At 52.5% G+C, this 49,156-nt stretch carries 44 protein-coding genes and 1 tRNA gene (1 of these 45 only partly in view); 27 read left to right on the forward strand and 18 right to left on the reverse strand.

What is annotated here, in order from left to right; all coding sequences use genetic code 11:
- From AB4876_RS12495 to lipB, 23 genes are all read left to right on the forward strand, one after another.
- A protein-coding gene (locus AB4876_RS12495; RefSeq protein WP_368382025.1) for a tetratricopeptide repeat protein crosses the window boundary here: on the forward strand, positions 1-841 show its final stretch. It extends 2,051 nt beyond the left edge of the window; the window shows 841 of its 2,892 coding nt (coding positions 2,052-2,892); its start codon lies beyond the left edge, outside the window; the stop codon is at positions 839-841.
- Entirely contained in the window at positions 825-1,421 is a 597-nt protein-coding gene (locus AB4876_RS12500; protein ID WP_368382026.1) for a tetratricopeptide repeat protein, read from the forward strand. The genes AB4876_RS12495 and AB4876_RS12500 overlap by 17 nt, the downstream gene beginning before the upstream one ends.
- A complete protein-coding gene (locus AB4876_RS12505) occupies positions 1,421-1,735 on the forward strand; it encodes a hypothetical protein (protein WP_368382028.1) in 315 nt (104 codons plus the stop codon). Before AB4876_RS12500 ends, AB4876_RS12505 begins: the two co-directional genes overlap by 1 nt.
- A gap of 65 nt (positions 1,736-1,800) precedes the next feature.
- Positions 1,801-2,445, forward strand: coding sequence for a MotA/TolQ/ExbB proton channel family protein (locus AB4876_RS12510; RefSeq protein WP_368382030.1), 645 nt, complete (start codon positions 1,801-1,803; stop codon positions 2,443-2,445).
- Positions 2,446-2,454: 9 nt separating this feature from the next.
- Positions 2,455-3,036, forward strand: coding sequence for an ExbD/TolR family protein (locus tag AB4876_RS12515; protein WP_368382031.1), 582 nt, complete (start codon positions 2,455-2,457; stop codon positions 3,034-3,036).
- Positions 3,033-3,563 carry an ExbD/TolR family protein gene (locus AB4876_RS12520; protein ID WP_368382032.1) on the forward strand — a complete coding sequence of 177 codons (531 nt, stop codon included), beginning with the start codon at positions 3,033-3,035 and terminating at the stop codon, positions 3,561-3,563. Before AB4876_RS12515 ends, AB4876_RS12520 begins: the two co-directional genes overlap by 4 nt.
- Positions 3,560-4,561 carry a hypothetical protein gene (locus AB4876_RS12525; protein ID WP_368382033.1) on the forward strand — a complete coding sequence of 334 codons (1,002 nt, stop codon included), beginning with the start codon at positions 3,560-3,562 and terminating at the stop codon, positions 4,559-4,561. Before AB4876_RS12520 ends, AB4876_RS12525 begins: the two co-directional genes overlap by 4 nt.
- 521 nt (positions 4,562-5,082) lie before the next feature.
- A complete protein-coding gene (locus AB4876_RS12530) occupies positions 5,083-6,336 on the forward strand; it encodes an alginate export family protein (protein WP_368382034.1) in 1,254 nt (417 codons plus the stop codon).
- Positions 6,337-6,422: 86 nt separating this feature from the next.
- Complete coding sequence (gene mpl / locus AB4876_RS12535) at positions 6,423-7,805, forward strand: UDP-N-acetylmuramate:L-alanyl-gamma-D-glutamyl-meso-diaminopimelate ligase (RefSeq protein ID WP_368382036.1); 1,383 nt, start codon at positions 6,423-6,425, stop codon at positions 7,803-7,805.
- A complete protein-coding gene (locus AB4876_RS12540) occupies positions 7,802-8,404 on the forward strand; it encodes a flavin prenyltransferase UbiX (RefSeq protein WP_368382037.1) in 603 nt (200 codons plus the stop codon). Before mpl ends, AB4876_RS12540 begins: the two co-directional genes overlap by 4 nt.
- Before the next feature lie 65 nt (positions 8,405-8,469).
- On the forward strand, positions 8,470-11,001 hold the full coding sequence (locus AB4876_RS12545) for an efflux RND transporter permease subunit (protein ID WP_368382038.1): 2,532 nt from the start codon (positions 8,470-8,472) through the stop codon (positions 10,999-11,001).
- Positions 10,994-11,611 (forward strand): LON peptidase substrate-binding domain-containing protein, encoded by a 618-nt coding sequence (locus AB4876_RS12550; RefSeq protein ID WP_368382039.1) that lies wholly within the window; start codon positions 10,994-10,996, stop codon positions 11,609-11,611. Before AB4876_RS12545 ends, AB4876_RS12550 begins: the two co-directional genes overlap by 8 nt.
- Before the next feature lie 165 nt (positions 11,612-11,776).
- Positions 11,777-13,033: a glutamate-5-semialdehyde dehydrogenase gene (locus tag AB4876_RS12555; protein ID WP_368382040.1), complete on the forward strand. Its 1,257-nt coding sequence runs from the start codon at positions 11,777-11,779 to the stop codon at positions 13,031-13,033.
- A complete protein-coding gene (gene nadD, locus AB4876_RS12560) occupies positions 13,034-13,708 on the forward strand; it encodes a nicotinate-nucleotide adenylyltransferase (RefSeq protein ID WP_368382041.1) in 675 nt (224 codons plus the stop codon).
- Between the two features lie 13 nt (positions 13,709-13,721).
- Positions 13,722-14,090 carry a ribosome silencing factor gene (gene rsfS, locus AB4876_RS12565; protein ID WP_368382042.1) on the forward strand — a complete coding sequence of 123 codons (369 nt, stop codon included), beginning with the start codon at positions 13,722-13,724 and terminating at the stop codon, positions 14,088-14,090.
- On the forward strand, positions 14,080-14,547 hold the full coding sequence (gene rlmH, locus AB4876_RS12570) for a 23S rRNA (pseudouridine(1915)-N(3))-methyltransferase RlmH (protein WP_368382043.1): 468 nt from the start codon (positions 14,080-14,082) through the stop codon (positions 14,545-14,547). Before rsfS ends, rlmH begins: the two co-directional genes overlap by 11 nt.
- Before the next feature lie 10 nt (positions 14,548-14,557).
- Complete coding sequence (mrdA, locus tag AB4876_RS12575) at positions 14,558-16,441, forward strand: penicillin-binding protein 2 (protein WP_368382044.1); 1,884 nt, start codon at positions 14,558-14,560, stop codon at positions 16,439-16,441.
- Positions 16,434-17,579, forward strand: a complete 1,146-nt coding sequence (rodA, locus tag AB4876_RS12580; RefSeq protein ID WP_368382045.1) for a rod shape-determining protein RodA — start codon at positions 16,434-16,436, stop codon at positions 17,577-17,579. Before mrdA ends, rodA begins: the two co-directional genes overlap by 8 nt.
- A gap of 14 nt (positions 17,580-17,593) precedes the next feature.
- On the forward strand, positions 17,594-18,613 hold the full coding sequence (gene mltB, locus AB4876_RS12585; protein WP_368382046.1) for a lytic murein transglycosylase B: 1,020 nt from the start codon (positions 17,594-17,596) through the stop codon (positions 18,611-18,613).
- Positions 18,614-18,669: 56 nt separating this feature from the next.
- The gene (locus AB4876_RS12590) at positions 18,670-19,473 is read left to right on the forward strand and encodes a septal ring lytic transglycosylase RlpA family protein (protein WP_368382047.1); all 804 of its coding nucleotides are present in this window, start codon (positions 18,670-18,672) and stop codon (positions 19,471-19,473) included.
- A 28-nt stretch (positions 19,474-19,501) separates the two neighbouring features.
- Positions 19,502-20,665 carry a D-alanyl-D-alanine carboxypeptidase family protein gene (locus AB4876_RS12595; RefSeq protein WP_368382048.1) on the forward strand — a complete coding sequence of 388 codons (1,164 nt, stop codon included), beginning with the start codon at positions 19,502-19,504 and terminating at the stop codon, positions 20,663-20,665.
- A gap of 106 nt (positions 20,666-20,771) precedes the next feature.
- Positions 20,772-21,038: an HP0495 family protein gene (locus AB4876_RS12600; protein WP_368382050.1), complete on the forward strand. Its 267-nt coding sequence runs from the start codon at positions 20,772-20,774 to the stop codon at positions 21,036-21,038.
- On the forward strand, positions 21,038-21,721 hold the full coding sequence (gene lipB / locus AB4876_RS12605) for a lipoyl(octanoyl) transferase LipB (protein ID WP_368382052.1): 684 nt from the start codon (positions 21,038-21,040) through the stop codon (positions 21,719-21,721). The genes AB4876_RS12600 and lipB overlap by 1 nt, the downstream gene beginning before the upstream one ends.
- Positions 21,722-21,723: 2 nt before the next feature.
- Here lipB and holA read toward each other — a convergent pair whose 3' ends face one another.
- The 9 genes from holA to miaB all read right to left on the reverse strand — a co-directional run bounded on the left by holA (position 21,724) and on the right by miaB (position 32,962).
- Positions 21,724-22,755 carry a DNA polymerase III subunit delta gene (holA, locus tag AB4876_RS12610; RefSeq protein WP_368382054.1) on the reverse strand — a complete coding sequence of 344 codons (1,032 nt, stop codon included), beginning with the start codon at positions 22,753-22,755 and terminating at the stop codon, positions 21,724-21,726.
- A complete protein-coding gene (locus AB4876_RS12615; RefSeq protein ID WP_368382056.1) occupies positions 22,755-23,273 on the reverse strand; it encodes an LPS-assembly lipoprotein LptE in 519 nt (172 codons plus the stop codon). The genes holA and AB4876_RS12615 overlap by 1 nt, the downstream gene beginning before the upstream one ends.
- Complete coding sequence (gene leuS / locus AB4876_RS12620; protein WP_368382057.1) at positions 23,263-25,722, reverse strand: leucine--tRNA ligase; 2,460 nt, start codon at positions 25,720-25,722, stop codon at positions 23,263-23,265. The genes AB4876_RS12615 and leuS overlap by 11 nt, the downstream gene beginning before the upstream one ends.
- A gap of 60 nt (positions 25,723-25,782) precedes the next feature.
- Positions 25,783-27,309, reverse strand: coding sequence for an apolipoprotein N-acyltransferase (gene lnt / locus AB4876_RS12625; protein WP_368382059.1), 1,527 nt, complete (start codon positions 27,307-27,309; stop codon positions 25,783-25,785).
- 86 nt (positions 27,310-27,395) lie between these two features.
- Positions 27,396-29,018, reverse strand: coding sequence for an FMN-binding glutamate synthase family protein (locus AB4876_RS12630; RefSeq protein ID WP_368382061.1), 1,623 nt, complete (start codon positions 29,016-29,018; stop codon positions 27,396-27,398).
- Between the two features lie 115 nt (positions 29,019-29,133).
- Complete coding sequence (locus AB4876_RS12635; RefSeq protein ID WP_301027008.1) at positions 29,134-29,991, reverse strand: CorC family transporter; 858 nt, start codon at positions 29,989-29,991, stop codon at positions 29,134-29,136.
- Positions 29,984-30,475 carry an rRNA maturation RNase YbeY gene (ybeY, locus tag AB4876_RS12640; protein WP_368382062.1) on the reverse strand — a complete coding sequence of 164 codons (492 nt, stop codon included), beginning with the start codon at positions 30,473-30,475 and terminating at the stop codon, positions 29,984-29,986. Before ybeY ends, AB4876_RS12635 begins: the two co-directional genes overlap by 8 nt.
- Positions 30,472-31,458 (reverse strand): PhoH family protein, encoded by a 987-nt coding sequence (locus tag AB4876_RS12645; protein WP_368382063.1) that lies wholly within the window; start codon positions 31,456-31,458, stop codon positions 30,472-30,474. The genes ybeY and AB4876_RS12645 overlap by 4 nt, the downstream gene beginning before the upstream one ends.
- 112 nt (positions 31,459-31,570) lie before the next feature.
- Entirely contained in the window at positions 31,571-32,962 is a 1,392-nt protein-coding gene (gene miaB, locus AB4876_RS12650) for a tRNA (N6-isopentenyl adenosine(37)-C2)-methylthiotransferase MiaB (RefSeq protein WP_368382064.1), read from the reverse strand.
- A gap of 181 nt (positions 32,963-33,143) precedes the next feature.
- On the opposite strand from miaB, the gene AB4876_RS12655 reads away from it, so the two are divergent.
- The gene (locus tag AB4876_RS12655) at positions 33,144-33,491 is read left to right on the forward strand and encodes a DUF1820 family protein (RefSeq protein WP_301027013.1); all 348 of its coding nucleotides are present in this window, start codon (positions 33,144-33,146) and stop codon (positions 33,489-33,491) included.
- 66 nt (positions 33,492-33,557) lie between these two features.
- Here the strand turns inward: AB4876_RS12655 and AB4876_RS12660 are convergent, their stop codons facing one another.
- From AB4876_RS12660 to AB4876_RS12685, 6 genes are all read right to left on the reverse strand, one after another.
- A complete protein-coding gene (locus tag AB4876_RS12660; RefSeq protein ID WP_368382066.1) occupies positions 33,558-34,835 on the reverse strand; it encodes an aspartate aminotransferase type Ic in 1,278 nt (425 codons plus the stop codon).
- A 162-nt stretch (positions 34,836-34,997) separates the two neighbouring features.
- Positions 34,998-36,467, reverse strand: a complete 1,470-nt coding sequence (locus AB4876_RS12665; protein WP_368382068.1) for a DUF1631 family protein — start codon at positions 36,465-36,467, stop codon at positions 34,998-35,000.
- 141 nt (positions 36,468-36,608) lie between these two features.
- On the reverse strand, positions 36,609-37,583 hold the full coding sequence (cmoB, locus tag AB4876_RS12670; RefSeq protein ID WP_368382070.1) for a tRNA 5-methoxyuridine(34)/uridine 5-oxyacetic acid(34) synthase CmoB: 975 nt from the start codon (positions 37,581-37,583) through the stop codon (positions 36,609-36,611).
- Positions 37,580-38,302 carry a carboxy-S-adenosyl-L-methionine synthase CmoA gene (gene cmoA / locus AB4876_RS12675; RefSeq protein WP_368382071.1) on the reverse strand — a complete coding sequence of 241 codons (723 nt, stop codon included), beginning with the start codon at positions 38,300-38,302 and terminating at the stop codon, positions 37,580-37,582. The genes cmoB and cmoA overlap by 4 nt, the downstream gene beginning before the upstream one ends.
- Before the next feature lie 134 nt (positions 38,303-38,436).
- Positions 38,437-40,179 carry a hypothetical protein gene (locus AB4876_RS12680; protein WP_368382072.1) on the reverse strand — a complete coding sequence of 581 codons (1,743 nt, stop codon included), beginning with the start codon at positions 40,177-40,179 and terminating at the stop codon, positions 38,437-38,439.
- Between the two features lie 224 nt (positions 40,180-40,403).
- Positions 40,404-40,480: transfer RNA gene (locus AB4876_RS12685), tRNA-Pro, on the reverse strand.
- A 252-nt stretch (positions 40,481-40,732) separates the two neighbouring features.
- Between AB4876_RS12685 and AB4876_RS12690 the strand changes: the two genes are divergently transcribed.
- Positions 40,733-43,213 carry a TonB-dependent receptor gene (locus AB4876_RS12690; protein WP_368382073.1) on the forward strand — a complete coding sequence of 827 codons (2,481 nt, stop codon included), beginning with the start codon at positions 40,733-40,735 and terminating at the stop codon, positions 43,211-43,213.
- A 10-nt stretch (positions 43,214-43,223) separates the two neighbouring features.
- Positions 43,224-44,681, forward strand: a complete 1,458-nt coding sequence (locus AB4876_RS12695) for a M20 family peptidase (protein WP_368382074.1) — start codon at positions 43,224-43,226, stop codon at positions 44,679-44,681.
- Positions 44,682-44,719: 38 nt separating this feature from the next.
- On the opposite strand, the gene AB4876_RS12700 is transcribed toward AB4876_RS12695, so the two are convergent.
- The gene (locus AB4876_RS12700) at positions 44,720-45,040 is read right to left on the reverse strand and encodes a 2Fe-2S iron-sulfur cluster-binding protein (RefSeq protein WP_368382075.1); all 321 of its coding nucleotides are present in this window, start codon (positions 45,038-45,040) and stop codon (positions 44,720-44,722) included.
- 45 nt (positions 45,041-45,085) lie between these two features.
- The gene (locus AB4876_RS12705) at positions 45,086-46,084 is read right to left on the reverse strand and encodes a Rieske 2Fe-2S domain-containing protein (protein ID WP_368382077.1); all 999 of its coding nucleotides are present in this window, start codon (positions 46,082-46,084) and stop codon (positions 45,086-45,088) included.
- 295 nt (positions 46,085-46,379) lie between these two features.
- Here AB4876_RS12705 and AB4876_RS12710 point away from each other — a divergent pair, with 295 nt between their 5' ends.
- The gene (locus tag AB4876_RS12710) at positions 46,380-47,048 is read left to right on the forward strand and encodes a TetR/AcrR family transcriptional regulator (RefSeq protein WP_368382079.1); all 669 of its coding nucleotides are present in this window, start codon (positions 46,380-46,382) and stop codon (positions 47,046-47,048) included.
- 79 nt (positions 47,049-47,127) lie between these two features.
- Here the strand turns inward: AB4876_RS12710 and AB4876_RS12715 are convergent, their stop codons facing one another.
- A complete protein-coding gene (locus tag AB4876_RS12715) occupies positions 47,128-48,759 on the reverse strand; it encodes an AMP-binding protein (protein ID WP_368382080.1) in 1,632 nt (543 codons plus the stop codon).
- Between the last annotated feature and the right edge of the window lie 397 nt (positions 48,760-49,156).

Raw genomic sequence — 49,156 nt, forward strand, 5'->3', positions numbered from 1 at the left:
CTTTCCCAATCACCGTATGGCAATTGAAGCAGATAAGCTACTTGCTGAAACCTATCAAAAGTCGGCGCAACCGGCTTTGGCTGCTGCGGTGTATGGCCACTTGGCTTTGGTCAATAGTGAACCTCTTGCAACCCGTCGCCAGGCTAGTCTGATGGCGGCAAAACTTTACGACCAAGCGGGATTACGCGAGCAAGCTCGACGTGCAATAGAAAAACATATTGCTCAGTTTCCTGCGCCCTTGTTAGATGCTCAGCAATTCCGGTTGCGCTTGGCCGCGATGGCGCCAGCGAATAGCGAGCTTCATCAGCGCTGGTTAAAAGAGATAGTTACTGCCGACAAACGTGCTGCTGAGCCTAACGAGGCTTCACAATTAATAGCGGCGGATGCCAGTTTGCAACTCGCGATGATCGATGTGCGCCGAGCTAAGAGCGCTAAGTTGCAGCTGCCTATTGCTAAAAGCCTGGCGCTTAGGCAGCGGGCGATGCAAGCCGCTATCGATAGCTTGGCACAGGCGTCCGCTTACGGTTTTTCTGATATCACCACTAAGGCGGATTATGAACTAGGTAATTTGTATCGTGACTTTGCTAAGGCACTGATGGAGTCGGAAAAACCGCGGGAATTGCGCGGGGATGTACTGCAAGAGTACGTCCTTTTGCTAGAGGAGCAGGCCTACCCCTTTGAGGAGAAGGCAATTAGTGCCTTTGAGGTGAATGTGGCGCGAGTTCGGGACGGGGTGTGGACGGCGGGAATGCGGCAAAGCCTTTTAGCGTTAATTGAACTGGCGCCCGCCAAATACGGTAAGCAGCCTCAACTGGAGGATAGTTATGATTCACTTTACTAAACTGCTCGCAGCGCTGCTATTGCTCTGTGCCGCGGGCTGCAGCTCTGGGCCGCAGACTGTGAAATCAACGAAGCAGATCGGCACGCCTTCGTCGGCTGAGTTCGATCGCGCGCTGGCACTAATGAAAAGCGGTGACAGCGCCGGCGCAAGCCAAGCTTTTTTGGCGCTGAGTGAAAGCTATCCGCGCTCAACTGGGCCGTGGACAAATTTGGGAATTTTGGCCGCTCGCCAGCAACAGTATGAGTTAGCAGCGAAGTATTTTTTAGGGGCATTGCAGCGCTCACCTAATAATGTCGCTGCGCTTAATTGGATGGGCTATATCACCAGTAAAAATGGCAGTTACGACGCTGCGCTAGATTGGTATGGCAAGGCGTTGGCGGTCCGCGATGACTACGCCGCCGCGCATTTGAATATAGGTATTCTCTACGAGACTGCGTTTAAGCAAAGCTCTCAAGCGCTGGTGCACTATCGCCGCTATCAGGCGCTTACAGGCGGTGACAATATTTTAGTGAGTGCTTGGATTCATAATATCGAATCTAACGCAGATTATGTGGCGGTGAATGTGTCGCAGGTGAATTAATGAGATCACTATTATTTATAGCGCCGACAATTGCGATGACATTGGCGTTGCAAGTAAGCGCCGAGTTAGCTGTTGGCACCGCGAGCAGTACCGAGCCGGCAATGGGTGTAACTATTCACGGCACCGATGAAGCTGCGGTGGGTTTGTATTTGATGCCCTGGGGCGAAGAGCCGGTGAGCGATTTAGATCGGCCGCCACAGTTAATAGACGAAGGGCCGCAAGTGATTAATGCTGAGGAGTTTCAACGTTATGCTGAGTGGTATCAGGCACGCCGCTCGTATCGTTATTGGCGTCTCCAGCGCAATAACTGGTAGCGAAGACGTTTGGCGGCAGTACACATGTAAAACAAAATTTAATTTGATATTTTTTGAGGTGAATTATGGAAGCCATTTCGACGTTTATTACGTTCTTTAATAACGGCGGCCACTTTATGTATCCAATAGCGCTGGTGCTCGCTTTTGCCATCGCTATTAGCATTGAGCGCTTCGTTTTTTTGACAAAATCTCTTAGTGATAACCGCCGGTTTTGGGCCAAGATCTGGCCTATGTTGAGTGCCGGCGAAATGAGCGAGGCCGAAGCCTTAATTGCTAAATCACATCTTGCCGTTGCCCATATTTTAAATTGTGGGCTCGAGCAAGCACGGATCGACAGTCGTCGCAGCGACGTGGAAATTGCCACTGAGGATGGGCTAATGGCACTGCTGCCGGCTATTGAGCGTAGGACCCATTATCTGGCAACGTTTTCTAATGCTGCGACCTTGCTGGGCTTGCTCGGTACGGTGTTGGGCTTGATCGGTGCCTTCGGTGCGCTGGGGACTGCCGACCCCGTTGAAAAGGCAAATTTACTATCGGCGGGTATTTCCGAGGCCATGAGCTGCACGGCATTTGGTTTGATGGTGGCGATACCCTCACTTTTTGCCCATGCCTATTTGCAAAGTCAGGCCGGTGAGTTAGTCGATACCCTTGAGTCGGCTTGCTCGCGGTTTGTAACGGTTATTAGCCGCAGTAAAGCGCTGCAGCGCTGAGGTCAAAAGATGAGCGCGATGTTCGATATAGAGCCGGACGCAGATCAGGGGCCGCGCAGTTCAAGGCGTATACGGCGTCTTAAGCGAAAGCTGCGTCATCGCCCCGATGGCGAGTTAAATATTGTGTCGATGATCGATGTGTTTGCGGTGCTGGTTTTTTTCTTGCTGGTGGGCTCGTCGATTTCTGCGAGTAAATTACATGCGCTCAAATTAAACTTGCCCTCGCAAAGTGAGCAGCCGGCGGTCAGTGCTAAGCCCTCGCTGCAGTTAGCTATAAGTCTATTTGACAATCATCTTGAAATTTCAAGCAGTGAAGGCCTAGAGAAAGCGCTGCCAAAAATTTCCGGTAAATACGACACCCAGCGATTGGCTGAGCTGTTAGTGGATTTGAAAAAAAATCACCCAGCTGAATCGAATCTGAGCCTGTTTATTGCGGAGAATATTGCCTACGAAGATATTGTTGCGGTCATGGATAGCAGTCGTGAGTACCCAGCCGGAATGCTAGGTGTTGATGGTAGCCGTGCGCTGTTTCCATTAATTTCGATGGGCGATGCGCCACAAGGCAGTGCGGAGGCTAAGCTAACACCATGAGCAAGCGTCAAGAGCGAAAACTCCAGCGTGAAGTGAAGCGCGCTGGCCGAGATGTCGCTATCAATGTGGTTTCACTCATAGATATATTTGCTATTTTGGTTTTCTACCTGCTGGTGAATGCGCTGGTAGTTGAGGTCATACCGGAATATCAGAATTTAAAATTGCCCACTTCGCTCGCTACCGAGAAGGCGCAGCGCACTGTGACGGTAGCGGTAAGTGCCAGCGATATAATGCTGGAAGAACAGCGCATAATGAGTGTGGAAGATGCGCTGCAATCCGAGCAGCGGGTTCTAGCATTATTGGCGGCAGCGTTGGCGCCCCTCACTGGGACCACTGGCGTTGATCAGCTGAGTGATGGCGGTGGCCAAGAATTGAAAAACGTGGGAAGTGGCAAAGACGTTAATATAGTGGCCGATCGCGATACGCCCTATCGCTTGTTAAAGAAAATTTTAGCTACTTGTGTCGACGCTAATTTTGACCATGTTTCCCTCGCGGTGCGGGAGATTACTCAGGGAGGCGGCGTATGAAAAAGCAGCTAGCTGCCCAGGTGGTTTTGGGAAATGACTACTGGGGAATCGGATTAGCCGCCGACCGGCGTTTTAAACACGTCTTACTGAATATAGTGAGCTTGTTGCTGCTAATGTTTATTGCTGCGGCTTTTTGGAAGGTGGAGGTTGCGGAAGCGCCGCCGATTAAGCCAGCGGCCAGCTACGCTCTAGAGCTACTGCCAGCGCCAAAAGTGAAGCCAAAGCCGGTCGTAAAAGCTGCGCCTGTAGTCAAACACCAAGTTGCTAGCAAGCCTAAGGTAAGCGCCAAGAAAGCTGCGCCAGCTAATCCGGTGCCGGCCATTAGCGCTCAGGAGAGAGCCCAAACCCTAGCGGCCGCCGCCGCGCAGCGTCAAGCTGCTGCCAAAGCCGCGGCGGCAAAAGCGGGAGTGATGGCGTTTAGCGAACAATTGGCGCAACTGCGTGATAATAGCAGCGATGTAGTGATCAGCGACAAAAGTCTTAGGGAGCGCGGGGCAGTAAAAAGTGAGCTTGTCGAGCCCAGCACTGACTTGCTTTCGGCGAGTAAGCTTAGCGCTGGTCATGGCGACTATGGTAAGCGCAGTGTTAGCGGCGAACAGAATAGTACGGCGATTGGTGGTCATCGCACTGAGGCCTTGGCTGGGGTTTCGGTGCGCTCGGTACCGGCAGGAGCGAGTACTGACGGTGCAGTAGCTGGCGTCGAGCCGTCGCGTAGTTTGGAGGAGATTCAACTTGCCTTCGATCGCAGTAAAACCGCGTTCTTCGCGATATTTAACCGTGCTGCTCGCAAAGACAGTACGATCCGAGCCGGAACGGTGGTGGTGAGCTTAACGATAGAGGCCGATGGTTCGGTAAGTGATTGTAATATTGTATCGTCGAGCTTTTTTAATTCGGACTTAAAGGCAAAACTATTGCAACGCGTTGCGCTGCTAAAGTTTGAGGCCAAGGCTGTTCCTCGCTATACCTATCCTAACTATCCTATTAGCTATATGCCTTAAAGATATCCATATTGTAATTGTTCTCTTTGGCCGTCATTTGATCCTGGTCATTGTTCGTGTTTGTTTGTCATTGCGTTAGTTTTTCTGCATTGCTAGTTCGCTGTTTAAATTCTTTCTAATGGCTAATTTTTCCCCATTTAATTCCTTCTCGTATCGTGCAACGACCTGGCCGGCTTATATTTTTGTCGATCAAAATGGTAGCGTTAATTCGGGCTTTTTTGGTGCAGGGCTGAATCGCTGTGAATATTTTAGGGGTTTATATTGGTGCAGTTATGCGTCCTATTGCTACCGCTACCTTGAGAATCAATTTTATTTTTGCTTTTATTTGGTGCTTATTTAATATAGTGGAAAATACTTATAATAATTAAGCTGTTGTTTATAAGGGGTATTTTATATTTTTTTGCGGTTTTTTTGTTTTTTGGCTCGTAGATTGCTAATTGCTTGTTATCGCAAATTGATTGGGACGAGCATTGTTTGCGATGTGCATCTGCCTAACGACATTTACCTTAACGAGATACAATATGTTGATACGAAAATCATTGCCTTGGGCTATTTCTATAGGCTTATTTGGCGCTGCAGCGCAAACTTCATTTGCTGCGGAGAGTTTTACGGAAGCGCTTAGTAAGGGCGAAGCTCATGTTAATTTGCGTTTGCGCTACGAGTCGGTTGCCGAAGATGTGGCGGCGGGTGGCAACAAAACGGGTGATGCTCTAACCCTAAAAACCCGCGTGAATTTTAAAACTGATAGGCTTAAGGGCTTCAGCGGTTTTCTTGAGTTAGACGACGTAAGCAACTTTGCTGGTGGCTCAAATGACAGCGTGAATGGCAATGTTGCTGACTCACTGATTGCCGACCCAGTGGGCACAGAAGTGAATCAGGTTTATCTTGCTTACAAAAATTGGGATAGCGAATTTAAATATGGTCGTCAGCGCCTAACCTATGATAATCATCGCTTTGTTGGTCATGTTGGCTGGCGTCAAAACGAACAGACATATGACGCGTTTACCATTGCCAATAGCAGTATCGAAAATCTTAAACTGAATTACGCGCATATTTCTAATGTAAACCGGATTTTTGGTGAAGCCAGTGCGGTGGGTGATACCGAGATGGATTCCCATTTATTGAATGCCAGTTACGCCCTGCCTGCTGGCACGGTGACCGGTTATGTCTATTTGCTAGAGACTGATGATAATTTTGCGGGCTTTAAACGCATGGATACCGATACCTACGGTATTCGCTGGCAGGGTGTGGCGGGTGATCTTGCCTATAACTTAGAGTATGCGACCCAAGAAAGCGCTGGCGCAAATCCTGCCGATTACAGCTCAGACTATATGCTTGCTGAGGCCAGCTATAAATTGGCGCCGCTAACCTTAGGTCTTGGTTATGAAGCGCTTGGTGCGGACAAAGATGGTTTTTTCATTACCCCGTTGGCGACCTTGTTTAAATTCCAAGGCTGGACGGATATGTTCCTCAATAAGGGGCTGGGTAATATCAGCGATGGTATTAACGACACCTACTTCACCGTTGGTGGTGCGGCACTGGGTATGAACTGGTTGCTGGCCTACCATAGCTTTGAGTCTGAGCAAAATAATGCTGCCGGTGATAGTGACCTCGGTTCCGAAATTGGCGGCATGGTTACCAAGAGCTGGGGACCTTATTCTGCTGAATTACGCTACGCGAGCTACAGTGCTGGTGATAGCACTGGGTTTAATGGCGGTGGTTTGAGCTTGATGGACACTGAAAAAGTGTGGCTGACCTTAAGCGCTAATTTCTAATCGCGCAATGCGGTGCGTCGGCGTAGAGCTGGCGCCATAGCAGTGATACCATGCCACACAGACTTTTCTGTGTGGCGTTTTTATCTATGCACCTTCATATTTTGGGGATTTGCGGCACCTTTATGGGTGGCCTTGCGATTCTTGCCCGCGAGCTGGGTCACACCGTGACTGGCTCCGATGCCAATGTTTACCCGCCAATGAGCACCCAGCTGGAGTCCCAAGGTATAACCTTGATGGAAGGCTATGAGGTGTCGCATCTGTCTCCTGAGCCAGACCTCGTGATTATCGGTAACGCTATGTCGCGGGGTAACCCCGCGGTTGAGCACGTGTTGAATCGCGGCATTCCCTATACCTCCGGCCCGCAGTGGTTGAGCGACAATGTCTTGCAAAGTCGCTGGGTGCTGGCCTGCGCGGGCACCCACGGTAAAACCACCACCAGCAGTATGCTGGCTTGGGTATTGGAAGATTGCGGCTTTCAGCCAGGATTCTTAATAGGTGGGGTGCCCGCTGATTTTGGCTTGTCGGCAAGGCTAGGGGAAACGGATTTTTTTGTAATAGAGGCGGATGAATACGACAGTGCTTTCTTCGATAAGCGCTCGAAATTCGTTCATTACCGGCCCTACACCGCGATTCTCAATAATTTAGAGTTTGATCACGCCGATATTTTTCCTGATTTAGCCGCTATTCAGCGTCAGTTTCATCATTTAGTGCGTACTGTGCCAGCCATTGGTCGTATTGTTATTCCGGCGGGTGAGCCGGCTTTGGATGATGTGTTGGATATGGGCTGTTGGAGTGAGGTGGAGCGGGTTAGTAGCGAGGCTGGGCAAGCTGCTGATTGGCAGGCCAAGGTGCTCAGTGCTGATTTCTCGGAGTTTGAAGTGCTCTATAAAGGAATCGGGCAGGGTCGAGTAAATTGGTCTCACACCGGTGCGCACAATGTGAACAATGCTTTGGTGACCTTGGCCGCGGCCCATCATATTGGTGTGCAGCCCAAAGACGGTATCGAGGCCTTAAATCAATTTCAGGGTGTAAAGCGGCGCATGGAGTTGCTGGCCACCGTGGCGGGTATTGCGGTTTACGACGACTTTGCGCACCATCCCACCGCGATAGCCACAACCTTAGAAGGTTTGCGTGGGCGGGTGAGCGAGGGAAGAATTGTCGCCTTGATAGAACCGCGCTCTAATACTATGCGTATGGGTATTTATAAGGATCGCTTGGCGCCGGCAACTGCGCACGCCGATGAGGTTGTTTGGTATCAGCCGCCAGGCTTGAACTGGTCCTTGGATTCGGTGATCGCTGGCAGCGCGACACCGGCACGCTTAAGTGTCGATCTTGAGCAGACTATTGCCGAGCTCAGCGCAAGCTTAGTGGCGGGGGATCATTTGGTTATTATGAGTAATGGCGGCTTTGGCGGTGTGCATCAGCGTCTTATAGCGGCGCTGCGGCAGCGCTGGGAGCAGCCAGAATGAAAAAGTCGGTAACCCTAGCGATGACTGGTGCCTCTGGGGCGCAGTATGGATTGCGCTTGCTGGAGTGCCTGCTTGCGGCCGGGTGCGAAGTGCATTTTATGATTTCTAAAGCCGCCTTGCTGGTGGTAGCTACCGAAACCGAAGAGACTTTGCCCGCCAAACCCGCCGCCTTGTTGCGGTATTTGTGCGAACGGTTTCAATGCACCCCGGAACAGCTTAAGGTCCACGGCCCCGAGGATTGGATGGCTGCGGTGGCGTCGGGCAGTGGTGCGCCAAGCTCGATGGTGGTATGTCCGGCCAGTACCGGCACGCTTTCGGCAATTGCCTGCGGGGCCAGTAATAATTTAATTGAACGCGCGGCAGATGTTGCGCTCAAAGAGCGCCGCCAGCTTATTTTGGTGCCCAGAGAAATGCCCTTATCGGCAATTCATTTGCAGCATATGCTCAGTTTGACGCAAATGGGTGCAACGATGATGCCCGCTTCGCCGGGGTTTTATCGCAAGCCTCAGAGCGTGGCTGATGTGATTGATTTTGTGGTGGCAAGAATTTTGGATCATCTCGGTGTGGCGCAGGACCTCGTGCCGCGCTGGGGCGAATAAAAACTGATTTTATAAAAAGGACCGGAGTGAGTAAGCCGGCGATATATGACGCTTAAGGGACAACTATGAGTGCAATGTTATTGTCTGTGTATCAACGCGTAATACTGCGTAATGCATTTTGGGTTTTGGCGATTTTACTCGCGCTAGTCGGTTGGCTGGGAAGCTATATCCCCAGCTTGCAGCTCGACGCGTCTGCGGACGCTCTGGTGTTGGAGGGCGACGAGTCGCTGGCATATTACCGCGAGATCAGTAAGCGCTACGGCTCTGAAGACTTTTTGCTCGTGACCTATCAACCCAAGGAGGAATTATTTGCTCCAGAGCAGCTGAAAATCCTTGGTGAGCTGCGCGATCGTTTAGCGACCCTGCCAAATATATCGAATGTCACTTCTATATTAGATGTACCGCTGTTAGAGAGCCCGCGGGTGTCGCTGAGCCAAGTCACCGCTGGGGAGATTCCAACCTTGAGCACGGCGCCAGACATCGATATGGATATGGTGCGTGAAGAGCTTTCTACCAGTCCAATATACAAATCGCTACTGACCAGTACTGATGGCGACACCACCGCAATACAAGTCAATATTAAGCGCGATGAGCGTTTCTACGAACTGCTCAATCAGCGCGATGAACTGCGCGCCAAAGTAACCGCTCAAAATGCCAGTGCCGCCGAACAGGCAGAGCTGGGTGCGCTGGAGAAAACCTTTGCCGATTATACGGCTCTTGCCCACGAGCGGCAGGCCGAGTTAGTCGCCCTGGCGCGGGATATTGTTAAGGATTATCGCGGCGATGCCACGGTGTTCCTCGGCGGTGTACCGATGATTGCGGTGGACATGGTCGCCTTTGTTAAAAGCGACTTGAAGGTGTTTGGCGCAGGGATATTACTGTTTATAGTTGTCTTGTTAACGGTGATTTTTCGTAAGTTGCGCTGGGTACTGATCCCTCTGTCAACCTGCGTATTGAACGTGGTGTTTATGTTGGGTCTGCTGAGTTTTCTCGACTGGCGACTGACGGTTATATCTGCGAACTTTGTCGCCTTATTGTTGATTATTACCCTGTCGGTGACGATTCATTTGGTGGTGCGCTACCGAGAATATTCAGCGGCGCAGCCAGAGGCTGACCAATTTAGTCTGGTCTCGCAGACCACCGCGATTATGGCGATGCCTTGTTTGTACACCACCTTAACGACCTTGGTGGCGTTTGCGTCATTGGTTGTTAGTGGGATTCGACCAGTGATTGATTTTGGTTGGATGATGACCATTGGTGTAGTGTCGGCACTGGTGCTGACCTTTATTGTTATGCCCTGCGTAATGATGCTCATGAAGCGTCGTGAAGAAAAGGGTAGTTCGGATGATAGCGCTGCATTTACGCGTTACTTTGCCGTGGCTACTGAGCGCTATGGTCGCACCGTGGTCGTGGTCTCTACAGGGCTCTTGCTGCTCAGCGTCTGGGGGATTACCCAGCTTAAAGTGGAAAACCGTTTTATCGACTACTTCCACGATACCACTGAAATTTATCAGGGCATGGAGACGATCGACGCCGAATTAGGTGGCACCATCCCCCTTGATATTATTTTGGATTTGCCTAAAAAGGAGCCCGTAGCCGCGCCTTCCGCGAGTGGCGGTGGCGATGATTTTGACGATTTCAGCAATGATTTTGCCGACGACTTTGGCGACGATTTTGGTGCTGATTTCGGTGGCGCTGGTGGCGCCCAGAGCGAGTGGTTTACGGTTGCCGGCCTGCAGCGTATTAAGTCGGTACACGATTATGTCGACGGCTTGCCTGAGACTGGCAAGGTGCTGTCACTGTCGACTTTTTATGAGTTGATGCAAATTATTATGGGCAATGTTGACGATTTGCAATTAGCCCTAGCCCAGCGTTCACTGCCGGCGTCGATCTCCTCGATTCTGATTGACCCCTATATGTCTGCCGAGGTTGATCAAGTGCGGATTAGCGTGCGGGTTAAAGAAACCAGTCGTACCCTTAATCGTAAACAGCTGCTCATTGATATTGAAGATCATCTGGTCAATGAGCTGGGTTTTGCACCTGAGCAAGTGCACCTAACCGGTATGTTGGTTTTATATAACAATATGTTACAGAGTCTGTTTACTTCGCAGATCATGACTTTGAGCGCCGTGTTTGTGGCGATACTGGCCATGTTTATGGTCTTGTTCCGGTCCTTGAGCTTGGCGCTCATCGCTCTTGCTCCAAATTTATTAGCAGCTGGCGCGGTATTGGGTGGTATGGGCTTGGCGGGAATTCCGCTGGATATGATGACCATCACCATTGCGGCAATTACAGTGGGTATTGGCGTGGATAATACTATTCACTATGTGCACCGCTTTAAGCAGGAATTTCCGACCGATCGCAATTATTTGGCCACTATGTATCGCTGTCACGCGAGTATAGGTAAGGCAATGTATTACACCTCGAGCATCATTATTTTTGGTTTTTCTATTTTGGCGCTGTCTAACTTTACGCCAAGTATTTATTTCGGCTTGTTGACCGGCTTGGCGATGCTGGCGGCTTTGCTTGGCGCGATGTTATTACTGCCAAAGCTCTTGTTGGTGATCAAGCCTTTAGGTCCTGAGCAGGATGTCTGATCTGGCGTCTGATACAGCGGTGGAACTGCCATTATTTCCCCTGCGCAGCGTGCTATTTCCTGGCGGGCGCATGGGTTTGCGGATTTTTGAGCGGCGCTACTTAGACCTGATTCGCGACACCCTGCGTGAGCAGCAGAGTTTTGGCATTGTGTGGTTGCCCGAGGGTGGTGCGGAGGTCTTAAAACCTGGGGTGCGCCAGGCTACCTTGGCGCTGATTGGCACCGAAGCGCGAATCACCGATTGGGATCAAACTGACGATGGCCTGTTGGGTGTGGTCGTTGAGGGCGGGCGACGCTTTCGTCTGGCCGCCGCGCGACAGGCTGATAGTGGCTTGTATATAGGTGATATTCAGTGGCTTGCCGAATTGCCAGATACGGCTTTACCGCCTCGGGGCAGTGAGTTACAAGATTTGTTACAGCAGCTTGGTGAACATCCTCATGTGCAGCGCTTAGGCATGGACTTGGATGTGGACGAGGCGGGGGCCTTGGCCAATCGTTTGGCCCAGTTGCTACCCCTCCCTGCGGCAGATGCCTATCAAATTCTCAGTATCGACGAGCCCGTGGCGCGCTTAGATGCGCTGCACGACGTGCTCGACGGCCTGTCTCAGTAAGGTTTATCACCTCGGTGGCTGTGTTTAGCTGCCGAGCGGTGGATATTGTCGATAGTGACTCCTTTTCCAATCCGTTATACTAGCGGCCTTTTTAGTTTCTCCGGTTGGAGAATTACCAAATTTCGACCTTCGCAGCGTAGTGGAGGTGAGAGGATTGAAAGGCCCATGGACATTAAGCAGTATATGAATCAGCTAGGTCGTCAGGCGCGGGCAGCAGCCCGTCTGGTGGCGGCGGCCGATACTGGCGTTAAGAATCGCGCCCTGCTGGCAATAGCGGCGGCGGTAGACGCTCGGCGCGATGAGATTATTGCCGCCAATGCTAAAGATCTCGCTGCCGGTGAAGCCTCGGGTTTAGATGCGGCACTGTTAGATCGTTTGGCACTGAATGCTGCTGGTATCGCTGGGATTATCGAAGGTTTGACTCAAGTTGCCGCGCTGGCCGACCCCGTTGGCGCCATCACTGACTTGAATTATCGGCCCAGCGGTATCCAAGTAGGCAAAATGCGGGTGCCTTTAGGGGTAATTGGCATTATTTACGAGTCCCGCCCGAATGTAACTGTAGAGGCCGCCAGCCTGTGTTTGAAGTCGGGCAATGCGGCGATTTTGCGCGGTGGTTCAGAGGCTATCCATTCGAATCAAGCTTTAGCGGCCTGTATTCGCGAAGGTCTGCTAGCTGCTGGTCTGCCTGAACACGCGGTTCAGGTACTGGAAACCACCGATCGCGCCGCAGTTGGCGAATTGATTACCATGCCTGAATTTGTCGATGTTGTTGTGCCCAGAGGCGGTAAGGGCTTGATCGAGCGCATTGCGCGCGACGCCACGGTAACGGTAATCAAACACCTAGATGGTATTTGCCATGTTTATATCGATGATGCGGCCGATGCCGAAAAAGCACTGGCGATTGCGGTAAATGCCAAAACCCATCGCTACGGTACCTGCAATACTATGGAAACTCTGCTGGTAGCCGAGAGTCGCGCCGAAGAGTTATTGCCTAGCATTGCTGATGCGCTGACCGCCAAAGGCGTTGAGCTGCGCGGCTGTCCGCGCACCCGGCAAATCTTGATGGGCGCAGTAGAGGCCAGTGATGAAGATTGGGGCACCGAGTATTTGGCCGCAATTCTGTCGATTAAGGTAGTGGCTGATGTTAACGAGGCAATGGATCACATTGCTCAGTACAGCTCCGCCCATACCGAATCCATTGTGACTGAGAATTACACCACCGGCCGCCGTTTTCTGCGTGAAGTGGACTCCAGCTCGGTGATGATTAACGCTTCCACTCGCTTTGCCGATGGTTTTGAATACGGTCTAGGAGCGGAAATTGGTATTTCCACCGACAAGATTCACGCCCGTGGCCCAGTCGGCCTAGAGGGCCTGACCTCGCAAAAGTACGTGGTACTTGGCGATGGGCATATTCGCAGCTAAATGACGGCGCCGACCACTGCTAAGCCCATTGCATCGCTGGCCATTTTTGGCGGCACTTTTGATCCGATACACCACGGTCATCTGCGCTCGGCGGTAGAGATTAAAGAACAACTTGGGGCCGATGAATTGGCTTTGCTGCCAAGTCATCGGCCGCCATTGCGGGGCGAGCCTGGCGCAGACAGCGTGCAGCGTTTTGCGATGGTCAGTGCGGCAGTGGCGGGCGAGGCAGGGTTACTTGCCGATGGCCGCGAGTTACAGCGGGAGACGCCCTCGTATACTGTCGATACTTTGCGGGAACTGCGGGCTGAGCGCGGGACTGCGATGTCGATCACGTTGATTATGGGCAGCGATGCCTTTAATAAAGTACAGCATTGGCGGGATTGGCCTGAGCTGTTTAGTTTGGCTAATGTGGTAGTTTTGCATCGGGCAGCTTATCCACTGCAAATGGATTCGGTAGTGGCCGATTTTGTTGCGCCGCGCCGAGTGTCGTCAGCAGCGGAGTTGGCGGTGCGCAGTGCCGGTGGGTTTTATGAGTTAAGTTTGATTCAGCTGTCGATTTCGGCAACTGATATTCGCCAGCGTTTGGCCAGTGGCAGGTCAATTCGTTACCTTGTTCCCGACGTTGTCGCGGACTATATCGCTGAACACGGTTTATATACACAGTGTAATACATAGGAATACCCGTTTGATGGACGTTGAACAACTCAAGAATCTGGTGCTGGAAGCGCTTACAGATGTAAAAGGTCGAGATATTGTGGCCATCGATGTGCGCGGCGTAAGTGGCGTTACTGACTATATGGTGGTGTGTAGTGGCACCTCGAACCGGCATGTTAAATCGTTGGCGGATAACACCTGGGTTGAAGCCAAAAAGAAGGGCATTGTGCCGATTGGTATGGAAGGTCAGGAAACTGGCGACTGGGTACTTGTTGATTTTGGCGATGTGGTAGTGCACGTCATGCTGCCGGAAGCGCGGCTGTTTTATGATCTTGAGCGCCTGTGGCAGGTGCCAGAGCCGGGCTCAGAACCAGGTTCAGAGCCAGGGTCTGATGCGAGTTAGTTTGATTTGCATTGGCACCAAAATGCCAGCGTGGGTTGAGGAGGGCGTTGCAGAGTACCGCAAGCGCCTGCCTGCCGAGATTCAGTTTGATATCAAAGAATTACCCCTACCTAAACGGGGCAAAAACACCGATATTCGCCGCGCCATTGCCCAAGAAGGCGAGGCGATGACGGCGGCAATCCCCAGTGGCGACCGCGTGATCGCGCTCGATGTGCTAGGTAAAGCCGTGAGTACCGAAAGCTTGGCCGAGGCCTTGGCCCGCTGGCAAATGGAGGGTGACAATATCAGTATTTTGGTTGGCGGCCCCGACGGCCTGAGTCCAGCGTGTTTGGCCTTGGCGCGCCAGAAGTGGTCATTGTCGGCAATGACTCTACCGCATCCTCTGGTGCGGGTATTATTTGCAGAGCAGCTTTACCGAGCGTGGACCATTAATAATAACCACCCCTATCACCGTTGATGACTGGCTCATGACTAGGCGTCAACAGCTTAAAAATACCCATTACGAACGTCGAGTGTATCGCTACCGCGTGGCGATCTCGATTATGTTTGTGGTAGTGATGACCGCGATTTTGATTGCGCGTTACGGCCAGTTGCAAATCGCCGATTACAATATTTACAAAACCCACTCCGACCGCAATCGTATTCAGTTACTGCCTATCGCACCTAAGCGCGGCTTGATCTTTGACCGCAACGGGGTGCTCTTGGCTGAGAATATCCCCAGCTACACCCTGACCGTGGTTAAAGAGCGGGTGGAGTCGCTGGATGAGACCTTGGCGATCATCGGCGAATTAATTTCTCTAGAAGAGGATGATATTGAGCAGTTTCGTAAACGCTTAACTCGGCGCCGACCCTACGAAGCCGTGCCTTTAAAATTTAGGGTGAGTGACGAGGAAATCGCCAAAATTGCGGTTAATCGTTATCGTGTGCCCGGCGTGGAAATTGATGCTCAGCTAGTGCGGCATTATCCTCACGGCGAGTTATTTGCTCATGTCTTGGGCTATGTTGGCCGGATTAGTGAGCGCGAGCTGGATGAGATCGATCCGGTGAATTACAGCGGTACTCACCATATTGGCAAGATCGGTTTAGAAAAATATTACGAAGAATTACTCCACGGTACGGTGGGCTACCAAAACGTTGAGAGCAATGCTCACGGCCGAATCCTGCGGGTATTGGAGCGTCACGACCCCCAGCCTGGCGGTGATATCCATCTCAGTGTTGATGCCTATGTGCAGCAGGTTGCTTTTGAGGCCTTAGCGGGCCAACGTGGTGCTATTGTGGCGATGGATCCGCGCACCGGCGGCATTATCGCCATGGTGAGTACGCCAAGTTACGACGCCAATTTATTCGTCAACGGTATTAGCAGCGCCGATTACAGTGCCCTGCAAAATGATCCCGATCTACCCCTCTATAATCGCGCCTTGCAGGGCCAGTACCCGCCGGCATCAACCATCAAACCGATCTGGGGTTTGGCGGGCTTACAGTATGGCATGGTGACCCCGGCGACGCGGATCGCTGACCCCGGCTGGTTTAGTCTGCCTAACGACACTCGTCGCTATCGCGACTGGAAGCGCGGTGGGCATGGTTACTCGATGAATTTAGAGCAGGCGATTGTACAGTCCTGTGATGTGTACTTTTATGAACTCGCTTATAAGTTGGGGATTGATCGCCTCCATGATTTTGGCGTGCGTTTTGGCTTAGGCGTGCCAACGGGTATAGATAATACCAATGAGCGCAGCGGCCTGTTGCCGTCGCGGGCGTGGAAAGAAGAGGTGCGCAATAGCCACTGGTATCCAGGTGAAACCATTAGCGTGGGTATCGGTCAGGGCTTTATGTTGGCGACGCCTCTGCAGTTGGCAGTGGCGACCTCGGTAATTGCCTCTCGCGGCGAGTTGCGGGCGCCGCGCCTGCTCGCGTCGGTGGATGGCGAGAAAGTTCTAGCGCCGCTATTAGGGCGAATGGACGACGTGCCGGCGGCCTACTGGGATGCAATTACTCAGTCTATGGAACAGGTTGTAGCCGGCGCTCAGGGCACCGCTCGGGGCTTAAAGGCTGGATTAAGCTACCGTATGGCGGCAAAAACCGGTACTGCCCAAGTGGTCGGTATTGCCGCTGGTGAAAAATACGATTCTAGCTCAATGAAAAAGCGCAATTGGGACCATGCTCTGTTTGTGGCATTTGCGCCGGCAGAAGACCCTAAAATTGCGGTATCGGTGGTTATCGAAAATGGTGAGCACGGCGGCAGTGTTGCGGGGCCGGCGGCGCGCAAGGTGTTCGAAGCGTTCTTGGTCGGTGAGCCTAAAACCATTCCAGCCCCGATGGATATCACGCCAGAGGTGTGGGTAGATGAATAATTCTGATTTTGTGCGGCAGCTGCCGGGCAGCAATCGCAGTATTAGCAGTCAGCGCACGATCAGCCAGCGGCTGCGTATTGATATCCCGCTCTTGGTATTGCTGCTGATATTGAGTGGTGTGGGTTTAGCGGTTTTGTACAGTGCCAGCGATGGCAGCATGGCGACTGTATTGCGCCAGGGCCGCTATTTATCAGTGGCCTTTGTGGTGATGATTCTGGTGGCACAGCTTCACCCAGAACAATTACAGCGCTGGGCGCCTTTTGCCTACATTGTGTGTGTTGGTTTGCTGTTGGCAGTGGATTTTGTTGGTATCGGCGCCAAGGGCGCTCAGCGCTGGTTGGGGGTGGGTGGTTTCCGCTTTCAGCCCTCCGAGATCGCCAAATTAGTCATGCCCATGGCGGTGGCGTGGTATTTGTCTACTCACCCGCTGCCACCCGGTTTTCGGCATACTTTTGTAAGCTTGGCACTCATCTTGGTTCCAACTGGTTTGATTATTATTCAGCCCGATTTGGGTACGTCGATATTAATTGCGACCTCGGGTATCTTCGTGTTGTTCCTCGCTGGCATTAGCTGGGGCTTTATCTTCTCGTGCCTAGGTCTGCTGGCGATGATGGCTTATCCTATGTGGGAGTTTGTTCTGCACGACTACCAGCGGCAGCGGATTTTAACGATGCTTAATCCCGAGAGCGATAAGCTCGGTGCTGGCTGGAATATTATCCAGTCTAAGACCGCAATCGGCTCAGGTGGTTTTGAGGGTAAGGGTTGGTTGCTGGGCACCCAGTCCCACTTAGATTTTTTACCCGAGAGCCACACTGACTTTATCATCGCAGTACTCGCCGAGGAATTCGGTTTGCGCGGGGTATTGCTGTTATTGTTACTCTATGGCCTGATTGTGAGTCGTGGTCTGTGGATCGCCAGTCAGGCAAAACAATGCTTCGGCCGTTTATTAGGCGGGAGTATTATTCTGACTTTCTTTGTCTATGTCTTTGTAAACATGGGAATGGTCTCAGGTTTACTGCCGGTGGTAGGGGTTCCTTTACCACTGGTGAGTCAGGGCGGTACTTCACTAGTGACACTATTGGTGGGGTTTGGCGTTTTGATGGGTATTTGCGCCGACGAGCGCTTAGTGCATCAGTGATAATAGGATTGACTGTGAAAAACCAAAATAAACTGAAAACCATTATAAAACAGGTGCTTGGCGGCGCCATAACGGCGCTGTTACTGTCTGCGCCAGCGCTGGCTGATTACAGCTCGCATTCCGGCTCCGAAGCCTTTATTAAAACCATGGTTGAAAAACATAATTTTGACCGTGATTGGGTGGTGGCGGTGCTAAAGCAAGCTGAGCCCAAACAATCCATATTGGACGCCATGTCACGCCCAGCGGAATCGGTGATGACGTGGGGTCGCTACCGCAAAATATTTATCCAAGATGATCGCGTCGCACAGGGCGCCGCATTTTGGCGCGAGCACCGAAAAACTTTGGCCCGCGCTGAGCAAGAATACGGTGTGCCGGCGTCAATGATTGTCGGTATTATTGGTGTTGAAACCCGCTTTGGTCGCAATAAAGGCAGCTACCGCGTGGTGGATGCGCTGGCGACCTTGGGTTTTGATTTTCCCCGTCGCAGCACCTTTTTCCTAGGTCAGCTGGAAGAGTATATGCTGATGGTGCGGGAGCAGGGCTTTGATCCCTTCGGTCTTAAAGGCTCTTATGCCGGCGCTATGGGGTTTGGTCAGTTTATCCCAAGCAGCTATCGCGCCTATGCAGTTGATTTCGATGGTGATGGTAAAATCGATATTGTTAACAATCCGGTTGATGCTATCGGGAGCGTTGCTAATTATTTCAAACGTCACGGTTGGCGTACTGGCCAGCCAGTGGTGAGTGGCGCAGTTTTGAAAAAAAATGCCGATACTAGCTTGTTTAATACCGGTCTCAAGCCTGAAAAGACCGTACTGCAGTTGAGTAAGGCGGGCATTGGTAGCGATCGTGCACTGCCGCCCGAATTAAAGGCTACGGCAATGAAGCTCGACGGCGACGAAGGTGATGAGTATTGGATCGGCCTGAAGAACTTTTATGTCATCACTCGCTATAACCACAGCGCAATGTATGCGATGGCGGCTTATCAGTTAAGTGAGTTGATTGCAGCGCAGGTTAACGGGGCTCCAGAATCTTGAGATTACGTGCTGTATTTTTCCTTGTTGGATGTGCGCTGCTGGTGGCTTGTGCGCCAGTGACACAGCAAACTAGTGATCAGGATAGCGCAGACAGCGGGCCGGCTACGCCGCCGCGCAAGGGTAACTCACGTTATCAGCAGGAGCACGACGGTGCGCCCTTGCGGCGTTTAGATCCCGCCACAATTGTCGACGCAACACCTAGATACGAGCCGATTAGAGCATCGGGCAATATCAGCCCTTATGTTGTAAACGGCAAAGAGTATGTGCTGCTCGATAACTATCGCAGTTACAAAGAGAGAGGAATTGCCTCGTGGTACGGCACCAAGTTTGATGGCCACGCGACTTCTAATGGCGAAACCTATAGCCTGTATGACATGAGTGCGGCGCACCGCACTCTGCCGATACCGGTCTATGTCAAAGTGACCAATTTACGCAATGGTCGTACTGCTGTTGTCCGTGTTAACGATCGCGGGCCATTCCATTCCGAGCGGATCATGGACTTGTCCTACGCGGCGGCTGTAAAACTGGGGTTTTCCGATCAGGGCACGGCGCCAGTGGAAATTGAGATCATAGACACGGATAATACTGCGGTGGTATCAGCAGCCGAAACGGCGCGCTATTATTTGCAGGTTGGCGCTTTTAAACAGCTGGCGTCGGCAACGGAATTGCAGCGCAGCTTGAGTGCGGGGCTTGGCTACCCTGTATTAATTGCAAGTAGTAATAACAAGCGCGGCAATGATTTGCACCGCGTACGGGTAGGGCCGTTTATCGATTATTCATCGGCCCAAGCTGCGAAAAAAGCCTTAAAGCAGCGTTGGTCAGGGGAACCTCACTTAGTGGTAGAGGCCAACGACTCTTAAACCATCAACAAAATTTGAAAAGGGTATTATGTTTAAGCAAACGTTTTTGGCTTGCACTGCGACTATAGTTATGTCTTCTGGCGCATGGGCTCAGGCTAATCTAATTCCAGCGGCGCCGAGCGTGGCGGCGTCAGCTTATTTACTGATGGATGCCAATAGCGGCGAAGTGCTCATTGAGCACAATGCCGATGAGCGCCTGCCACCAGCTAGTCTAACCAAATTAATGACCAGCTACGTGCTGTCTTATGAGTTAGAGCGCGGTGAAGTCAGCAACGACGATATGGTTACGATCAGTAAAAATGCCTGGGCGCAAAACCCCATTTTTAATGGCTCGTCGCTAATGTGGATTGAAGTTGGCAAGCAAGTGCCGCTGCACGAATTGCATAAAGGCGTAGTAATTTCTTCGGGTAACGACGCCAGTGTGGCGGTCGCCGAGCATGTCGCTGGCAGTGAAGACGCCTTCGCCGGTATCATGAATCAGCATGCCAGTATGTTGGGTATGACCAACAGTCATTTCATGAATTCCCACGGTTTGCCAGATCCTGATCACTACACTTCTGCGCGTGATTTAGCGTTATTAGCCAAGGCGATTATTGGCTTTCCCCGTGAATACGAGCTGTACAGCGTACATGAGTTTGTTTACAACGGGATTCGTCAAAGTAACCGCAATGGCTTGCTGTGGAGCGACCCAAGTGTTGACGGCTTAAAAACTGGCCATACCGCCGAAGCGGGTTACTGCTTAGTGACCTCGGCCAAGCGTGATGGTATGCGTCTGATCTCTGTAGTTATGGGTGCTAGCGGTGAGCGCGCGCGCGAGCGGGAAACGCAGAAGTTACTGTCTTACGGTTTCCGCTATTTCGAAACCCATCACCTTTACGCCGCAGGTAGCGAATTGACCCGCAGCAAAGTGTGGAAGGGCGACAGCGACACCGTTAATCTCGGTGTTCAGAACGACGTTTATATGACCATTCCTCGCGGCAAAAGCGAAGCACTCGACGCCCAGCTAATTGTTGACGAAGTTTTGACTGCGCCAATAGCCGCCGACGAAGAGTACGGTGAGTTGGTGGTAAGCTTGGACGGCGCCGAAAAAGTACGGGTACCCTTAGTTGCGCTGGCAGCAGTAGAGGAGGGCGGTATATTTAAACGCCTATGGGACAGCATTGTGCTGTTTTTCCTGAACCTCGTTTCATAAGCGCGGTTTCTTGAGGGCAGCATTTTAAGGTAACTTCCCACGTCACGCTGGTTTAATCCGCGATTGATTTTAATAAAGCGCCGCTGCTGGCGGCGCGGATGGTCTTATGAGTGAGAAAACCCCAGTATTAGAATTTCCCTGCCTATATCCGATTAAGGTGATAGGTAATGGTGACGCCAATTTGCGTGAACGCGTTATTGAAATTATGCGTGTTCACGCCGGTGAATTTGACGAAACTATCATCACCGAGCGCGCGAGTAGCGAAGGCCGCTTTGTGTCTGTCACCGTTACCATCACCGCTACCGGCAAGCCTCAGTTAGATAATATTTTTACTGACCTGAAAGCGACTGGCATCGTTAAAATGGTGCTCTAATGAGTCGCCCAGACACAATTTATGTGCGCAAACTGGGCCGCCAAGCTTACGAGCCGGTGTGGCGCGCCATGCAGCATTACACCGATGTTCGCGATGTATATAGCCCTGATGAAATGTGGTTTTTAGAGCACGATGCGGTGTTTACCCAGGGCCAAGCGGGCAAGGCTGAACATATTTTGATGCCGGGGGATATTCCTGTAGTGCAGGTAGATCGCGGCGGTCAGGTGACTTACCACGGCCCCGGTCAGTTGGTTGGCTATGTGTTAATTGACCTGCGTCGTTTAGGCATAGGTATTCGCGATTTAGTCACCGCGATTGAAAACAGCATTGTTGCGGTATTGGCTGAACTCGGTATTGCCGCTCACCCCCGTGCCGACGCGCCGGGCGTCTATTTGGAGAATGGTGCCAAGATAGCTCAGCTGGGCTTGCGGGTGCGCAGAGGTAGTACCTTCCACGGTTTGAGCTTAAATATCGATATGGATTTAAGCGTGTTTTTACGTATTAACCCCTGTGGGCATCAGGGCATGGAAGTTACCGATATTCGTCGTCAGCGCAGTATCGCGCCGCCGTCGCAAGCCGAGTTAATTCAAGCTTTGAGTACTGAGTTGGCGGGGCTGCTGGGTTATGCAAATTGTCGCGAGGCGAGCGATCACCGGCTGCCGGAGATAGCGAGCTCAATATAATGCTAGCGCGCGAGGCTGCTGCCAATAAGCCGTTGGCCGGCAAGGGCAGAGACGAGGTTGCTGAATAGCAGCTGGGCATTTTCATCGCTTTGGCCTTTTTGGGCGGCATCAATGCGGGTTGCGAGTTGTAATAGCGCGCCCAGTTGGCGGCTTTTTAAGCGGCGCAGAGTGTTTTTATATAAACCCTTGCGCTTGTCCCACACCCGTTGGCTATCTAATGCCTTGTCGATACTCTGGCCTTGTTCAAGCATTTTCGCGCAGGCATAGAGGCCGCGAATTTCTCTGACAATAGCGCCGAGCATGGCAATTTCTTCGCCACCTTCGGCCAATAGGCTGTTGAGCATTTGCAGGGCGCTGCCAGCTTGGCCGGCAAGGGCGGCATCGATAAGTTTGAAAATGTCATAGCGCGCGCTGCTCGCTACGGCGCTGGCCACCACCTCTGCGGTGATGGTGCGATCACCCGCCAAAATTTTCAGTTTGGAGATTTCTTGGTCGGCGGCAAGCAGATTACCTTCAACGCGGTCGGCGAGTAATTGCACTGCATCAGGCTCGGCTTTTAGGTCGATACTGCGCATGCGCTGCATAATCCAGTTGCCCAAATGTTGACGCTCAATAGGCCATACCTGAATGACGGCGCCCGCTGCATCGAGGGCTTTTACCCACTTGCTATTCATGCTGCGGCTGTCGAGTTTGCCGCAGCTGACCAACAAAATATTACTGCCGTCGACATTCTTTAAATATTCTTGCAGTATCGCCGAGCTTTTCTGGTCCATTTTACTATTGCCCAGGCGCAGCTCAATAAGCTTACGCTCGGCGAACAGCGACATTGATTGCCCAGAGTCAATAAGCTGCCCCCAGTCAAACCCACGCTCAACATTGAGTACTTCACGCTCGTGTATACCCTGCTGGCGGCAGTGCTGACGAATGGTGTCGCAGCACTCTTGGGTGATGAGCAGCTCATCGCCACACACCAAATAGACCGACAGAAGAGATTTATCGAGCTGCGCAGCTAATTGCTCGGGGCGCAGTTTCATCAGGGCTTGGCTTGCAGTTGGTTTGACCAGTATTCCACCTGACGGGCCAGACGAATACTGAGTTGCTCGCGCATCTCGTCGCGAACGATGGTGGATTCGGTTTCTTCGCCCACCGGATTGTCGGGGTCGTTCACAATTAAGCGGCGCTGCTGAAGGGTATGGGGGCCCTTTAAATTCTTACCGTCGGGGCTTTGCAGTTCAACGCTGGCAGATTCGTAAAGGGCGTATTCTGCATCCCTTGCTTCACGATCCAGCGCGGCGCTGCGCTTTTGTTCTTCGAGCAGTTTAACCACCACAATAAGCTTGGCTTCACCGCGTCGCTTGGTAACGGCGACATCATTTATTACAAACTGCCGCTTCAGCGATTGTTTCAGCTCTTGGCTGTCGCGCTCGGCACTGATGTACACCGGCTGCATATCAGCCGCCAAGCTCGTGCTGCCGCGCAGCGCAAAGCCACAGGCGGCCAACCACAGGCAGCCGGCGACAGTCAGTAATATTCTCAAGCGCTTAATTTGCAACGATATTCACCAATTTTTTAGGCACTAGGATTTCTTTGCGAATGGTTAAATCGCCAATAAAACGTTTAACGTTTTCCTGCTCTCTAGCCAGCTTTTTAATGGTGTCACCGTCAGCGTCAATGGCAACTTCGATGGTGGCGCGCAATTTGCCATTAACCTGTATTGCCATTTGAATGGTGTTGCGCACTAGCGCAGCATCGTCGACCTGCGGCCAAGGCGCGTCAATTACCGCCTCGCTGTGGCCCAAGTTAATCCACAGCTGGTGGCTGATGTGAGGCACGATTGGCGCTAATAAACGCACGGCGGCCTCTAGGGCTTCACGCTCAACGGCCAAGCATTGCGGGCCTTGGGCTTGGAAACGAGATACGTCGTTGATCAATTCCATCACTGCCGCAATGGCGGTATTAAATGTTAGGCGACGGCCGAAGTCGTCACTAACCTTAGCAATGGTTTCGTGGGTTTTGCGACGCAAATCCTGCTGGGGTCCAGACAAGTTCGCGGTATCTAGCGCTGCTGGGCTACCCGCTTCTAAATGCCGCGCGGCCAAGTTCCACAAACGCTTAAGGAAGCGGTGGGCGCCTTCAACGGCGCTGTCTGACCACTCCAAGCTTTGTTCTGGTGGCGCGGCAAACATAATAAACAAGCGCACGGTGTCGGCGCCGTATTGTTCGATCAGCGCTTGAGGGTCGACGGTATTGCCCTTGGACTTGGACATCTTGGTGCCGTCTTTTAACACCATGCCCTGACAGAGCAACTGCTTAAATGGCTCGTCAGAGTTAACCAAGCCCTCGTCGCGCATCAGCTTGTGGAAGAAGCGCGCATATAACAAATGAAGTATGGCGTGTTCGATGCCGCCCACGTATTGGTCTACTGGCAACCAGTAATTGGCGCGGTCGGGGTCGAGCATGCCGTCTTCAAAGTCGGGGCAGGTAAAGCGGGCGTAATACCAAGACGACTCCATAAAGGTGTCGAAGGTATCGGTCTCGCGCTCTACGGGCTTGCCGTCGAGTTCGTCTTTACGCCACTCAGTATCTGCTTTAATGGGCGACTGTACGCCGTCCATTTCCACGTCTTCGGGCAGGAGCATGGGCAGCTTGTGGGCCGGCACCGGAATCTCGCCGCCTTCGGGCAAATTAAACATGGGGATAGGTGCGCCCCAGTAGCGCTGGCGAGAAACGCCCCAGTCGCGCAGACGGTAATTGGTGGTCACGCGGCCTTTGTCTTGGGCGATGAGGGCATCGGAAATTGCTGTGAAGGCCGCAGTAAAATCGAGGCCGTCAAAGTCGCCGGAATTGATCAACACGCCTTTTTCGGTAAAGGCGGCCGCGTCGATATCGATGGCTTCGTCATTGCTTGATGCAACAACTTGCTTGATGCCAAGCCCGTATTTCTTCGCAAATTCATAGTCGCGCTGATCGTGGGCGGGTACCGCCATAACGGCGCCTGAGCCGTAGTCCATCAGCACGTAGTTGGCGATCCAGACCGGCACCAACTCGCCAGTTAGCGGGTGGCGAGCTTGCAGGCCAGTGGCCATGCCGCGTTTTTCCATGGTCGCCATATCGGCTTCAGCGACCGAACTATTGCGGCAGCTGTCGATAAAGGTGGCTAGTTCGCTATTGGTTTTGGCTACCTCAAGGGCAATTGGATGTTCTGCCGCTAGACTGACATAGGTAACGCCCATTAAGGTGTCGGGGCGGGTGGTGTAGACCTCAAAGCTGTCGGCACCGGCCACGGGGGCTTCTAGGTCAAAGCGCATTTGCACGCCTTGTGAGCGACCAATCCAGTTGCGCTGCATGGTTTTAACTTGCTCAGGCCAGCCGTCGAGTTGGTCTAAGTCGTCGATTAACTGTTCTGCGTAGCTGGTGATTTTAATAAACCACTGAGGAATTTCTTTGCGCTGTACTTGGGTGTCGCAGCGCCAGCAGCAGCCGTCGATAACCTGCTCATTGGCCAGCACGGTTTCGTCAACTGGACACCAGTTCACTGCCGAGGTCTTTTTGTAGACCATCCCTTTTTCGTAAAGGCGGGTGAAGAACCACTGTTCCCAGCGATAGTAATCGGGCTTGCAGGTCGCAAGCTCGCGATTCCAGTCGTAGGCAAAGCCCAGCTGTTTGAGCTGGTCGCGCATGTAGGCAATGTTTTCTACCGTCCACTTGGCGGGCGCGGTTTTGTTTTTAACGGCGGCGTTTTCAGCGGGTAGGCCAAAAGCGTCCCAACCCATAGGCTGTAGCACATTTTTGCCAAGCATACGCTGGTAGCGGGAGATTACGTCGGCGATGCTGTAGTTGCGAACATGGCCCATATGAAGCTTGCCGCTGGGATAGGGAAACATAGCCAAGCAGTAGTATTTTTCGCGACTAGGATCTTCTACAGCGGTGAAGCTGCCTTGCTCATGCCAAAATGTTTGGGCAGAGGTTTCGATGTCGCGGGGGGCGTATTGATGGTCCATTGGCAGTGTCAATTCTCTATACAGCGGGCAGTTAAAGTTTAGGGCGCTTATTCTAGCAGCTTAGCTGGGGCGGGGCGATTGCTTGGCGCCGATCCGCGCGCAGAGAATAAGGGCGAAGCACAATAAAATAATGGGGGTGGAGCCGTAGCGGGTAAAAGGCGTTGAGCCTTCGCGGGCGTAGACTTCACCGCGCAGCGCGGTTTGGGTAAACGACGGCACTCTAGTGCGAATATTGCCGTGGTGGTCAACAATTGCGCTGATGCCGGTGCTGGTTACCCGAATTAACTCGCGGCCGTTTTCCAATGCGCGCATTTGTGCCATTTGCATATGCTGGTCGGGGCCTATGGAGTGGCCAAACCAAGCGTCATTGCTAATGGTAAACAGCACATCTGAATCGCGCGCGCTCTGGGCAATAAGATCTGGGTAGGCAATTTCATAGCAAATGGACGGCGCTAGCTGCCAGCCTTTAACGCTGAGGTGGGCCTGATCTGAACCGCCGCGGCTAAAGCTGGACAGCGGCAGGTCGAAGATTTTTAACAGCCCCTGAATATAGCTGCTAAGCGGCACGTATTCGCCAAAGGGCACCAGCCGCTGTTTGTGGTAAATGCCTTCGCCGCCGCTGATGACCATGGCCGAGTTGTGCATCTTCTCGTCGAAGCGAGTGGGCACACCGGTGATCAAGGCGCTGTTATTGGCGGCGGCGCGCTCGGCGATATAGTCAAAAAAGGATTGGGCATTGTGGTAAAGCGCGGGAATGGCTGCTTCTGGCCAAATCACTAAATCGGAGTCTGCCCACAGTTTTTCAGAGGCTTGGTCGTAGAGTTCCAATGTTGCCCAATACTGGGTGTAGGCCCATTTTTTTTCTTGGGAGATATTTGACTGCACTGCGCTAATGCGCAGCGGCTCCTTCGCTGTTGCTTGCGTCCATTCATTTTGCGCAAGTAAATACCCTTGGCCAAAGAGCAGTGCGCAGCCGAGTAGTGCGACGACACTAGGCCGCTTGGCAGATGGCGGGGCGATAATCACTTGGGCAAGGGCGGCGCCGCTCAGGGCAACCCAAAAGCTGAGACCGTACACGCCAACGACCGGCGACCAGCCCGCCAGTGCGGTGTGAAGATGACCGTAGCCTAAATACAGCCACGGGAAGCCGGTAAATAGCCAGCCGCGCAGCCACTCGCACAATACCCAGATAGCCGCAAAGCCGAGGATGCGACCGGCCTTGCCGTCGCGCACCCAGCGGCTGTAGGCGTAGCAAAACAGCGCGGGTACTAGGCCCAGAAAAATACAAAACACTGCGGTCATCGGCAGGGCGAGGTAGGCGGGGGTGGCGCCAAAGTCATGCATGGCGATATACACCCACGACACACCAGTTAAGAAGCTGCCGCTGCCAAAACTCCAACCCAGTAAAAAGCTGTGCTTGGGGCCAGCGCGATTGAGGCCCGCGGCCAAGGCCGCCATCACCAATATACCTGTCCACCACCAATCGAAGGGCGCAAGTGATAAGGGAAGGCAGGCACCGGCGAGGGCGAGAAATAGGAGCTGGCTAAATTTTAACGGTAACGGAGATTGCAGTGACGGGGTATCCACAGGGTGCTGATCCAAGCTGAAGGGCAAATTTAGCGAGGGCCTAGTGTAACCATGCGCCAGCTTCACCGCTAGCGCATTACGATGAATCAGGCTTGACGAATATCTTTGTCGTTGGCGGGTATCCGCGCAGTGTCTTTAACCGAGTTGCTGGCTGCGCTTCGTGCTGGCTCGGCGGTGCTGGCAATGAGGTATTCGGGTTTGGGTGTTTGCTCTGGGTAGCGATTAGTTAGGGGCTCTGGGCTACCGCTATTGTCGATTAAGTACACGTGTTTGCGCTGTAGGGCGCGAGCTTCTTTAACCCCGCAGGAGTGGGCGATAACGCCAACTTCGTGCATTAAATTGAGTGCGTAATTCTTGACGCGAGTGGCTTTGTTGGTGGGGTCGAGGCCGCGTTGTAGTTCGGGGTCGTGGGTGGTGATACCGGTTGGGCAGGTGTTTTTATTGCACTGCAGAGCTTGAATACAGCCCAGCGCAAACATAAAGCCACGGGCGCTAACGATAAAGTCGGCCCCCACGCACAGTGCCCACGCCGCTTCGGCTGGGTTAATCATTTTGCCCGAGGCGATGACCTTTATACGTTTGCGCAAATTGTATTCGCAGAGTTTATCCACCACCAAGGGCAGGCTGCGGCGAATGGGTAGGCCAACGTAATCCATCAAACTTTGCGGCGCGGCGCCGGTGCCGCCGTCGGCACTGTCGATGGTAATAAAGTCGGGCGCGTATTTTTGGCCGCGAATATGAATCGCCTCGCACATCTCATCTAGCCACTCGGCAAAACCGACAACGGCTTTGAATCCCACTGGTTTGCCAGTGATCTCGCGGATTCGCACAATCATATCGAGCAGATCGTCAATGCTGTGAATGTCGGTGTGGCCATTGGGGCTGATCGAGTCTTTGCCAATCTCGATACCGCGAATATTGGCGACCTCTTCGGTAACTTTACCGCCGGGCAGAATACCGCCCTTGCCGGGTTTGGCACCTTGGCTGAGTTTGATTTCAATCATCCGCACCTGGGGGTGGCTGGCGATATTGCGGAGCTTTTCGTCGCTGAGGTGGCCGTCTTTGTCACGCACCCCGTACTTGGCGGTGCCAATTTGAAACACAATGTCGCAACCCGCTTCCAAGTGGTAGGGCGACAGGCCGCCTTCGCCAGTGTTCAACCAAATGCCGGCTTCTTTGGCGCCGGCGCTAAGGGCGCGAATTGCGGGTTTGGAAATGGCGCCAAAGCTCATACCCGAAATATGGAAAATGGCAGAACTGGTATAGGGGTGTTTGGCGAAATTTTCGCCAATCGTAACTGCGTGGGTGGGCACGGCATCTTGGCTGAGGGTGGGGAAGAAGCAGTTCATAAACAGCACTTCATTACTCTGGCTCAGTGGGCGCGTGGAGCCAAAGGCGATGGTGGTGTCGATGTTTTTCGCTGCGCGGTATACCCAAGAGCGCTGCGAGCGGTTAAAAGGTAATTCCTCCCTGTCCATGGCAAAGAAATACTGGCGAAAGAATTCACCTAGGTGTTCAAAGATATAGCGAAAGCGGCCAATGATAGGGTAGTTGCGCCGAATCGCATGCTGAGTTTGGGTGATATCACTGATATAGAGGCAAATCAGGTAGACAATACCTGCGGCGAGGGCGAGCAGAAAAATCAAGGCTCCGTATTCAATGAAGGTATTGGCAAGATTGTTGAGGGTGTCGAATAAATTCGCGAACATGAAAACCTCGTGGGCGCAGTGAAATACGGGTGTATTAAGCCAGTGTAGACCGAAACCATGAGTTTAGTTCGACGGGGTGCTGTAACCCCGTCGAAATATTGCGTGGAAATTGTGATTAGCTATTAATATCAGCTATTTGGCGCATGCGTAATAAATGAATTTGACGATTGTCGGCGTTCACTACCTTAAACTCGTAGTTGTCTAAGCGCGCCACTTCGTTGCGAGTGGGCAGATAGCCAAAGGATTTAAGGAGTAAGCCGCCGATGGTGTCGAAATCCTCGTCGCTGAGTTTGGCGTTGAAGTAGTCGTTAAAGTCGTCGATGGGGGTGAGGGCCTGCACCACAAAATCGTTGTCGGTGATTTTGCGAATTGGCAGGTCGTCATCTTCGTCGTATTCGTCTTCAATATCGCCAACGATTTGCTCGAGAATATCCTCGATAGTAATCAGGCCGGCGGCGCCGCCGTATTCGTCAATAACCACTGCCATGTGATGGCGTTTTTCGCGGAAATCGCGCAGTAGCACATTCAGGCGTTTGCTCTCGGGCACCAAGGTGGCGGGGCGGAGCACGTCGCGAATGTCGATGTCTTCGCTGTTGGGGGTTTTCCACAGCAGTGGCAGCAAATCTTTTGAGAGCAGAATGCCGAGCACATTGTCGAGGGTGTCGCCGATGACCGGATAGCGAGAGTGGCCGGTATCAATAATGATCGGCAGCAGCTCACTAAGGGGTTGGTCGGCCTTGAGAACCACCATCTGCGGGCGTGGAATCATTATTTCGCGGGCCTGCATATCGCTGATATGCATGGCGCCTTCAACAATGCTTATGGCATCGTCATCAATGACTTCATTCTGTTTGGCGACAGCAAGCAGTTCAAACAGATCTTCCCGTGTTTTGGGTTCAGATGAAAAAGCATGGGCTATTTTCTCGATCCAAGACTTGTCACTTGGATCGTTGCTAGATCGATCTTCACTCATGGTTTTGGGTGCTGTCCTCGCATATGGGGGTATAGGGGTTGCTAATCGTTAGCGTTTTTAGAAGCGCAATTTCTAGCGCTTCCATAATTTCTGCCTCGTCATCGTCAATATGATCGTAGCCGAGGAGATGGAGTGTACCGTGAATTACCATGTGCGCCCAGTGGTCGTGACAGGCTTTACCCTGCTCTTGTGCCTCGCGTTCTACCACCTGTTTGCAAATTGCTAGATCGCCCAAGAGTGGCAGTTCCAGTTCTGGGGGTAAATCGGCGGGGAAAGACAGTACATTGGTTGGCCCCGTCTTTTGTCGATACTGCAGGTTTAATTCGGCACTTTCCGCTATATCGACAAGGCGAATACTAAGTTCGGCTTCGTCGCGGTGCTCCTGCAAAGCTGCCCTCGCCCACAGTTCAAACTGCGCTTGGCTGGGCAAATTGCCAGCTTCGCAGGCAATTTGCAGATCGAGGTCGAGATCGGTTTGGCTCATTGAGCGCCGCCAGTGCTGGCTTCGAAAGCAGCGTAGGCTTCCACAATACGCTGCACCAAGGGGTGGCGCACCACGTCTTTGGCGGCAAAGTGGGTCATGCTAATGCCGTCGATATCGCCGAGTACTTTCATTACGTGCACGAGGCCAGAGGGTGTGCCGCGGGGCAAATCGATCTGAGTGGCGTCGCCGGTGATTACTGCGGTGGAGCCAAAGCCGATGCGGGTTAGAAACATTTTCATCTGCTCCCGCGTGGTGTTTTGGGCTTCGTCCAAAATAATATACGAGTCATTCAAGGTGCGGCCGCGCATAAAGGCCAGTGGCGCAATTTCAATGATATTGCGTTCAATAAGCTTGGTGACAGTTTCCATACCCAGCATTTCATAGAGGGCGTCGTAAAGCGGGCGTAAATACGGGTCGATTTTCTGGGCCAGATCACCGGGTAAAAAGCCCAATTTTTCGCCAGCCTCCACCGCTGGGCGCACCAGTAATATGCGCTGTACCTGATTGGTAATTAAGGCCTCTACCGCGCAGGCTACCGCCAGATAGGTTTTGCCGGTACCTGCGGGGCCTATGCCAAAATTAATATCGCAATTTTGAATCGATTTTACATAGCGTTGCTGGTTTTCGCCGCGGGGCTTAACGCTGCCCTTTTTGGTTTGAATTACCACCGGCAGGTGATCGGCAACCACTGGTTTGCTGATTTGCTCAATGCCGGCTTCCTGCAGGTGCAGGTGCACACTCTCGGCGTTTAGGCTGCTACCTTCGAGTGATTCGTTATACAAGTGTTTGATAAGCTGCACAGCATCGTCAACGGCATTGCTGGGGCCGTTAATCTGAAAGGTATTGCCCCGCGCGCCGATGCGAACCAGCAGGCGCTGTTCAATCATTTTTAGGTTGCTGTCGTGCTGGCCGCAGAGGTCTGCCAGCAAGCGAGTGTCGTTGGGTTCAAGAGTGAGAACGCGTTGTATATCTTGTGCAGTCAATGAGTCACCGAATGCCGCGTTTGCGGCGCAAAATGTGTGATCGAAAAGCGGCGTAGACCGATGCTTGCATCGATTATTAGATCGCTTTGCTGTGGCGTCAATATGGCAGGGCTCAGTTGATTAACTCGCCGCGCAGGGAGTTAGCGTAGGCCTCTAAAATATTGACGTCTACAAATTGGCCAATAACGCCGTGGTCTGCACAGGCAAAGTTCACCACGCGGTTGTTTTCGGTGCGACCCTGCAGTTCGCCGGGATCTTTGCGGGAGGCGCCGGTAACCAGAATACGCTGGGTAGTGCCCGCCATCTGCCGGCTGATTCGCGCCGCGTTTTGCAGAATATGGTGCTGTAGCGTTGCTAGGCGCTCTTTTTTCACTTCTTCTGGGGTCTCATCCGGCAGTTGCGCGGCAGGAGTGCCGGGTCGGGCGCTGTAAATAAAGCTAAAGGAGTGGTCAAAACCAATATCTCTAATTAGCTGCATGGTGTGTTCGAAATCTTCATCGGTTTCACCGGGAAAGCCGATGATAAAGTCAGACGACAGGCTAATATTGGGGCGAATGGTTTTGAGCTTGGCAATTTTGGCGCGGTATTCGTCGGCGGTGTGGCCGCGCTTCATCGCTGCCAAAATGCGGTCGCTACCGTGCTGTACTGGCAGGTGTAGGTGGTCTACCAATTGCGGCACGGTGGCGTAGGCTTGAATTAAAGCCTCGCTGAACTCCACTGGGTGCGAGGTGGTATAGCGAATGCGGTCGATGCCTGGAACTTGGGCCACAAAGTGGATCAACTCGGCGAAATCAACAATATCGTCTTCGTGGTTAACGCCGCGATAGGCGTTAACGTTTTGGCCGAGCAAATTGACTTCGCGCACGCCCTTGGCGGCGAGCTGGGCGACTTCGGCAATAACATCGTCAAAGGGACGGCTAACTTCTTCGCCACGGGTATAGGGCACTACGCAAAAGGTGCAATATTTTGAGCAGCCTTCCATGATCGAGACAAAGGCGCTGGGGCCATCAACGCTGGGTTCGGGCAGATTGTCGAATTTCTCAATCTCAGGAAAGGTCACGTCGACTACGATGGGGCCATTGGGCTTTTTGCTGTCTAGCATCGCCGGCACGCGGTGCAAGGTCTGTGGTCCAAAAATTAGATCAACATAGGGTGCGCGGCGACCAATATCGCTGCCTTCTTGGCTGGCTACGCAGCCGCCAACACCAATAATGAGGTCAGGCCGTTTGGCCTTGAGTTTGCGCCAGCGGCCCAGTTGGTGAAAAACCTTCTCTTGGGCCTTTTCGCGAATCGAGCAGGTGTTCAGTAGTAGCACGTCAGCTTCATTGGGATCGTCGGTGGGAATCATGCCGTGGCTGACCCCGAGCAAATCCTGAATACGTGAGGAATCGTATTCATTCATCTGGCAACCCTGGGTTTTAATAAACACCTTTTTGGGTTTGGCTGAGCTGGCAATCAGTTCAGGTGCTAGAGGGGTGCTTGCTGTCTCGCTGGTTTCTGACATAGGTATTTTTAAACAATTAGGGGCGCTAATGGCCGCAAACAAAATTGGGGAGGCATTATAGCCAAATTGTGGTCTAAAACCCAGAAGTGCAGTGGATTTCCCAAATTTATGCTATCATCCGCGGCCCGGTTTTCCGGTGCGATTTCTCGCTAAAGCAGTGCTGTTAAACTACGGAAAGACTATGCCTCAAGTTCCTATTTATAAAGTTATTTTTAATAATAACAACAAAGTCTATGAACTCTACGCGCGCGCGATTTACCAAAGCGATATGTACGGCTTTATAGAAGTTGAGGAGTTTGTGTTTGGCGAGCAGAGCCAAATTGTGGTGAATCCGGGTGAGGAAAAGCTTAAAAATGAATTTAATGGGGTAACGCGTAGCTATATCCCAATGCACTCTATTGTGCGGATTGATGAAGTGGAAAAAGAAGGTGCCGGAAAAATTGTTGATGCCGAGGGTGGCACCAGTAACGTTCGCAATTTCCCAAGCTTGCCAGGCCGCCCCATTAATCGCAGTCCAGATTCTGAGTAGCCATTAAATCGATATAAAAAAGGGGGCGCCGATAATCGGCGCCCCCTTTTTTGTTGTGGGCGCTATTTAGCTCAAGCGCTGACGCACTGACGCCAATTTTACACAGTTCACAAACACCGCCATGGCGCGGTCGATCTCTTCCAAGCTTGGCACGCTGGGCGCAATGCGGATGTTCTTGTTGTCGGGGTCCTTACCGTAGGGAAAGGTTGCGCCGGCGGGAGTTAGTTTAACGCCTGCTTCGGCAGCTAGTTTAACTACTTCCTTGGCAAGGCCGGGCAGGGTGTCAAAGGAGATGAAGTAGCCACCTTGGGGCTCGTTCCAGCTCGCCATGCCTGTGTCGGCCAAGCCTTCACGCAAGTGCTTGAGCACAATGTCGAAACGGGGCTTGAGTACGCTCGCGTGGGCGCGCATATGGGCTTTGAGGCCCTGGCTGTCTTTCAAAAAGCGAACATGGCGCAGCTGATTGATTTTGTCTGGACCAATTTGGCTCATGCCAAGGTGCTGGCTAAAGGCTTTAATATTGGCCTTAGACATACCTGCAAAGGCAACTCCGGCGCCAGCGTAGGTGATTTTAGAGGTGGAACCAAACAGATACACGCTGTCTTCGGTGCCGTGAGCGCGGCAGCGATCCATAATATTGGCCAGTTCCGGTGCGTCGTCAGTGAGGCTGTGAACAGCGTAGGCATTGTCCCAAAACACGCGGAAGTTGCTGCCCGCGAGCTTGCCCAGCTGGGCGAGACGGTCAACCACTTGCTCGGAATACACGGTGCCAGTGGGGTTGCTAAAGCGTGGTACGCACCAGATGCCCTTAATACTTGGGTCGGCTTTTACAAATTGCTCAACCGCGTCCATATCTGGGCCGTCGTCATTTAGAGCGACGGGGATGAGTTCGATGCCGAGGTGCTCACACACGCTAAAGTGGCGGTCGTAGCCAGGTACGGGTGCCAGAAATTTGGTGGTTTTGCCTTCGCTGGCCCAGCTCGCGCCCAGCGCGCCAAAGCCTTGATTCTGCGCGAAAAGTACCGCGAAGTACATCAGCGTTAAGCTGCTATTACCGCCAATTAAAATCTCGTCGTTGGCGACGCCCAATACCTCGGCAAATAGACGCTTGCACTCGGGAATCCCGTCGAGGCCGCCGTAGTTGCGCAAGTCGGTGTTGCTCTCATTGCTGAGGTCATTGCCCAAAATGACGTTGATCCCGTCAGATAAATTGAGCTGTTCGGCGCTGGGCTTGCCTCGGGTAAGATCGAGATTGAGGCCAGAGGCTTTAAACTGCTGATACTCTTGAGCCAGAGAGGTTTCCCATTCGCGTAGCTGCGTAGAAGAAGCTTGGTCGAGTTGCAAAGTCATCACCTTAAGTACGTGATCGCGGTTAAATGCGATAAAACGAGTGTGGTTTGGGCCGTGTTCACTCGTGAAGAGCAAACATGCGGGCGCAAAATTATACCTATTTTTACATGGTGTCGTCACCCGAATACGCACAATTGGCCTAGCGAGTTCCCAGTGTTAGGGGCGTTTGAGGCTGGTGCTGCGGCCAGAGGCGATCATTCGCAGCTGGTGTAACTCATCAATGAGTGCTTGGCTGGCTTGGTAGCTGTAATTAATGCGGGCGAGACCTTCGCTGAGTTCTGCTTCAAGGTCTTTGCTCATGGCTTTGGCGCGGCGCAGCTCCGACCAGTCGGCATGAGGTTTAATATACCAGAGTATATCGTCGATCAATTTCATACTGCGGCGCAGCGGTGTGCTATTACTGCCATGGCGCAGCCAGTGATAGAGCACAATCGTGGTCATTGGCCCGTACAGCATATTGTCGACGCCAGCAGGAAGCTGGATGGCGGCGGTTTTTTCGTCGAGCATTTCGTGTACTTTGCGCCGTAAGCGGGTGAGCCGTTTTTGGCCCACCTCGGCGCTGAGGTTGCGTTTGTCGTTGAGCTTGATGCTCTGCAGTAGATGCTGGCAACAGTCGTCGACCTGACTGCGAATTTGGGTGAAATCGTTGGCTTGCACGCCGTCTTTTGCCAATTTTCGGCTAATGATTTTGAGTGCGCCTTCAAATTGAAAGCGCTGGCTATTGTCGGCGTTATCCCAGTGGGCGAGGGCGTTCACAATTTGTCGGCAAACCTGCCGCGCCGGATGCAATGCGTGTAAGAAGCTTTGGCGATCTTGCAGGGCAATACTACTGACCTTATTCTGCAAAGTATTCAGTGATGCCAAGATGCTGGGCGACAGTCGGCGGCGGTTGCTCAGGCCGTGAAAAATACTGGCGGCCGCTTCGATCAACTCACCATCGGTGGGCTCGATGGTGGGCACGGCGCTGCTGTTCTGGCGATGGTCGTAGAGTTTTAGCAAGCGCTGTAGGCGCAGCTCGGTTAAGGCGCGCTGCTGGGTAGATAAATTCTTTTCGCTGAGCTGAAGCTTGCTGTGGGCTATCCAATCGCCGAGGTTGTGGGCGGGTATTGGCTTGGGTAACGCGTCGAATAGCTGCTCGTAAAGCTTGCTTAGCTCTTGAATAAACAGGCCCTGAAACATGGTAAGGGCTTGGTGGCGATGTTGGTCGTCGAGGCGCAGCGGCACAATGATGTGCTGAAAGCCAGCGAGCAAGGTAATAGGCGCTATTGCGCGGCAAAAATAGTGGAGTTCGGTTTTTTCTTTACCAAAGGGCGCGTCGGGCAATTTTTCCAATTGCAGGGCTAGGCGGTCGAGTTCGGGGTAACTGCCGGTTTCGAGGCTGCGTTTGGCGATAAACGCTTGGTTGATATGGTCGGCAAATAGCCGGAAAGCTTCGTCTTGTCCGGCTTTTACTGCGCGCTGCTGCTTGAGCAGTTCATCTTGTTCGGCAGTGCTGCTAGCGGTGAGGGCGCGGCGATGGAAATTGTCTTGCAGGCGGTCAAAATAACGGTACAGGTGCTCGCCAAACCACTGTCGGGCTTGTGATTTTAGGCGGTCTAATAATGGTCCTGTATCGCTATGAGGCATGAATCGTCCAAGCCGCTACGTAATAGTGCGTATATCAATTTGAAAGGTATCACATAAATGTCACATAGAAACTAAAGATGAGTGTTATTTGTTCAGGTTTTGATCAATATCACGATTTGGCTTGCACTTGATTGGGGCGAGCTAAGGCGCCTCGGCGATGAAAGTAGCGCGTTTCGGCGCTGGGTGGCCTTCTATTGTTTTGCTGGCGTCGTTAGGGTCTAGAAACTCGGCGAGGGAGTGAAACTGCATCCACTGGGTGCTGCGCTGCTCGTCGCAGGAGGTTTGACTGACGTCGACGAGGCGGGGGTTTTTAAAGCCAACTTTTTTAAGCCAGCTTTCTAAAGTAGCGGTGCTGGGTATAAACCAAACATTGCCCATTTTACTGTAGCGACCTTCGGGAACCAGCGCATCACCTAGCTCGCCGTCGATCACCAAGGTTTCCAATACCAGCTGGCCACCGCTGCGCAGGGTGTCGCGCAGCGCTAAAAGATGGTCAAAGGGTGAGCGGCGATGATAGAGAATTCCCATCGAAAACGTGGTGTCGAAGGCTTGTAAGCGCTCGGGCAAGTGCTCAATGCCCATCGGCAGTACCGCAACAGAAGGTTCGTTAAGGTATTTTTGTAAGGCGAAATACTGGGTGACAAACAGCGGCGTAGGGTCGATGCCAACGACTAGCGCGGCGCCCGCGCCACGCATCCGCCAGCAGTGATAGCCGCTGCCGCAGCCAACATCCAGAACGCTGCGACCTTGCAGTGGCGCGATGGCGTCTTTTAGGCGATCCCATTTCCAGTCGGAGCGCCATTCAGTGTCAATATGTACGCCATATAGCTCAAATGGACCCTTGCGCCAGGGGTGCAGGCCTTTAAGAGCCTGCTCAAGCGCGCCGCGCTGCTCGTCGGAAATCTCGCCGCCGGCGCCAACGCGCGAAGCATCTAATTGAACGCTTGTCGGGCTGAGTGCCGGCAGGGCGGCGAGCGCTGCTTTCCAGCGGGGCAGGTCGCCATAGCGAGACTCACTGAGGCCGCTGGCAATTTGCTCTGGCAGTTGCAGTGCCCAGTCAGCGAGCTTGGGGTGTTGTTGGCTAAGAGTGGCGAGAAAATCGCGGTAATCCATCATTTAATTGCGACCAGTGAGGCAAAGTTAAAACACTGAAACCACACATCGATACTGCTAAAACCGGCGTCGCGCAGCCGTTGCTGGTGTTCTGTTAGGGTCTCTGGCACAAGCACGTTTTCCAATGCTGAGCGCTTTTGTGCGACTTCGAGATCGCTATAGCCATTGGCGCGTTTAAAGGCATGATGGAGGTCGGTGTTTAACTCTTGAAGATGGGTGTCGGCAAAGCGAATTTTTTCCGACAAAATGAGAATGCCGCCAGGGCGCATGGCCTTGGAAATACGCTGAATTAATTCCCCACGCTGCTCGGCAGGCACAAATTGCAGGGTGAAATTTAAAACCACCACCGAGGCATTGCGAATCTCGGTGTCTTGAATGTTTTCACAGCGCAGCTCAATTGGCGGTGTGGTGCTGCTAATATAGCCTCGGCAGCGCTCAATCATCGCCGCTGAATTGTCTACCCCAATAATCGTGCAGTTGCGATCGCTTAGCTCTCTGGCCATCGATAAGGTGCTGGCACCCAGTGAACTGCCGAGATCATAAATATTGCTACCCGCCTGCGCATAGCGCCCAGCCATAACCCCTGTCATCGCGATAATCGTGGCATAACCTGGTACCGAGCGCTGAATCATATCGGGGAAAACTTCCACCACATGCTCATCAAAGGCAAAGCGACCGAGATTGGGGTGGGGGGTGGAGTAGAGGGTGTCTGATTTGGTCATGGAGGCTTCTGGTGTGGCGTAAGAAGATGCGATAGTGGAATTTTACCACAGGCTAGCAGAGGTGAGGGCAGCGGTAGTGCAGAGATTTGAAGGTGTTGGCCGACAGTTATATGTTGGCCAACACCTTGGCTGTTTTAGGGGGCTAAAACTGTTTGAACGACAGTTGCGGTTCCTTTCGAAATAACCCCTTTAGGGGTTTTTACCGTGACGGTAAATGTGCCGGTTCCAATTTCGGACGAGCTCGGCTTTAATGCAAAGCTGTATGCAATAGCGCCGTCAAAGTTCGTTGATAGTACGGTTGCTGAGCTTTCCCCTGAGATACTACCTTGGTCTGTTGTAACAGATATGGTCGTCCCTGCGGGCGGAACTTGAAGGTTCACGTCGCGAACAGTAACCAGTACGCTTGCCCCAGCGTCGATATTTATCGTTGCAGGTGTAACCGTTACATACAGTGAAGAACCGGACATCACGATGACAATTTCTTCACGGACAGAGATGGTACTTGCCGTGATTTCGCAGTTTTGTGCGTTTGAAATACAGCGTAAGCCATCGTATGTCGAATTACCGACGATTTCGTCTGGTGTTGAGCGGCGGCACTTACCATCGTTGTTCAGATCCTGAGTGGTACCTGTGTAGTTACCATCATTGTTGAAATCCAGATAGGGCTCATTGGCATCGCGACAGCCATCCTCGTTGTAGTCTATGAATGCTTCAGGGTAATCATCAAAGACTTCGCCATCGTCATAGCTGCCATTTGACGGGGTGGTGTCTTCAAATGATTCTTCGCCAATCGCTGTTGCTAAGATTGTTGCCCGTCCGTTTGCACGAGGATTGGCAGACCGAAATGTCACAGAACATGTGCCGTTGACTGTTGTGCAGCCGCTATCAATGATACCGCCTTCTGTTGTAAAGGCGATTGCAGTGTCATCTGGTACTGGGTTGTTAAAGCGGTCAGCGGCGAGGATGGTTAGGGTTGTTTCAACGCCGTTGTAGTCCAGGCCTTCGATATTTAATGTCGATGCGCCCAAGGTGAAGCTGTTTTGGTCGATAATTCCAGTGGTATTTAGTAGTAGGCTGGACTGTGCACTGATGGTTTTACTGTCACTGACCGCGGATGCGGTGACACGCACGGAAGTGGCGACAGTGCCTGAAATCACCGTAGTGCTAACAATACCCTCAGCATTGGTGGTTGCCGTTGCGTTTGTTAATCCAATATCACCAGCGGTGGTGTTTAAGGAAAAATTTACATCGAGGCCTTCTACTGGGCCGCCGGCTTCGTTTTTAACTTGGAATGAAACGGTGGACTGTTCAGGTAGCGCACCGGTACCGCGTATACCAATCAGCTTTGGCTCGGCCGAGACAAAGCTGATTGAGCCTAGGGCGGCAGGAATCGTATCTATCGTCGTTGTCGCGCGATAGTTGGTGCCGTTGAGCGTAGATTGCGCGGTGATAGTGTCGGTGCCGCTGCAGCCGCGAGCCGTGTATGTTGCTCTTATAGTGCCAGTGGTGTTACTGACAATATCTTGATCGAAGTCGGAGAGGCCATCAATGCTGCAGGATGAAGTAAATAAAACATCAGCGGCATCGGTAATCAATTTATTGTCTTGGTCTACGAAGGATACTGCTAACGAGGCGCTTTGACCTGCGGTTAATGATGTCTTGTTTTTGGCTATTGTAGCTACGGTAAAAGCACCAGCTGTATCAAATGAGCCGAAACTCGGTACCACCGTTACGGTAGTGCCGCCTGTGTCAGGGGTTTCTGTGGGTGTGCTGGAATCAACAGGAGATAGTGATGGCCCGTCGCCACTGCCGCCGCCACACGCCGCTAGAAATAGTGCTGCCAATACCAGCAGGCTGGTGCGTAACAAAAGCTTCATAACAGATGTCCCCTGTCTATTGTTTCTTAAGGTGAGCTATACAGGCCTAAGATTATATTTTTTCTCAGTTTGATGCAGTAAGTCACTAACTATTAAAGCATATTAGCTTAAATGTTCTGCTTTTGCGGCAAACTTGTGATGCGGCAGGCAAAAAGGGCTATTTTGGTGGCGGGTAGGGCAGGAGATTGGCCTATTTGGGGGCGTTCTCTGGGGCTAGCGTCGGCTGGTCGGAATGAGAGGATTCGAACCTCCGACCCCTGCGTCCCGAACGCAGTGCTCTACCAAGCTGAGCTACATTCCGTCGTCGATTAAGTGCGATACCACAATCAAAAATATAACAAATGCGATATCGCTTCTCAATTTGGTGATAGAGGCAGTGTTTTGTCGAGGTATTGCAGTGCAAAAGTTTTCACAAATGTTTTCTCTGAAGACATTGGTTCGTCATCTGTAACAAGCTAGGATGTACGCTCACAATAATAATTCGAATAGAGGGTAGTTTATGTTGCCGCGCGCACGAACGTTGGTTTTGGGAGTTTCGGCGTTACCGTCGCTTTTGTTTGGAGTTCTGGTACAAGCTGAAGCTCCCTCACCTCACCGCAAAGCAGTGCTAGAAGAGGTGGTGGTGACGGCCCGTCGCAGAGAGGAGAGCTTGCAGGAAACCCCGCTGGCAGTGACGGCCTTGGGCTCGGATTATTTAGAGGCGATGGGGGTTAGCTCTATTGCCGATGTCGAAACCCTTAGCCCCAGCCTGCAGTTCTCGCAAACCAATTACAAAGCCCCCGCCATATTTATTCGCGGCATTGGCCAGCGCTCTGGTAATCCGGTGTTAGACCCCGGCGTGGGTATTTATTTAAATGGGGTGTATGTGCCGCGCTCGGATGCCCAGCTCCTCGATGCCGTAGATGTGGCAAATATTCAAGTGCTGCGCGGCCCCCAGGGAACCTTGTTTGGTAAAAACAATATTGGCGGTGCGCTGTTGGTGGATTCTAAGCGCCCACATATCGATGCGCTGGAATTGTCTGCTCGAGTTACGCTGGGCAGCGATGGCCGCAAAGACGCTAAGCTAAATGCTAATGTGCCCTGGGCTGGCGATGCGATTAGTACGCGCTTTGCGCTGAGCTCTAAGCGTAGTGATGGCTATATTGAGAATGCGGCGTCTAGCCATAATTTATTTGATGAAGATCGCACGGCGTTTTCCCAACGCACTATTTGGGATGTGAACGACAGCCTCGAGCTTGATTTCTTTAGCTTTTTTAGCCGGATAGACGAGCGCGGTACACCGTATAACTGTCAATTTCAGAACAGTGGCGCAATCTTGACGCAGGGGGTTTATCGCGGCGACGGCGGTGAAAACTTGCAGGCGGCCTGTGATGCCAGCACGGCCTTGGCAGACCAGTTTGCCGTGAGTCAAAACGACGATGATGCGGTATACGCCATCGATAACCAGATGCACGCCCTGACCCTGCGCTTGCCGGTGCTGGGCTTTGATATGGAAAGCATTACCAGCTACGCCTTTCAGAATAATATTCGCATCAGTGGCGATTCCGACGGCACCGCAGTGCGCAGTGTTAGCGTGGGGCCAAATGCCGGTAATGTGGTGTTTGCAGGCGGCGGCATGACCGCGCCAGACGCCGAGCGCAATCAATTTACCCAAGAACTAAAGTTTAATGGCAGCCTGCTCGACGATACCTTGAACCTGACCTTTGGGGTGTTCTACGCACGGGAGGAGTTGACGAATACCCTTGATGGTACTGAGGTTGGCGACAACGGTTTGGTCGGTATTCCCGCCAGTGCCGCGGTTGGTTTACCGGTGCCGCTGCCGGTGCCGTCGGAATTATTATTGCCTGTCCAGGCTAATACCGCCTCCTTGGCGGACTATGAAAATGAAACTAAGGCGATTTTTGCGCAGGCGTCGTGGGATGTTTACGACTGGCTGCAACTCACCTTGGGGCTGCGTTATACCGAAGAGGAGCGCAGCAGTATTCACACCATGGTGGTGCCAGATTACGAGGAATACGCAAATCGCCTCAATGCCCAGATTGGCAGTAACCCCGCCATCATCACGCCAGTAGTGCACGCCATGGACGGTATCTATAGCCCTGTTAGTCGCGATCAATACTTTGCCTATCAGGCCCCGGAAGTACCTCTGGTTTTTTTGCCGTCGATTGCGGGCAGCACCACATTCTCTGAATTCACGCCACTGTTCACAGCCAATATGATTGCGCCGGATGAACTCGCCAGCCGCTTAAATCTCGATAGCTTGATTGCCTATGTGACGGTAAGTGACGGTTTTAAGTCGGGTGGCCTCGATGTGCGCTCTACCCAAACCGGCTCCAATATTCAGCAGTTTGAGCCCGAGCAAGTGCGTAATACCGAGTTCGGCGTGAAGATTGACGCCCTTGATCAGCGCCTGCGATTTAATGTGGCAGTCTACCAGCTGGACTACACCGATTTGCAGGTGGCGCTGTATGAACGTGGCAATACCAATACCGAAGTGGTGCAGTTCACCGGTAACGCCGGTAAGGCAGTGGTTGACGGTTTTGAATTGGAGTTAACGGCACTGCTGGGTAACTGGACGGTTAATGCCAATGCCGGATACACCGACGGCGATTTTATTGAATACGATTTGGGCACCAATACCGCCGATGGTTTTGCCATTGTCGATCGTAGCAATGAAGCCTTTCCCCAAGTGCCTCAAAATGTGCGGGGCTTGGTGGTTCAGTACGATTGGCCCACGGATTTGGGCTTATTTGTACCCAGTCTCCAGTACTACTATTCTGATGAGATTTTTATCGGCACCGATTATCTTAGCGGCAATTACGATAGCTCCTTTATTGATCAATACGAGACCTACAATGGACGGCTGATGTGGGAAGTGAATGAGCGCCTAAATGTCAGCGCGTATATCAATAACCTTAAAGACACCCCGTATTTCGTTGGCGGAATTGCAGTAACCAGCGTGATTGGTGTGGCGAATCGGGTGCCTGGCGCACCGCGTCATTTTGGTCTTGAAGTGAGTTACCAGTTTCAATAAGGCATAGATTATGAAAAAGCTATTGGCCGGGGCGCTGGTCGCCCTAATATTATTGTGCGCGGTGGTGCTCCTGCGGGGCTGGCAATTTGGCGCTGATGCGTCGCCGCTCGAAACATCGGCTAGCCTTACCTGGGATGAAGCCCGCGCCATTGCCAGCTTAAGTGCTGCAATACAGATACCCACGGTATCGCGAGGTGGAAATCAGCCCCCAGACGCTGAGGCGTTTGCCGCATTTCACGCCTTTTTGAAAGAGCGCTACCCTCGGGTATTTAGTCAGCTCGAGGTGGAGGTGGTGGCTGGCCAGTCGCTGTTACTGCATTGGCCGGCTAGTGGCGAACAGACCCCTATCATGTTTTTAGCCCACCAAGATGTGGTGCCGGTGAGTGGGGGCAGTGAAGAGGAATGGACGCATCCGCCGTTTGCGGGGGTGGTCGCCGACGGCTTTATATGGGGACGCGGCGCCCTTGATGATAAAGGCAGTTTAATTAGTTTGTTAGAGGCGGCGGAGCGCTTGCTGGCCGAGGGCTTTGTGCCTGAACGGGCAATTTATTTTGGCTTTGGTCACGACGAAGAAGTGGGCGGCGAAGGCGCTAAAGCCATGGCGGCGATACTGGCCGAGCGAGGGGTGCGTCTTGGTTTTTTGCTAGACGAAGGTGGTTTTGTTACCAAGGGCTTGATCCCTGGTGTGGATGGCCGGGTGGCGCTAATCGGCCCCGCGGAAAAGGGCTACACCAGTTTGAAAATCACGGCTCGCGGGGTGGGTGGTCACGCCTCAATGCCGCCGCGTCATACCGCCTTGGGCTTGGTGGCGCGGGCAATTAACCGTTTAGAGAATAATCCCTTTCCGGCTGACCTTAGCTTTACCCGCGACACCATTATGGCACTGGGTGCCAAGGCGCCGTTTGTCCAGCGGCTAGTGTTTGCCAATTTGTGGCTGTTCGGACCACTGGCCGAGGCAACTCTGGCCGAGATGCCAACCACCGCTGCAGGTATTCGCACGACCACGGCCGCAACAATGATGACGGCTGGGGTAAAGGATAATGTACTACCGCACAGTGCCGAGGCCGTGGTCAATTTTCGGATATTGCCCGGTGACACTGTCGAGTCGGTAATTCAATACGTGACCGCGGTTATTGACGACCCGCAGATAGAAGTCTCGCTATACAGTGATTTTTCTAACAATCCGTCAAAGCTTGCTCCGCTTAATTCTTCGGGGTTTAAGGTTTTGAGTCAGCTTATTCGGCAAGTGCGGCCAGACACTACCGTTGCGCCGCGCCTAGTGGTTGGCGCGACCGACGCCCGCCACTTTGAGGAGGTCAGTGATGCCAGCTATCGTTTTTTAGGGCTTGAGGTTGGGCCTGAAGAGTTGGCGGGAATGCACGGTACTAACGAGCGAGTATCTACCGCCAGTTTTATCGACTCGGCGCGGATGTACTATTTTCTGATGACGCGTTCAGCGGAATTGTAATTTTAGTGGCCGTGGAATCTTCACGGCCATGTGAAGCTTTAATATTGCGCCGCAGGCAGATGCACCACCATACCGTCGAGTTCGTCGCTGATATTCACTTGGCAGCTTAGGCGGCTATTAACGGCTGGCTCTAGGGCGCATTCCAACATCTCTTGCTCAATATCATCGGGCTTGCCAGTTTTACTCAGCCAGTCGTCGCCAATATAGCAGTGGCAGGTGGCACAGCTACAGGAGCCGCCGCACTCGCCGAGAATTTCATCAATGCCGTTGTCTAGCGCGACCTGCATGAGGTTGCTGCCCGATTCAGCATTCACCTCGCGGGTCTCGCCATTTACAGTAATGAATTTTATTAGCGGCATTTCTGAGTCCTTTAATACAGTGGATATTCTATGCGTTAACGCGCTTTACTCAGCGGCGGGCAAATCGTAAAAACCGGCCTGCCATTTTCTGAGCTGGTTAAAGGCTTTCACGTCTTGCTTGGCGAGCATGGGGCGATCGACGTATTTTTGATGGCGCCAAACCACCAAGTCTTCGTCTACGGTAGTGAGAATTTCGTTTTTGATTCGGTCTTGAATCGCAACGGGCATATCACCCTCTTCGCCGTCTTTGCGCTCCCACCAAATGGTATTGAATAGCTCTGATTTTTCATCGTCAATCGGCGTGGCAGAAAACAGCACGCGGTAGTTGTATGCGCCTTTAAATACATTGAAGGAACAGCCCACGCCGCTGGTGCGGGTATCAAAGGTCATTTCAATATTATTGGTGCGCACTGACTTAAAGCCAAAGAGCGTGCGGAATACGGAATCGTTGTCGCGGATGTCCATTTCCAAGAGCATTGGATCTAGTGGCGAGTTGTGTACATAGCGGAAGTGCATGGAGTCGACACTGTTCTCGAAGGTGATCTGGGGGTGAACAGGTTCATCTGGCCAGCGCCGCGTGCCGTGGGGGAAAATGGGGTAGAACTCGGACTCGTCGCGGTCAGAAAACTCACGGAAGCTGTCGAACATATGGGGCAGCTCCCAGCGTGGCGCGGAATTGGTGGGGTCGTGCCACATAAATATACAGCCGTGTTGCTCGGTGACTGGCCAAGTTTTCAGGCGCTTGTTAACGGTGTTTTCCTGGTATGGAATTTCCACGTTTTTGCCTTCGCCACTCCACACCCAGCCGTGGTAAGGGCAGGTGATGCAATTGTCTTTAACCTTGCCGCCGTGACCAAGGTGGGCGCCCAAGTGATGGCAGTGGGCGTTCATTAAACGTAAAACACCGTCTTCGCCGCGAAAGGCGACTAAATCTTCGCCGAAATAGCGCAGGGCTTTGACTTCGCCAACCGGAAATTCACCACTCCAGCCAATTTGGAACCAGCCAACCGGCTTCATAGAAAAGGGCAGTTCTTTTAAATTCATGAGTCAAACTCCGTTAACAGGTAGGCTCTTGTGGTTTGAGCCGGTGTGGTCTGGTGGCTGTGATGCAGCATAAAACTAATATACCATCAGTTATTTGTGCTATCAAGGTTTGATGTGGAGTGTTTCTGCGTGCAGTGAGTGCTTTTAAGCGTGGGGGCTCTGCCGTGGAAGGTTAGCCGGGCGGGGCTTTGCCGATTTATTGCAAATGCAGGCTTTTGAAGTAGGTCGGCGATTTTTATGACAATTTAATGTTAATATTAAGTTTCATTGTGTATGTTTTCGGATGCTCCAGAAAATGCGAACAGTAGTTACTACGAATAATCATGGCCAGTCACTGGGCCGCAAGGGTGCAGAAACCCGCAAGCGCTTGATGGATGCGGCGCGCAAATTATTGAAATCAGGCTCCCCCGTCGAATTGACAGCGGTGTCGATTGCCAAGCGCGCCAAGTCGTCCTCGGCTACCTTCTATTTATATTTCTCCGATGTGCGGGGCATCCTGCTGGCCTTAACCGAAGAGGCCGAGTCAGATATGCAGGCGGTGCACAATATTTTGGATGAGCCTTGGGATCCCAAAATATTGGATGTGGAGCATTCGCGCCGTGTGGTAAATGCCTTTGTTTCAGTTTGGGACAAACATCGGGAAGTATTGCGCTACCGAAATTTGGAAGCTGACCGCGGCGACCCCGTTTTTGAGAATATTCGTTTGCGGACCTCGGTGCGGATTGTAAATCGCTTTGCCGAACATATTGTTGCTGCTTACCCCAAAAATAGCGGTGGCACTAAAACCACTGCCCAAGCCGATGCCTCGGTATTGGTGGCGGCAATGGAGCGTTTGGCGGCAACCGACCCTAAATCGGTTGAGCGCGGTGTGGGTGCCGATGAAATGTGGGGTGCAATGACCCGTATTATTGCTCGCACATTGAGTGCGCCAGCGAGCCCCGCAGATTTTATGCAGGCCAAGTAATAGCGAATTACGTAATGTGAAGTTATAAAAAAACCGACGCCAGCAATGGCGTCGGTTTTTTTTGTTTCAAAAGCAGTCGTTAGCGTTTCTTTAACTGAAAGCCTGCTTTTTCACGGTCCCAAGTTTTTGCAGTAACGCCTTCGTCACGCAGCTTGTATTTCAGAATGCGGCCCACCGGGCTGCGGGGCATTTCGGCGCTGCTACGGAACTCAAAGTAGCGCGGTACAGCAAAATACGGCAGCTGTTCGGCTGACCACGCGCACAACTCTTCTTCGCTGAGGCTGCTGCCCTCTTTTACGGTGAGGGTAACTTTTAGGTCATCTTCGGTAAGCTCCGACAATACCGCATGGGCGGCCACGTCTTCGATTGCTGGGTGACGGCGGAAGGCCGATTCCACTTCAAAGCTGGAGATGTTCTCACCGCGACGGCGCAGATAGTCTTTCTTGCGGTCGACAAAATAGAAGTAGCCATTTTCATCAAATTTGCCGATGTCGCCAGTGTGGAACCACATGTTCTTCATGACTTTAAGGGTGTCTTCGGGGCGTTTCCAGTAGCCTTCAAACATCACATTGGGGCGCAGTGGTCGCACAATCACTTCGCCAGATTCGCCCTGTGGGACCTCAATGCCATTGTCGTCAACAATGCGCACGTCAAAGCTGTCGTTGCGCATGCCAGAGCAGTCGCCGGGTACTTGAATGCCCAGCGGCACGGAAGTCACTAGTGAGCACTCAGTCAAACCAAAGCCCGGGCAGGCGGTGTGCTTGGCGCCAAAGCGCTGCTTCCAAGCCTGTTGTAATTTGTCTGGGAAGGGTGCGCCGCCAACGATGGAAATTTGCCCAAAGCAGCGTTTCTCAGCTTCGTTCTCGGGGGCGCCGAGCAGCATGGGGAACATGGAACCGAGCAAGGTGGTGTAGTTGGCGCCGGTGCGTTCGATCTCGGGCCAGAAATTAGATACCGAGAAGCGCGGGTAGATCGCAATACGGCCGCCGTGCATCAGTTCGCAAATAACATTGCTCACCGCATTAAAGTGGAATAGTGGCAGGGCGGTCCAGCTCACGGTGTCGGCGCTGCGGCCGGTGCCGTCGCTAACAATGCGGGCTAAGTTGCAGGCGTAGTTATGGCTGACCATGCAGCCCTTAGATGGGCCAGTGGTGCCGCCGGTATAAATTAGCATTGCCAAATCTGAGGGGGCTACTTCAATTTGGGGGTCGCTGCTGTCGTCAGACAATAACTGTTCCCAACTCATGGTCTGACCGCTAAAGCTGGCGCTTGGCGCTGCGCCGCGATGGACGAGGGTTTTTACGCTGGGCAGCTGCTCGCCAATCGCAATAACGCGGTCAGCGTAATCGCTCTCGGCAATGACGACGCTGGCGTCGCTGTCACCCAATTGGTGGCGCAGGAACTCGCCTTTGTACGCAGTGTTAATGGGTACCGAGATAGCGCCAAGCTTGTTGATGGCCAGCCAGATAAAGACCGCGTCTTCGCTGTTGTCGAGGAGGGTGGCGACGGTTTGGCCTTTTTCGATACCCAGCGCCGTCAAACCATTGGCAAGTCGGCATGCTTGGCTGTCGATGTCGGCTACACTGAATTTCTTACCAAGAAAATCTAAAAACTCTCTATCAGGATTGGCTTCAAGTGCCCGCCGAAGCACGGCGTTAATCGTATCCTGCTGCTCACTTCCCCAGGGTGTGGGCGACTTATCGTTGGTCATTGTCTGGCTTCCCGCAGTTGACGTTGTTATCGAACACCCATAAACTAACACATAGTCATTTATTGGTGCAAATATCGCTGCACTTGTTTAGACTCATCAGCAGCTCGGTGCGACACCTACCGAGCGTGCAGCGGCGCACTAGCTACCGAAAATATAGCCTGCCGCTGTCAAATTTAAAGTATTTTTCATGGTTTTAGCGGCCAGGTGCCGTTAATTCGAGTTAAAACAGCAAGGCGTATAAGAGCGACCTTGCCTTGAGTGGAGAGCGTCCCATGGCTGAAATTCGTCCCGATCTCGAATACCTCGGTTTTCTGAATGAGGGTAAGTTTTGTATTCAGCGCAGCGGCGGCAGCGGCAAATATGTGTTTTATCCGCGCACCATTGCGCCGGGCAGTGG

The sequence above is a fragment of the Zhongshania guokunii genome (genome assembly GCF_040892635.1).
Taxonomy (GTDB): domain Bacteria; phylum Pseudomonadota; class Gammaproteobacteria; order Pseudomonadales; family Spongiibacteraceae; genus Spongiibacter; species Spongiibacter guokunii.

Coding starts and splice junctions, on each gene's coding strand:
- AB4876_RS12500 (WP_368382026.1), top strand. CDS start 825: ATGATTCACTTTACTAAACTGCTCGCAGCGCTGCTATTGCTCTGTGCC.
- AB4876_RS12505 (WP_368382028.1), top strand. CDS start 1,421: ATGAGATCACTATTATTTATAGCGCCGACAATTGCGATGACATTGGCG.
- AB4876_RS12510 (WP_368382030.1), top strand. CDS start 1,801: ATGGAAGCCATTTCGACGTTTATTACGTTCTTTAATAACGGCGGCCAC.
- AB4876_RS12515 (WP_368382031.1), top strand. CDS start 2,455: ATGAGCGCGATGTTCGATATAGAGCCGGACGCAGATCAGGGGCCGCGC.
- AB4876_RS12520 (WP_368382032.1), top strand. CDS start 3,033: ATGAGCAAGCGTCAAGAGCGAAAACTCCAGCGTGAAGTGAAGCGCGCT.
- AB4876_RS12525 (WP_368382033.1), top strand. CDS start 3,560: ATGAAAAAGCAGCTAGCTGCCCAGGTGGTTTTGGGAAATGACTACTGG.
- AB4876_RS12530 (WP_368382034.1), top strand. CDS start 5,083: ATGTTGATACGAAAATCATTGCCTTGGGCTATTTCTATAGGCTTATTT.
- mpl (WP_368382036.1), top strand. CDS start 6,423: ATGCACCTTCATATTTTGGGGATTTGCGGCACCTTTATGGGTGGCCTT.
- AB4876_RS12540 (WP_368382037.1), top strand. CDS start 7,802: ATGAAAAAGTCGGTAACCCTAGCGATGACTGGTGCCTCTGGGGCGCAG.
- AB4876_RS12545 (WP_368382038.1), top strand. CDS start 8,470: ATGAGTGCAATGTTATTGTCTGTGTATCAACGCGTAATACTGCGTAAT.
- AB4876_RS12550 (WP_368382039.1), top strand. CDS start 10,994: ATGTCTGATCTGGCGTCTGATACAGCGGTGGAACTGCCATTATTTCCC.
- AB4876_RS12555 (WP_368382040.1), top strand. CDS start 11,777: ATGGACATTAAGCAGTATATGAATCAGCTAGGTCGTCAGGCGCGGGCA.
- nadD (WP_368382041.1), top strand. CDS start 13,034: ATGACGGCGCCGACCACTGCTAAGCCCATTGCATCGCTGGCCATTTTT.
- rsfS (WP_368382042.1), top strand. CDS start 13,722: ATGGACGTTGAACAACTCAAGAATCTGGTGCTGGAAGCGCTTACAGAT.
- rlmH (WP_368382043.1), top strand. CDS start 14,080: ATGCGAGTTAGTTTGATTTGCATTGGCACCAAAATGCCAGCGTGGGTT.
- mrdA (WP_368382044.1), top strand. CDS start 14,558: ATGACTAGGCGTCAACAGCTTAAAAATACCCATTACGAACGTCGAGTG.
- rodA (WP_368382045.1), top strand. CDS start 16,434: ATGAATAATTCTGATTTTGTGCGGCAGCTGCCGGGCAGCAATCGCAGT.
- AB4876_RS12595 (WP_368382048.1), top strand. CDS start 19,502: ATGTTTAAGCAAACGTTTTTGGCTTGCACTGCGACTATAGTTATGTCT.
- AB4876_RS12600 (WP_368382050.1), top strand. CDS start 20,772: ATGAGTGAGAAAACCCCAGTATTAGAATTTCCCTGCCTATATCCGATT.
- lipB (WP_368382052.1), top strand. CDS start 21,038: ATGAGTCGCCCAGACACAATTTATGTGCGCAAACTGGGCCGCCAAGCT.
- holA (WP_368382054.1), bottom strand. CDS start 22,755: ATGAAACTGCGCCCCGAGCAATTAGCTGCGCAGCTCGATAAATCTCTT.
- leuS (WP_368382057.1), bottom strand. CDS start 25,722: ATGGACCATCAATACGCCCCCCGCGACATCGAAACCTCTGCCCAAACA.
- AB4876_RS12630 (WP_368382061.1), bottom strand. CDS start 29,018: ATGTTCGCGAATTTATTCGACACCCTCAACAATCTTGCCAATACCTTC.
- AB4876_RS12635 (WP_301027008.1), bottom strand. CDS start 29,991: ATGAGTGAAGATCGATCTAGCAACGATCCAAGTGACAAGTCTTGGATC.
- ybeY (WP_368382062.1), bottom strand. CDS start 30,475: ATGAGCCAAACCGATCTCGACCTCGATCTGCAAATTGCCTGCGAAGCT.
- miaB (WP_368382064.1), bottom strand. CDS start 32,962: ATGTCAGAAACCAGCGAGACAGCAAGCACCCCTCTAGCACCTGAACTG.
- AB4876_RS12655 (WP_301027013.1), top strand. CDS start 33,144: ATGCCTCAAGTTCCTATTTATAAAGTTATTTTTAATAATAACAACAAA.
- AB4876_RS12665 (WP_368382068.1), bottom strand. CDS start 36,467: ATGCCTCATAGCGATACAGGACCATTATTAGACCGCCTAAAATCACAA.
- cmoB (WP_368382070.1), bottom strand. CDS start 37,583: ATGATGGATTACCGCGATTTTCTCGCCACTCTTAGCCAACAACACCCC.
- cmoA (WP_368382071.1), bottom strand. CDS start 38,302: ATGACCAAATCAGACACCCTCTACTCCACCCCCCACCCCAATCTCGGT.
- AB4876_RS12680 (WP_368382072.1), bottom strand. CDS start 40,179: ATGAAGCTTTTGTTACGCACCAGCCTGCTGGTATTGGCAGCACTATTT.
- AB4876_RS12695 (WP_368382074.1), top strand. CDS start 43,224: ATGAAAAAGCTATTGGCCGGGGCGCTGGTCGCCCTAATATTATTGTGC.
- AB4876_RS12700 (WP_368382075.1), bottom strand. CDS start 45,040: ATGCCGCTAATAAAATTCATTACTGTAAATGGCGAGACCCGCGAGGTG.
- AB4876_RS12705 (WP_368382077.1), bottom strand. CDS start 46,084: ATGAATTTAAAAGAACTGCCCTTTTCTATGAAGCCGGTTGGCTGGTTC.
- AB4876_RS12710 (WP_368382079.1), top strand. CDS start 46,380: ATGCGAACAGTAGTTACTACGAATAATCATGGCCAGTCACTGGGCCGC.
- AB4876_RS12715 (WP_368382080.1), bottom strand. CDS start 48,759: ATGACCAACGATAAGTCGCCCACACCCTGGGGAAGTGAGCAGCAGGAT.